At 62.0% G+C, this 55456-nt stretch carries 56 protein-coding genes, 3 tRNA genes and 3 rRNA genes (2 of these 62 cut by a window edge); 25 read left to right on the top strand and 37 right to left on the bottom strand.

From position 1 onward, the window contains the following. The 5 genes from B208_RS0112140 to B208_RS0112120 form a co-directional block, all read right to left on the bottom strand. Nucleotides 1-410 carry the 5' end (the start) of an ABC transporter substrate-binding protein gene (locus B208_RS0112140; protein WP_007980118.1) on the bottom strand. 1282 nt of this gene lie to the left of the window's left edge, so the window shows 410 of its 1692 coding nt (coding positions 1-410); the start codon lies at nucleotides 408-410; the stop codon falls past the left edge of the window. A gap of 141 nt (nucleotides 411-551) precedes the next feature. Then, the gene (locus tag B208_RS0112135) at nucleotides 552-2222 is read right to left on the bottom strand and encodes an ABC transporter substrate-binding protein (protein WP_007980120.1); all 1671 of its coding nucleotides are present in this window, start codon (nucleotides 2220-2222) and stop codon (nucleotides 552-554) included. 144 nt (nucleotides 2223-2366) lie between these two features. Beyond that, nucleotides 2367-4892, bottom strand: coding sequence for an ABC transporter ATP-binding protein (locus B208_RS0112130; RefSeq protein WP_007980121.1), 2526 nt, complete (start codon nucleotides 4890-4892; stop codon nucleotides 2367-2369). Between the two features lie 79 nt (nucleotides 4893-4971). Next, nucleotides 4972-5499, bottom strand: coding sequence for a GNAT family N-acetyltransferase (locus B208_RS0112125; RefSeq protein ID WP_007980124.1), 528 nt, complete (start codon nucleotides 5497-5499; stop codon nucleotides 4972-4974). Next, on the bottom strand, nucleotides 5496-5864 hold the full coding sequence (locus B208_RS0112120) for a universal stress protein (RefSeq protein WP_007980126.1): 369 nt from the start codon (nucleotides 5862-5864) through the stop codon (nucleotides 5496-5498). The genes B208_RS0112125 and B208_RS0112120 overlap by 4 nt, the downstream gene beginning before the upstream one ends. Before the next feature lie 76 nt (nucleotides 5865-5940). Between B208_RS0112120 and B208_RS0112115 the strand changes: the two genes are divergently transcribed. Next, nucleotides 5941-6711, top strand: coding sequence for a DUF5806 family protein (locus B208_RS0112115; protein WP_007980128.1), 771 nt, complete (start codon nucleotides 5941-5943; stop codon nucleotides 6709-6711). Nucleotides 6712-6713: 2 nt separating this feature from the next. Here B208_RS0112115 and B208_RS0112110 read toward each other — a convergent pair whose 3' ends face one another. Together B208_RS0112110 and B208_RS0112105 are read right to left on the bottom strand one after the other, a co-directional pair. After that, the gene (locus B208_RS0112110; protein ID WP_007980129.1) at nucleotides 6714-7244 is read right to left on the bottom strand and encodes a DUF7529 family protein; all 531 of its coding nucleotides are present in this window, start codon (nucleotides 7242-7244) and stop codon (nucleotides 6714-6716) included. A 159-nt stretch (nucleotides 7245-7403) separates the two neighbouring features. After that, nucleotides 7404-8201 carry a DNA polymerase sliding clamp gene (locus B208_RS0112105; protein ID WP_007980131.1) on the bottom strand — a complete coding sequence of 266 codons (798 nt, stop codon included), beginning with the start codon at nucleotides 8199-8201 and terminating at the stop codon, nucleotides 7404-7406. A 151-nt stretch (nucleotides 8202-8352) separates the two neighbouring features. On the opposite strand from B208_RS0112105, the gene B208_RS0112100 reads away from it, so the two are divergent. After that, nucleotides 8353-8892 (top strand): hypothetical protein, encoded by a 540-nt coding sequence (locus B208_RS0112100; RefSeq protein WP_232423785.1) that lies wholly within the window; start codon nucleotides 8353-8355, stop codon nucleotides 8890-8892. A gap of 42 nt (nucleotides 8893-8934) precedes the next feature. On the opposite strand, the gene B208_RS0112095 is transcribed toward B208_RS0112100, so the two are convergent. After that, entirely contained in the window at nucleotides 8935-9390 is a 456-nt protein-coding gene (locus tag B208_RS0112095; RefSeq protein WP_007980135.1) for a universal stress protein, read from the bottom strand. A gap of 335 nt (nucleotides 9391-9725) precedes the next feature. On the opposite strand from B208_RS0112095, the gene B208_RS0112090 reads away from it, so the two are divergent. From B208_RS0112090 to B208_RS0112070, 5 genes are all read left to right on the top strand, one after another. Continuing rightward, complete coding sequence (locus B208_RS0112090) at nucleotides 9726-10160, top strand: universal stress protein (RefSeq protein WP_007980137.1); 435 nt, start codon at nucleotides 9726-9728, stop codon at nucleotides 10158-10160. Between the two features lie 36 nt (nucleotides 10161-10196). Next, nucleotides 10197-11108, top strand: a complete 912-nt coding sequence (locus B208_RS0112085) for an ABC transporter ATP-binding protein (RefSeq protein ID WP_007980139.1) — start codon at nucleotides 10197-10199, stop codon at nucleotides 11106-11108. Then, complete coding sequence (locus B208_RS0112080) at nucleotides 11105-11899, top strand: ABC transporter permease subunit (protein WP_007980141.1); 795 nt, start codon at nucleotides 11105-11107, stop codon at nucleotides 11897-11899. The genes B208_RS0112085 and B208_RS0112080 overlap by 4 nt, the downstream gene beginning before the upstream one ends. Nucleotides 11900-12088: 189 nt before the next feature. Further along, nucleotides 12089-12850 (top strand): M14 family metallopeptidase, encoded by a 762-nt coding sequence (locus B208_RS0112075; RefSeq protein WP_007980142.1) that lies wholly within the window; start codon nucleotides 12089-12091, stop codon nucleotides 12848-12850. Nucleotides 12851-12945: 95 nt separating this feature from the next. After that, nucleotides 12946-14082, top strand: coding sequence for a DHH family phosphoesterase (locus B208_RS0112070; protein WP_007980144.1), 1137 nt, complete (start codon nucleotides 12946-12948; stop codon nucleotides 14080-14082). A gap of 40 nt (nucleotides 14083-14122) precedes the next feature. On the opposite strand, the gene B208_RS0112065 is transcribed toward B208_RS0112070, so the two are convergent. After that, nucleotides 14123-15148, bottom strand: coding sequence for a phosphotransferase family protein (locus B208_RS0112065; protein ID WP_007980146.1), 1026 nt, complete (start codon nucleotides 15146-15148; stop codon nucleotides 14123-14125). A 115-nt stretch (nucleotides 15149-15263) separates the two neighbouring features. Here B208_RS0112065 and B208_RS0112060 point away from each other — a divergent pair, with 115 nt between their 5' ends. Continuing rightward, entirely contained in the window at nucleotides 15264-16055 is a 792-nt protein-coding gene (locus tag B208_RS0112060) for a BtpA/SgcQ family protein (protein ID WP_007980148.1), read from the top strand. Here the strand turns inward: B208_RS0112060 and B208_RS0112055 are convergent. From B208_RS0112055 to B208_RS0112030, 6 genes are all read right to left on the bottom strand, one after another. Continuing rightward, nucleotides 16052-16972, bottom strand: a complete 921-nt coding sequence (locus B208_RS0112055) for a carbohydrate kinase family protein (RefSeq protein WP_007980150.1) — start codon at nucleotides 16970-16972, stop codon at nucleotides 16052-16054. The two genes, B208_RS0112060 and B208_RS0112055, sit on opposite strands and share 4 nt — an antisense overlap. A gap of 37 nt (nucleotides 16973-17009) precedes the next feature. After that, nucleotides 17010-17273, bottom strand: coding sequence for a hypothetical protein (locus tag B208_RS0112050; protein WP_007980152.1), 264 nt, complete (start codon nucleotides 17271-17273; stop codon nucleotides 17010-17012). 49 nt (nucleotides 17274-17322) lie between these two features. Continuing rightward, nucleotides 17323-18750 carry an ATP-binding response regulator gene (locus tag B208_RS0112045; protein WP_232423784.1) on the bottom strand — a complete coding sequence of 476 codons (1428 nt, stop codon included), beginning with the start codon at nucleotides 18748-18750 and terminating at the stop codon, nucleotides 17323-17325. Between the two features lie 100 nt (nucleotides 18751-18850). After that, nucleotides 18851-19264, bottom strand: coding sequence for a DUF5807 family protein (locus B208_RS0112040; protein ID WP_007980155.1), 414 nt, complete (start codon nucleotides 19262-19264; stop codon nucleotides 18851-18853). Next, on the bottom strand, nucleotides 19261-19698 hold the full coding sequence (locus tag B208_RS0112035; protein WP_007980156.1) for a DUF7112 family protein: 438 nt from the start codon (nucleotides 19696-19698) through the stop codon (nucleotides 19261-19263). The genes B208_RS0112040 and B208_RS0112035 overlap by 4 nt, the downstream gene beginning before the upstream one ends. A gap of 42 nt (nucleotides 19699-19740) precedes the next feature. After that, nucleotides 19741-20142, bottom strand: coding sequence for a 30S ribosomal protein S6e (locus B208_RS0112030; RefSeq protein ID WP_007980157.1), 402 nt, complete (start codon nucleotides 20140-20142; stop codon nucleotides 19741-19743). Nucleotides 20143-20242: 100 nt separating this feature from the next. On the opposite strand from B208_RS0112030, the gene B208_RS0112025 reads away from it, so the two are divergent. The 4 genes from B208_RS0112025 (at nucleotide 20243) to B208_RS0112010 (ending at nucleotide 22967) form a co-directional block, all read left to right on the top strand. Continuing rightward, nucleotides 20243-21568 (top strand): metallophosphoesterase, encoded by a 1326-nt coding sequence (locus B208_RS0112025; RefSeq protein ID WP_007980158.1) that lies wholly within the window; start codon nucleotides 20243-20245, stop codon nucleotides 21566-21568. Between the two features lie 68 nt (nucleotides 21569-21636). Then, a complete protein-coding gene (locus B208_RS0112020; protein WP_007980159.1) occupies nucleotides 21637-21987 on the top strand; it encodes a DUF6498-containing protein in 351 nt (116 codons plus the stop codon). After that, entirely contained in the window at nucleotides 21984-22433 is a 450-nt protein-coding gene (locus B208_RS0112015; RefSeq protein ID WP_007980160.1) for a DUF6498-containing protein, read from the top strand. The genes B208_RS0112020 and B208_RS0112015 overlap by 4 nt, the downstream gene beginning before the upstream one ends. 114 nt (nucleotides 22434-22547) lie before the next feature. Then, entirely contained in the window at nucleotides 22548-22967 is a 420-nt protein-coding gene (locus B208_RS0112010; protein ID WP_139025509.1) for a hypothetical protein, read from the top strand. A gap of 307 nt (nucleotides 22968-23274) precedes the next feature. Here the strand turns inward: B208_RS0112010 and B208_RS0112005 are convergent, their stop codons facing one another. Further along, nucleotides 23275-24747, bottom strand: coding sequence for an aldehyde dehydrogenase family protein (locus tag B208_RS0112005; RefSeq protein WP_007980162.1), 1473 nt, complete (start codon nucleotides 24745-24747; stop codon nucleotides 23275-23277). Nucleotides 24748-24991: 244 nt separating this feature from the next. On the opposite strand from B208_RS0112005, the gene B208_RS0112000 reads away from it, so the two are divergent. Both B208_RS0112000 and B208_RS0111995 read left to right on the top strand, forming a co-directional pair. Continuing rightward, nucleotides 24992-25471, top strand: coding sequence for a DsrE family protein (locus B208_RS0112000; protein ID WP_007980163.1), 480 nt, complete (start codon nucleotides 24992-24994; stop codon nucleotides 25469-25471). Between the two features lie 73 nt (nucleotides 25472-25544). Beyond that, nucleotides 25545-26813, top strand: coding sequence for an MBL fold metallo-hydrolase (locus B208_RS0111995; RefSeq protein WP_007980164.1), 1269 nt, complete (start codon nucleotides 25545-25547; stop codon nucleotides 26811-26813). Here B208_RS0111995 and B208_RS0111990 read toward each other — a convergent pair. Both B208_RS0111990 and B208_RS0111985 read right to left on the bottom strand, forming a co-directional pair. Continuing rightward, on the bottom strand, nucleotides 26810-27901 hold the full coding sequence (locus B208_RS0111990; protein ID WP_007980165.1) for a hypothetical protein: 1092 nt from the start codon (nucleotides 27899-27901) through the stop codon (nucleotides 26810-26812). The two genes, B208_RS0111995 and B208_RS0111990, sit on opposite strands and share 4 nt — an antisense overlap. A 3-nt stretch (nucleotides 27902-27904) precedes the next feature. Then, nucleotides 27905-28444 (bottom strand): hypothetical protein, encoded by a 540-nt coding sequence (locus tag B208_RS0111985; RefSeq protein ID WP_018128894.1) that lies wholly within the window; start codon nucleotides 28442-28444, stop codon nucleotides 27905-27907. Nucleotides 28445-28668: 224 nt separating this feature from the next. Between B208_RS0111985 and B208_RS25040 the strand changes: the two genes are divergently transcribed. Both B208_RS25040 and B208_RS0111975 read left to right on the top strand, forming a co-directional pair. Beyond that, complete coding sequence (locus tag B208_RS25040; protein ID WP_007980167.1) at nucleotides 28669-29208, top strand: DUF2249 domain-containing protein; 540 nt, start codon at nucleotides 28669-28671, stop codon at nucleotides 29206-29208. 167 nt (nucleotides 29209-29375) lie between these two features. Then, complete coding sequence (locus tag B208_RS0111975; protein WP_007980169.1) at nucleotides 29376-29825, top strand: MoaD/ThiS family protein; 450 nt, start codon at nucleotides 29376-29378, stop codon at nucleotides 29823-29825. A 48-nt stretch (nucleotides 29826-29873) separates the two neighbouring features. On the opposite strand, the gene B208_RS0111970 is transcribed toward B208_RS0111975, so the two are convergent. The 5 genes from B208_RS0111970 to B208_RS0111950 form a co-directional block, all read right to left on the bottom strand. Next, nucleotides 29874-30503 (bottom strand): helix-turn-helix domain-containing protein, encoded by a 630-nt coding sequence (locus B208_RS0111970; protein WP_007980171.1) that lies wholly within the window; start codon nucleotides 30501-30503, stop codon nucleotides 29874-29876. 60 nt (nucleotides 30504-30563) lie between these two features. Further along, on the bottom strand, nucleotides 30564-30992 hold the full coding sequence (locus tag B208_RS0111965) for a Rieske (2Fe-2S) protein (protein WP_007980173.1): 429 nt from the start codon (nucleotides 30990-30992) through the stop codon (nucleotides 30564-30566). A 54-nt stretch (nucleotides 30993-31046) separates the two neighbouring features. After that, nucleotides 31047-32009: an oxidoreductase gene (locus B208_RS0111960; RefSeq protein ID WP_007980175.1), complete on the bottom strand. Its 963-nt coding sequence runs from the start codon at nucleotides 32007-32009 to the stop codon at nucleotides 31047-31049. 142 nt (nucleotides 32010-32151) lie between these two features. Then, entirely contained in the window at nucleotides 32152-32784 is a 633-nt protein-coding gene (locus B208_RS0111955) for a VOC family protein (RefSeq protein ID WP_007980177.1), read from the bottom strand. A 99-nt stretch (nucleotides 32785-32883) separates the two neighbouring features. Beyond that, nucleotides 32884-33336: a hypothetical protein gene (locus B208_RS0111950; protein WP_232423783.1), complete on the bottom strand. Its 453-nt coding sequence runs from the start codon at nucleotides 33334-33336 to the stop codon at nucleotides 32884-32886. Between the two features lie 110 nt (nucleotides 33337-33446). Between B208_RS0111950 and B208_RS0111945 the strand changes: the two genes are divergently transcribed. Beyond that, nucleotides 33447-34112: a DUF7119 family protein gene (locus tag B208_RS0111945; RefSeq protein WP_007980181.1), complete on the top strand. Its 666-nt coding sequence runs from the start codon at nucleotides 33447-33449 to the stop codon at nucleotides 34110-34112. 9 nt (nucleotides 34113-34121) lie between these two features. Here the strand turns inward: B208_RS0111945 and B208_RS0111940 are convergent, their stop codons facing one another. Further along, nucleotides 34122-35408, bottom strand: a complete 1287-nt coding sequence (locus B208_RS0111940) for a M20/M25/M40 family metallo-hydrolase (protein WP_007980183.1) — start codon at nucleotides 35406-35408, stop codon at nucleotides 34122-34124. 109 nt (nucleotides 35409-35517) lie between these two features. Between B208_RS0111940 and B208_RS0111935 the strand changes: the two genes are divergently transcribed. After that, nucleotides 35518-35591, top strand: a tRNA-Lys gene (locus tag B208_RS0111935). Between the two features lie 487 nt (nucleotides 35592-36078). After that, nucleotides 36079-36279 (top strand): hypothetical protein, encoded by a 201-nt coding sequence (locus tag B208_RS0111930; RefSeq protein ID WP_007980185.1) that lies wholly within the window; start codon nucleotides 36079-36081, stop codon nucleotides 36277-36279. Between the two features lie 16 nt (nucleotides 36280-36295). Here B208_RS0111930 and B208_RS0111925 read toward each other — a convergent pair whose 3' ends face one another. After that, nucleotides 36296-37108 (bottom strand): hypothetical protein, encoded by an 813-nt coding sequence (locus B208_RS0111925; RefSeq protein WP_007980186.1) that lies wholly within the window; start codon nucleotides 37106-37108, stop codon nucleotides 36296-36298. A gap of 93 nt (nucleotides 37109-37201) precedes the next feature. Between B208_RS0111925 and B208_RS0111920 the strand changes: the two genes are divergently transcribed. Further along, on the top strand, nucleotides 37202-38167 hold the full coding sequence (locus tag B208_RS0111920; RefSeq protein WP_007980188.1) for a Gfo/Idh/MocA family protein: 966 nt from the start codon (nucleotides 37202-37204) through the stop codon (nucleotides 38165-38167). Nucleotides 38168-38327: 160 nt separating this feature from the next. On the opposite strand, the gene B208_RS0111915 is transcribed toward B208_RS0111920, so the two are convergent. The 6 genes from B208_RS0111915 to B208_RS0111890 all read right to left on the bottom strand — a co-directional run bounded on the left by B208_RS0111915 (nucleotide 38328) and on the right by B208_RS0111890 (nucleotide 44935). After that, nucleotides 38328-38403: transfer RNA gene (locus B208_RS0111915), tRNA-Cys, on the bottom strand. A 117-nt stretch (nucleotides 38404-38520) separates the two neighbouring features. After that, nucleotides 38521-38642: ribosomal RNA gene (gene rrf / locus B208_RS0111910) — 5S ribosomal RNA — on the bottom strand. 133 nt (nucleotides 38643-38775) lie between these two features. Then, nucleotides 38776-41693 (bottom strand): 23S ribosomal RNA (locus tag B208_RS0111905). A 216-nt stretch (nucleotides 41694-41909) separates the two neighbouring features. Next, nucleotides 41910-41981, bottom strand: a tRNA-Ala gene (locus B208_RS0111900). 125 nt (nucleotides 41982-42106) lie between these two features. After that, a 16S ribosomal RNA gene (locus B208_RS0111895) occupies nucleotides 42107-43578 on the bottom strand. Together the 16S, 23S and 5S rRNA genes with 2 tRNA genes alongside form the textbook arrangement of a ribosomal RNA operon. Before the next feature lie 1048 nt (nucleotides 43579-44626). Further along, a complete protein-coding gene (locus B208_RS0111890; protein WP_007982309.1) occupies nucleotides 44627-44935 on the bottom strand; it encodes a non-histone chromosomal MC1 family protein in 309 nt (102 codons plus the stop codon). Between the two features lie 242 nt (nucleotides 44936-45177). Here B208_RS0111890 and B208_RS0111885 point away from each other — a divergent pair, with 242 nt between their 5' ends. The 3 genes from B208_RS0111885 (at nucleotide 45178) to B208_RS0111875 (ending at nucleotide 46911) form a co-directional block, all read left to right on the top strand. Next, nucleotides 45178-45375, top strand: a complete 198-nt coding sequence (locus B208_RS0111885) for a hypothetical protein (RefSeq protein WP_007982308.1) — start codon at nucleotides 45178-45180, stop codon at nucleotides 45373-45375. A 35-nt stretch (nucleotides 45376-45410) separates the two neighbouring features. Next, complete coding sequence (locus B208_RS0111880; RefSeq protein WP_007982307.1) at nucleotides 45411-46469, top strand: quinone-dependent dihydroorotate dehydrogenase; 1059 nt, start codon at nucleotides 45411-45413, stop codon at nucleotides 46467-46469. A gap of 133 nt (nucleotides 46470-46602) precedes the next feature. After that, nucleotides 46603-46911 carry a hypothetical protein gene (locus tag B208_RS0111875; RefSeq protein WP_007982306.1) on the top strand — a complete coding sequence of 103 codons (309 nt, stop codon included), beginning with the start codon at nucleotides 46603-46605 and terminating at the stop codon, nucleotides 46909-46911. Between the two features lie 165 nt (nucleotides 46912-47076). On the opposite strand, the gene pheT is transcribed toward B208_RS0111875, so the two are convergent. Both pheT and pheS read right to left on the bottom strand, forming a co-directional pair. Continuing rightward, nucleotides 47077-48891 (bottom strand): phenylalanine--tRNA ligase subunit beta, encoded by a 1815-nt coding sequence (gene pheT / locus B208_RS0111870; protein ID WP_007982305.1) that lies wholly within the window; start codon nucleotides 48889-48891, stop codon nucleotides 47077-47079. Beyond that, on the bottom strand, nucleotides 48891-50399 hold the full coding sequence (pheS, locus tag B208_RS0111865) for a phenylalanine--tRNA ligase subunit alpha (protein WP_007982304.1): 1509 nt from the start codon (nucleotides 50397-50399) through the stop codon (nucleotides 48891-48893). The genes pheT and pheS overlap by 1 nt, the downstream gene beginning before the upstream one ends. A gap of 350 nt (nucleotides 50400-50749) precedes the next feature. Between pheS and B208_RS0111860 the strand changes: the two genes are divergently transcribed. Next, entirely contained in the window at nucleotides 50750-51385 is a 636-nt protein-coding gene (locus B208_RS0111860) for a class I SAM-dependent methyltransferase (protein ID WP_007982301.1), read from the top strand. Nucleotides 51386-51416: 31 nt separating this feature from the next. Here B208_RS0111860 and B208_RS0111855 read toward each other — a convergent pair whose 3' ends face one another. The 4 genes from B208_RS0111855 to B208_RS0111840 form a co-directional block, all read right to left on the bottom strand. Continuing rightward, entirely contained in the window at nucleotides 51417-51656 is a 240-nt protein-coding gene (locus B208_RS0111855) for a hypothetical protein (protein WP_018128890.1), read from the bottom strand. Between the two features lie 64 nt (nucleotides 51657-51720). After that, on the bottom strand, nucleotides 51721-53283 hold the full coding sequence (locus B208_RS0111850) for a tryptophan--tRNA ligase (protein ID WP_007982296.1): 1563 nt from the start codon (nucleotides 53281-53283) through the stop codon (nucleotides 51721-51723). Then, entirely contained in the window at nucleotides 53280-54311 is a 1032-nt protein-coding gene (gene endA, locus B208_RS0111845; RefSeq protein WP_007982294.1) for a tRNA-intron lyase, read from the bottom strand. Before endA ends, B208_RS0111850 begins: the two co-directional genes overlap by 4 nt. Before the next feature lie 119 nt (nucleotides 54312-54430). Next, a complete protein-coding gene (locus B208_RS0111840; RefSeq protein WP_007982292.1) occupies nucleotides 54431-55180 on the bottom strand; it encodes a topoisomerase DNA-binding C4 zinc finger domain-containing protein in 750 nt (249 codons plus the stop codon). Nucleotides 55181-55261: 81 nt separating this feature from the next. Here B208_RS0111840 and B208_RS0111835 point away from each other — a divergent pair, with 81 nt between their 5' ends. Continuing rightward, nucleotides 55262-55456, top strand: partial view of an HAD family hydrolase gene (locus B208_RS0111835; protein WP_007982291.1) — the 5' portion only. The gene runs 468 nt beyond the window's last position; 195 of the gene's 663 nt are visible here — the first part of the coding sequence; it begins with the start codon at nucleotides 55262-55264; its stop codon lies off the right edge, out of view.

Genomic DNA, 55456 nt, shown 5'->3' with positions numbered 1-55456 from the left:
GTCGCCACGAAGTCGTCCGCGGTGAAGTCCTCGCCGCTGTGGAATTTCACGTCTTTGCGGAGGTCGAGCGTGACCGTCTTGCCGTCCACGTTCCAGTTCGTTGCGAGGCCCTCGGTGAGCGAGGTCTTGCCCGGTTTGAACGCGATGAGAGTGTCGTAGAGCTGATTCGTCACCTTTGCGACTTCGCCGCTGGTCGAGTTCTGGAAGTCGAGGGACCCCGAACTGCTGCCACGGGCGTAGGTGAGCGTACCGCCCGAACCGCCGTTGCCGTCACCGGTTCCGTCGCCGGAGCTGGTGGTTTCGTCGCCCGTCTCGCCGCCGATACAACCCGCGAGTGTCGCTGCCGCGGCCGCGCCGCCAGCAGCTTTGAGGAAACTACGTCTGTCAGTCAATCTGTCGCGTGACGCCATACGCCAGTGTGGTCATATGTTCTATATAAACATACCGGAGCTATAGTATCCAATGAACGAATGAAAGAAACGATGATATTGTGGCGTTCTTCGTATCTATTACGTGAAATCGTATTGAATGTCTGGTGATTCGGGCGGTTTTTACTGTCCTTGCAGCGAAACGAGGTTCAAGAACGGGCCGGAGATGAGTTCGACGACGTAGCCGTCGACGTTGTTTCCGACCCCACGGAGTTCCTTCGCGTGGTCCATGAACACCCACGGAGCCTCGTCGTGCGCGAGCTTTCCCGCCTGTCGGTACAGCTTCGCGCGCTGGTTGTCGTCGTACGTTCGCTGGGCGCGCCGGACGAGTTTCATGAAGTCGGTGTTCGCCCACGCCGCAACGTCGAGCGTGTTGAAGTTCTTCGTGTCGAAGCTCACCCAGTCCTGCCCGTTCGGGACCTTGTTAACCGGGATACCGGGGTCCAACAGCGCGTAATAGAAGTTGTCCGGGTCGGCGTTGTCCGTCATCCAGCCGAGGAAACACGCGTCGTGTTTGCCGCTCTCGGTGTAGTTGAGGAATGGGTTGAACGACTGTTGGTTGATGGTCACGTCGATGCCGACGTCGTTCAGGTTGGACTTGACGACTTGCGCGGCCTGAATCGGACTCGGGTTGTACGCGCGCGGATTTTTGAACGTCGCCAACTCGAACGAGAAGCCGTCCCCGTATCCGGCGTCGTTCAGCATCGAGCGCGCCTTGTCAGGGTTGTAGGGGTACGGATTCAGGTTCTTGTTGTAGCCGAGGACGTTCGACGGAATCGGTTGGCTGGCCTGTTCCGCGATGCCCTTGAAGATGGTATCGACGATGGCCTTCGTGTTGATGGCGTAGCTGATGGCTTGTCGAACCCGCTTGTCGCGGAACGCCTCCACATTCGCCATGTTGAACGCCATGTAGCCGACGTTGATTCCCTCCTTCTCCCTGAGGCTGGCGTTGTTCGACTGTCGGACGATTTGTGCGGACTGTGCGCCGAGTCCGTCGATGATGTCGGCGTCGCCCGAGTCGAGCGTCTGGGCGCGCGTCGTGTTCGACGCGATGGCCGTGAACACGACCTGATCGACGTTCGGACCGTCGCCCCAGTAGTCGTCGTACGCCGACAACCGAATCCGTTGGTTGCTCTTGTCCCAGTTGTCGAACTGGAACGGTCCCGTCCCGACCGGGTTGCTGCTCAACTTCTTGCCGAGGTTCTGGATGGCCTTCTCTGAGAGGATGCTCGACGCGAACATCGCCAGATTTCGCAGGAACGGCGCGTACTTCTGCTTGAGTTCGATGGTCAGGTTGTAGTCGCCGTTCTTTTTCATGTTCTTCACCCAGTTGCCGAGCGTGAACGGCCCGTAGGACGAGACGTAACTGTCGCCCGGATAGTACTGATAGCTCGAATCGGTGAAGCGGCGATACGTCGCTATCACGTCGTCCGCCGTGAACGTCTCGCCGTTCTGGAACTTCACCCCCTCCCGGAGTTTCAGCGTCGTCGTCGTCCCCTTCAAATTCCAGTTCGTCGCGAGTCCCTTCGTCAGACTCGTCTCGCCGGGTTTGAACTGGATGAGCGTATCGTACACCTGATTCGTGACCTTCACGTCCTCGCCGCTGGTCGTGTTTTGCGGGTCGAGGGTCCCCGAATCGCTGCCACGCGCGTAGGTCAACAATCCACCTTGCTGATTGCCCTGTGCCGTCGCCGAACCCACCCCCGAAACCGAGTCGGCGAACGTCGCGGCGGCGGTCGCGCCACCGGCCGCTTTCAGAAAGCTCCGTCTCGAAACCGTGTCGTTTGGTGACATCCCCCAAAAACGTCAACGATAATAGTGATAGTTCTGCCGGACGGGACCACGGTTACCGACGATTGGAACAAGGAGCGAACGTGTCAAACCGAGAATGTCGAACGGCGACGGGGAACGGAACTACTGCGGCGATGGGAAACGAAACTACTCGGGTTGGTCGTAGAGATGGCAGGCCGAGGGGTGGGTGGTGTCCTGGAGTACCGGACTCTTTCGTTCGCAGACGCTCGTGAAGTGTTTCGCGAGGAGCGACTCTGCCGCCTCCCAGTCCTCGTCGGCGAGGTAGTCGAACGACTGGGAAACGATGTCGCGCGGTTCGCCGGTCGGTTCCGTCTCGAACAGTCGGTCCCAGAGTACGGCGTGGAACGAATTATCCCCCGGTCGTCTGGTCGCCTGCCCGCTGTCAGTCGAAGCGCCGGAGCCCACGTCCGACGAGGGTCGGGCGTCCGTCGACTTCTCACCGCCATCCGTGGCGGCCCGTGCCGACCGCCCTCCGTCCGCCGCCTGTTCGTGGACCGATTCGAGGTTGATGGCGCGGTTTTCGACGCGTTCGCGGTAGTTCATCACCTCACGATACGCCTGCTGGTCGATGTCCATTCCCTCCGGCGGGATTATCTGCGGACACCGCGTTCGGAAGTGACACCCGCTCGGCGGGTCGATGGGCGACGGCACGTCGCCCTTGAGGATGACCCGGTCGTCCGTGTCCGCCCGCGGGTCCGGTTCGGGAATCGCGGAGAGCAGAGCTTGCGTGTAGGGGTGTTTCGGGTCCGCGAACAGTTCGTCGGTGTCCGCGACCTCCACGATTTCGCCGAGATACATCACCGCGATGCGGTCGGAGATGTGCCGAACCACCGAGAGGTCGTGGGCGATGAACAGGAACGTCAAGCCGAACTCCTCCTGCAGGTCTTCGAGGAGGTTGATAATCTGGGCCTGCACGGACACGTCCAGCGCCGAGACCGGTTCGTCGGCGACGATGAAGTCGGGGTCCACCGCGAGCGCGCGGGCGATGCCGACGCGCTGGCGCTGGCCGCCCGAGATTTCGTGCGGATACCGGTCGCGCTGGCTGGGGTCGAGACCGACGTTCTCCATCAGTTCGTTCACGCGTTCGTGTCGTTTTCCTTCGGAGAGGCCGTGAATCGAAAGGGGTTCGGCGATGATCTGCCCGATGGACATCCGCGGGTCGAGGCTGGACAGCGGGTCCTGGAATATCATCTGCATGTCCTTTCTCGCCTCGCGCATCTCGTCGCTGTCCAACCCGCCGAGGTCGGTTCCGGCGAAGACGACCCGCCCGTCGGTCAGCGTTTCGAGGCGGAGGAGCGACCGACCGGCGGTGGATTTACCACACCCGGATTCGCCGACCAGTCCTACCGTCTCGCCTTCGTAGATGTCGAACGAGATGCCATCGACGGCTTTCACGCTGTTGTCGCCGTCGGACAGCCACTTGTCGAGGAAGTCGTCCGCGCGCGAGTAGTGTTTCTTCAGGCTGTCCACCGTGACGAGCGTGTCTCCCACCTCGTGTTCGCCGGTCGTAACGCTCTCCTGTTCCTCGACGTACTCGGTCCCGTCGAACGATTCGAGGACGCATTTCGCGCGGTGGTCCACGTCGTCCGGGCCGTGTTGCAGGTTCGGAATCTCGCCCTGCGTACACTCCGGTTGCGCCCACGGACACCGGTCGGCGAAGTGGCAGCCGTCGGGCATGTCGATGAGGTCCGGGACGTTCCCCTCGATGGGAGTCAGACGCTCCTTGTCCTCTCGGGGGATGGATTCGAGGAGGGCGTACGTGTACGGGTGGCTCGGGTTGTGGAAAATCTCGTCCACCGGCCCGACCTCCACCAAATCGCCCGCGTACATCACCGCGACGCGGTCGCACGTCTCGGCGACGACGCCGAGGTCGTGGGTGATCATGAAGACGGACATGCCCAACTCGTCCTGCAGGTCGTTGATGAGGTCGAGAATCTGGGCCTGAATCGTCACGTCGAGCGCCGTCGTCGGCTCGTCCGCGATGAGCAGTTTCGGCTTGCAGGCGAGCGCGATGGCGATGAGCACGCGCTGGCGCATCCCGCCCGAGAACTCGTGCGGGTACTCCTCGACGCGGGATTCGGGTTCCGGAATCCCGACTTCTTCGAGGATGTCGATTGTGTCTTCGAGGAGTTCGCCGTCGATGTCGTCCCCGCTGATTTTCGGGGCGATTTCCCGCACCGCGTTCCACCAGCTATCCTTCCGCTTGCCGCCGTACTGGTGGAGCTGCAGGCTCTCTGCGACTTGCTCGCCCACGGTCAGCGCCGGGTTGAGCGAGGTCATGGGGTCCTGGAAAATCATCCCCATCTCGCTGCCGCGGATGTCCCGCATGACGGATTCGGGCGCCGACATGATGTCGACGTACCCCTCGTCGGGGAAGACGTACTCCCCGACGCCGCTCGGATACTTGTCTGCGAACGTCTCGGCGACCTCCTCGTGTTGGAAACGAATGTCGCCGGAGGCGACCTCGCCCGGTTCGTCGATGAGTTGCATCGCCGAGAGCGCGGTCACAGATTTCCCGGACCCGGATTCGCCGACGAGTCCGATGGTCTCTCCCTCTCGGATGTTCAGGTCGAAGTCGTCCACCGCCTTGACAGTCCCTCGTTCCGTGTGGAACTGCGTTTTCAGATTCGAGATGGACAGTAGATCGGTCACGATTACGCGGCAATGGTAGTCGCGTGAGGAAAAGCCGTTCGGTTGAGTGTAGCATACGACACGCGAACGAAAAGAACCGTTACAGTCGGAGAACCATCTCCAACTCGAAGCTCTCGGCGTCGGCGGTTTCGAACCCGACGTTCCGGTAGAGGTTGACGGCGGCGCGGTTCCATCGCTCCACCGTCAGCCACACTTTGTCGATGTCCTGTGCTCGCCCGTAGCCGAGGAGCGTGCGGATGAGGTGCGAACCGATACCCGCGCGCTGGTAATCCTGATGAACGAAGATGGCCAGTTCGTACGACGAGTTACCGTCGGGGACGAGGGTCGCGTGGCCCGCAACGTCGTCGTCGTTCCACGCGATGACGTTCAGGCCGTCCCCCCCGGTCAGGGTTTCCACCCAGTCGCGCACCCGGTATTCCGTGGCCGGTGGAATTCCCTGTGCGCGGTCGGCCGGGTCGAAATCGACGTACATCGAGACGAGCGGTTCCGTGTCGCTCTCCTCGAAGGGCCGGATTTCGATGTCGCGTCCCTCGCGGTCGGTGAACGTCTGCGGCGGCTCCGGGAAGGGGCCAGCGGGGTCGTCGGGGAAGCGTCGGTCGTCGTTCATCGTACCAGTTTCACCGAAACGTGGGAGTTCAGCAGGACGAACTCGGCGATGTGGCCCAGTCGAATCTTCCCCATGGGACTGCGCTGGCCGCCGCCGAGGACTATCTGGTCGAAACCCTCGCTCTCCGCGATGTCGAGCAGGCGACTTCCGGGGTCTCCCGAAACGTCCCGAACGGACGCCTCCAACTCGGAATCGTCCAGCACCGCGTTCGCTTTCTCGCGGATTTCGTCCTTCGAGCGGTCGCTCTGTGGATTGTCGAGGATGGCGACCGTCAGTTCATCGCCGGCCGCGACCGCGCGCGATACCGTCCGTTCGAGCGCGGTGAGGGAGTCGTCGCTCCCGCCGATTCCCAATAAGACCTTCATACTACCTCCATTTCCGCCGGGTATCAAAACAGTTGGGTGCGATACGCTTTTGCACCCCGCTCGGTAACGACGGGATATGTCGAACGACCCCTCCCCGCCCGAACCGGAGGCCGAAGACGAATACGGAGACGAAGAGCAGCCCCGCGAGACGAACGAAGGGGTTTCACAGCAGTTGGCCGACGAAGCGGCGACGGATGCGGCCGGTACCGACAAAACAGCGACGGATGCGGTCGGTACCGACGACGGACCGACGGACGCCGCCAGCGAACCGGCGGATGACGGCGCGACGGCCGGCGGCGGGACGGATTCGACCCCGGACATCCCGCCGGAGGTGCAGAAGTACGCGCGGTTCAAGAAGATGGACGGGGCGGAGTACGACCGGGTCAACGAGTTCCTCCGCGACCGAACCTACATCACCGCCCGTGAGTGGGCCATCGCGCGCCTCTGTGCCGACTTCCGAACCGAAACCGGCGTGGAGATGACCAAAATCGGGAACAACCTTCCCTACTTGGTCCCGTTCATGACCGACACGTACACCCCGCAGGCGGTGAATCAAGCGCGGTCGGCGTTCGAAGAGAAGATACGGAAAGCGGGAGCGACGTTCCTCTACGGCGCGATGTCCGGCTTCTTCACCGCCGAGGAGTTGGACGACGTGATGTACGAGGTGACCGAGGTGGCGAAGTTTCTGCTCGAAGTCGAGGGCGTGGACCTCGCGGTGGCGGAGGAACTCGCAGCCGAGGACAAGATTTCGAGCGTCATGCGCGAAGTCCGCGAATCCAGCGAGGAGTTGCGCCACGACGAGATGGAGTGCCCACACTGCGGGCACGAAATCGGCGGCGAAAAGTAGGGTTACTCGTCGGTTTCTTCGGCGGACTCCGCGTCTTCGGTCTCTGGTTCTTCGGGCGGTTGGAACAGCGAGGGGTCGTCGTGGGTGAACCGGATTCGGTCCTCGCTCAGCGTTCGGACGAACGAGTACATCGTCCCCGCGTCCATCGCGTCGGCCAGCATCTCCTCTGCGCCCTGCACGTCGTAGTACACCGGGTAGAGAACCGCCGTTTCGTCCTCGCGGTCCTCCATGACGATGACGGCGAAGACGAGTCCGTCGGCGAGCGCGCGGTAGACTTCGAAGGCGTCGAACGAGACGCCGCCGTCCATCAGCTCCTCCAGCGCCTCGAACTCGTTGTCGGGGACGAGAACGTCCAGTCCGAACTCGCCGTCCTCGTCGCTCCAGAGTGGCGTCACGTCGCCGGGGTGGAGTTCCATGGTTTCCCACCCGTCGTCGTCGTACTCCGCCGTCGTCGCTTCCATATCTGCGATGACGGACTCCCAATGTGGCATCGCCCGTGAGTGCGCCGTGGCGTTCGGCGTCGAACCGTCCATACACCGATGGGCGGGTTTTTCGCGTAAAAACGTTGTGTCATCGCGGTTCAGGGGAACGACGAGTGCTCGGTGGTGGTTGCGCGAACGCCGTGCTCGATGGCGCGTCGAACGGCGCGTTTGAAGAGTCGGACGAGGGGAAGGACCGAACCGCCACATCCCTCAATTCGCGGCGATTCGCGGCGAGACCAGATACTCGACGGACCCCGCGCCGTCGGCGAACGGATACCGGACTGCCAGCGGGATGTCGATTCCGAGTTCGAGGTTGACTTCGGGAGTTTTCGGCATCGCTCGGTCGATGGCCCGTAGATAGTCGATGGAGAACAGCGAATGGGCATCGCCGGGAGAAAAATCGACGAGTTCGTCAGCGGGCACAGCGAGCGAAACGTCGTCCGTATCGCCCGTCGCCTCGGCGTAGAAGGAGTCCCGTTCCTCGTCGATGCCGAGCGTGACGTGATTCGAAACCATATCCGCCGCTTTCACCGCGCGACTGAGTTCCCCGGATTCGGTGACGACCGACCCGGTAAATTCGAATTCGACGTCGGTCGCTTCGGGGGGGGAACGAACCGTCCCGGGGTCGAGAAGTGCGAGGGCGTACGTGAGTTCGCCGATTCGAATTTCGAGTTTCCGGGTTTCGGAATCCAACGTGAACGATAGCAACTGCCCGCGGTCGGCCATGCCGACGATATCGCCGAGGCGAGAAAGGTCGACACCGATGTGAGCGTCCTCGGTTTCGTACGCTTCGAACGCGGAACGCCCCAGCGTGAGGTTGACCGCGGCCACGGTCGCCGGGTCCATCGCCGGGATTCGAATCCCGTCTTCGTCGAAGTAGAGGTGACACTCATCGACCAACGCATCGACGAGCGCGACCGTCGTTTGAATCGTCTCGGCGTCTACTACCACGTGTAGCAACTGATCCCCGGCATCGGCCTGTCGGGCACGCGTTCCTGTTTCATCCATCTGTTATCACGTTATCTATCAGAAATCAATCCGATAAGCATTTTGCTAGAACATCAGATAGATAACCCAAAAGGGGTTATTTATATATACTAGTGTCTCATTTCATAACCTGAAACGAGTTATGGACGGGAATTCACGACCACGAGGTATTTTGAGTGAGGCCGACCGCGCGTACCTCCGCGGCGAGTCCGACCTTGCGAGCACGCAGTCGGAACGGAACACCCGCGCGCGGATTCGTGACCGGATATTCGACGCGCTTCTCGACTTCGAACTCCTCGTCGAGCACCTCTCGGAGCACGACCGCGAACTCGTCTTCGAAAAACGGGTCGAGAACATGGAGGGAGCCGAAGCGTTCGACGCGCTCGTCTCCGCGGTTTCGTTCCTGTACCGAGCGACCACGGATACGAGTCTGGAGTTCGAAACGGTGCTGAACGAAGCTATCAACGTGGCCGAGGCGAAGGACGGACGGGTGGCGACGGTTCGACTCGACACGACCTTTCAGTCGCTCACCGTCGAGCAGTTGGTGCACAAACTGGAATCGGGGGAGACGCTATCCCTCACTGAGATCGCGTACTTACACGACAGCGACGAGGTTCGGATGGACGAACTGGCGCGGTATTTCAGGGATTCCGACGAGGCGACCTCGAAAATCGACGACGGCCGGATTCAATCGAAAGTGACCAACTTCTAGCGCGCGACCCAACAACTTCCAGCGCGAACAAACGGGCGAAAATCAAATCGAGAGGACGGGTTGGCTGGCGTAGAGGAGCACGTACTCCGCGGCCTTCTCCAACACCTCGCCGGGTTCGCCCGAGAGCGGTTCCCGCGGGATGACGATGAAGTCGGCGTCTATCTCGTCGGCGCAGTCGAGGACGGCGCTCCCCGGATGTTGGAGTTTTCGTCGCGTCGAGAACCCGTACGCGATGGAACTGCGGAGTTCGATGTCCGACTCCGACGCGACCGCGCGGGCGCTGTCGATGAACGACTCGGTTTCGTCGATGATGTCGTCCTCCTCGATAGCGCCCGTTTCGATGGCTCGGGATACCTCTTCACCGAAGACGTAGAGCGCGTGAACGGCGGCGTCGTACCGCTCCGCGATGGAAACCGCGTACTCGATGGCCCGCACCGATTCGTCGCTTCCGTCCACCGGAACGAGTACCGTATTCACTTCGACTGGCGACTCGGTCATACCCGTGGCTGCGCGTAGACGAGGCAAAAACCTTCTCCCGTGGCGGCCGCTCGCCGTCGGTGTCGTTTTCGGCTGCGGCGGATTCCGCTTCGACTGCGGCGGGATCCTTTGCGACTACCACAGGGTCCTTTTCGACTACCGTGGGGGAACCGTACGGACGTCGCTGCGGCGTAGAATAGAGTCCATGAACAAACCGCAATCGGATGGGATTGCGGTTTGAGTGCAACCTTGCCCCGTCGGGCGTCCTGATAACACGCACCATGCACCTTAGCAGTTTGGATTGACGCAATTTAGCCACTCAGTCTTTAAGAACGATGAGGGAGGATGGAAAAACGATGATAGATACCGTCGTCATCGCCACCGATGGCTCCGAGAGCGTCGAACGAGCAGTGACGGTCGCGCTCGACCTCGCGCACCGATTCGACGCCGACGTTCACGCCCTCTACGTCGTGGATGCGGGCGAGGTCGAGTCCTCTCCCGAAACGCTCCGCGAGGAGTTCCAGGACGCGCTCGAATCGCAAGGCGAGAAGGCACTCGAATCGGTCAGCGAACGCAACGGCGGGAACGTCACCACAGCGGTCAGGGAGGGTGACCCGGCCGCCGAAATCGGGGAGTACGCCCGCGAGCACGACGCGGACGTGGTTGCCACGGGGACGCGGGGACGACACGGCGAAAACCGATTCCTCATCGGGAGCGTCGCGGAGCGCGTCGTTCGGACCTGTCCGACGCCCGTGCTGACGGTTCGGCAACTCGACCCCAGCGAAGCGTGATAAAAGCATATATCAGGTGATTACGATGTTCGCGGCATGACCGCCATCGAATTGACCGACGTTTCCAAGCGCTTCGGGAACGTCGTCGCCCTCCGCAACCTGAACCTCCAAATCAAAGAGGGGGAAGTGTTCGGTTTCCTCGGACCCAACGGCGCGGGGAAATCGACCACCATCGACATGATTCTCGATTACGTGCGACCGACGAGCGGGACCGTCACCGTGTTCGGCCACGACGCCCAGCGTGACACCCGCCGCGTCCACGAGCGAATCGGCGTCCTCCCCGACGCGTACCACGCCTACGACCACCTCAGCGCGCGCCAGCATCTCGAATTCGTCATCGAAACCCGCGGCGTGGACGACGACCCGATGCGAATCCTTCAGCGAGTCGGCATCCCGGAAGCGGCCGACCGACGGGTCGAGGGGTTCTCGAAGGGGATGGCCCAGCGACTCATCCTCGGCATGGCGCTCGTCGGCGACCCGGACCTGCTCATCCTCGACGAACCGACGACCGGCCTCGACCCGAACGGCGCGCTGGCGATGCGCGAAATCATCCGGGAGGAGCGCGACCGCGGGACGACCGTGTTCTTCTCCAGTCACATCTTAGAGCAGGTCGAAGCCGTCTGTGACCGCGTTGGAATCCTCGACGCCGGGGAGTTGGTCACGGTGGACTCCATCGACGGACTCCGCCGAACGGTCGGGAGCGGTGCCTCGCTGACCGTCGAGGTGGACCGCCTCTCGTCGGGGACGCTCGACCGGGTGCGCGCCGTCGAGGGCGTCGGTCACGTCTCGGCCGACGGGACGACGCTCGTAGTGGCCTGTGCCGACCGGGCGAAAAAGCGCGCCCTCGACGCCATCGAGTCGGCGGGCGACACCGTTCTGGACTTCGACACCGAGGAGGCGTCGCTCGAAGAGCTGTTCACGACGTACACGACGGAGGTTCCGGCATGAACTGGCGCGTCATGGCGAAAAAGGACTTCCTCGACGCCCATCGGAAGTGGTCGCTCGGGACCGCGGCCGTCGGGTTCGTTCTCTTCCTCGCCGTGCCGATGTATCTCGGAATGAGCCATGCACGGAACCCCGGCACGGTGGACTTCTTCGGACAGATGGGAATACTGGTCTTCTTCGCGCCGCTGACGGGGTTGATGATGAGTTACGGCGCGATAGCCGCGGAGCGCGAACTCGGGAGCCTGAAACTCTTGCTCGCGCTTCCGTACACCCGCCGGGACGTAATCGCGGGCAAAGCGGTCGGACGGGCCGCGGTGGTCGGAACGGCCACGTTCGTCGGCGTGTTCGCCGCGACGGTGATATTCCTCGCATTCGGCGGGTCGCTGCCGGTCGTGGAGTACGTCGCGTTCCTCGCCCTCGTGTTCCTGCTCACGGCGGCGTACACGAGTTCGGCGGTCTGTCTCTCCGCCGCCTCGCCGACGAGCAATCGGGCGATGGCGACGAGCGTCGGGTTCTTCCTGCTAACGTTTCTCGGTTGGTCGTCGGTTCCGCTCGTGATTCGGTACGTCCTCAACGGGTTTTCGAGTCCGAGGGGCGCACCGCCCGCGTGGGCGAACGTCATCGACAGCCTCAGTCCCGTCAAAGCCTACTCGACCGGGATGGACACGTTGGTACACGGGAACGTCGGGAGCACGTTCTACCACACCGGGTGGTTCGCCCTCCTCGTCCTTGTCGCGTGGGCCGTGATTCCGGTGGTGCTCGGCTACCGGCGGTTCAGTTCGGTGGACATCTGAGCCGCCCGGTCAAGCGGACGATTCCAGTCGCGCTGGAAACCTGTTGTCTGTTTGTATTAATATATATTTTTTCGTTAGAAATCCATAATAACAGTCGATGTGTCGTGTTATTTTGAGATGGTTGACAGCCAGCGTTCAAAATCGAAACGAGTAGTGTCTACCGGTGGCAGTTCGCGGAGAGGATTTCTCTTGAAGTCAGGGAGCGTTCTCGCGGCGGCGACGGCGGCGTCCGGAATCGGTGCGGCGGCGATGGAAGAACGGTCGTCCTATCGGATTCGACGGGGGACGGAGGACGAAACGGAGGTGCACATCACGAACTCCGGTGAACCCGGACCGACGGCCGTCGTCGTCGGCGGCATCCACGGAAACGAGGAGGCCGGGTACCGCGCCGCGGATGCGATTACGTCGTGGTCGATAGACAAGGGGAAACTCATCGTGATTCCGCGCGCGAATCCGGTCGCCATCGAGCGGGGAACGTACTCGAACGACGACGGGAACCTGAATTGGCAGTTCCCCTCGGGCCACGAACCGACGTCGGCGCTCGCCCGCACGCTGTGGGAAACTATCGACTACCACGACCCGAAGACGGTGTTGACGCTCCACAGTTCGAAGGGGATTTACCGCGAGGCCGAAGGACCGGACGGTGACGGACAGGCCGTCTATCCGACGCTCGCGGAGGGTGCGGACCGCGACGCGACGAAAACCGCGACGTACATGAACCGATATCACCTCTCGGACTCGCTCCCGGAGTATTACGAGTTCAAGATGGGGGAGGTCCTCGACGGGTCGAAGCCGGTGTTGATGCACAAAGTCAGTGCGGACATGGGAATTCCGGGCTACCTCCTCGATACGACGCGGTACGGGACGGACCTCCACACGCGGGTCAACTGGACCCTGAACATGGTTCGTCACCTCCTCCGCCGAAACGGAATCGACCGGACGTACGAGTAGCCGACCCGAAAACGGTTGAGAATCCGACCGGTAGGACGACTAACTATCGGGACCCATAACCGGGAACTCTTTGCGTCGGGGGTCGGAGTGGGAGTATGAAAGATTGGGTCATCGACGACGAGAACCTCTCGCTCGAACGGAAATCCCTTCTCCCGGGCGAGGGCTTTTTCTTTCCAGATTCGCTCGAAGCACAACAAGAAGAACAGGAAGCGAAAGAAGAACTGACGGGAGCGGAGCGGGCGGTCGTCGCCGACCCGGACGCCGACGGGTTGGCCGCGACGGCACTCGTCCGCGAGGCGTACGGCGAGACGGCGCTCATCGACGCGGGACCGCACGACCTCGCGGACGCGCTCGAACGAGTCGTTGCGTACAGCGAACCCGGCGCGACCGTGTTCATCTGTGACCTCTGTCCCGACGCCTACGAACCGGTCGCACGGGAACTCGAAACGCTGGTCGAGGAGGCGGACGAAGTGTTCTGGTTCGACCACCACCAGTGGGACGACGCGGTGGCCGACGCGATTCGAGCCCTCGGCATCGAACTCGTCATCGGCGAATCGGACGAGGAGTGCACCGCCGACGTGGTTGCCCGGTCGCTCGACTACGACTTCCCGGACTACCTCGTCGAACTCGCGGAAGTCACGCGGGACCACGACCTGTGGCTCCGGAACGACCCGCGGAGCGACGACCTCGCGGACTACTCCTACTGGGCGGAACCCGAGGAGTACATGGAGGTAATCCAGGCCAACGGCGCGGACCTCCCCGAGGACGTCGAGGAGTTCCTCGCGGAACGGCGCGTCGAGAAGGAAGCCCTCATCGAGCGGGCGGTCGAGCGCGCCGACATGAAACAGATCGGCGACTGGACGGTGGGCGTCACCTACGGTCGCTGTTCGCAGAACGAAGTCGCCGAAGCGATGCGCGAGCGAGGCGCGGACGCCTCGGTCGTCGTCAAACCCGCCGGGAGCGCGAGCATCCGCGGGACCGACGAGTTCGAGCGCTGCCACGAGGTCGCACGGCAAGTCAACGGGGGCGGCCACCCGAAGGCGGCGGGGTGCAAGCCGAGCATCTACGACGACATGCTCGATTACGCCCACCACTGGACGACACAGGGTGCGGTGACGAAACGAGTGATTCTGGAGGCGTTCTGGAACCTGAAACACGCAGACGACGAGGCGGCGGAGTTCGAAGCGGGCGAGACGGACGAAGAGATCGAGACGGACGAAGCGGACGAATAAACGCTCCGCGCTCCGTTCGACGGAAGGAGTCGAACCGCGTTCAGGGAAGCAACGACAGCGCGAGTTCTTTCTGCCGCGTCGCGTCTTTTTCCGGGTCGTCGCTTCCGCGATACCACAGGTCGAACCACGCGAGGGCGCACAGTTGCGCGACGAAGCGATAGGCCCGCTGTCGCCGACGAAACGCATCATCGCGGGTCAGTTCATTGGTCTCCGCATAGCCGTCCAACAGCGCGTCGTGGACGATTGCCCGGCGGTCGGCGTCGAGCGGACGCCGACCGCACAGGTAGTGCTCCGTCGTCGCGAGGTCGAACTCGTGGTGGCCGGTGAACTGGTTCCCCCAATCGAGGACCGTCCGAACGGCACCCGTCTCCGAATCGACGAGGAGGTTCCCGAAGCGGTAGTCGTCGTGGAGGAGCACCGGCTCGGGGTCCTCGGGAACGGCTTCGAGATGGCTATCCAGACCGGCGCGCAGGTCGTCGGTCAGGTCGGCGAATCGCTCCGACTCCTCGATACGCGAGAGGTTCGCCTCGGCGTAGGAACGAACCCGTGCGGGCCAGTCGGGTTCGAGGTCGGCGAGCGAGAGGTCGCCCACGCTCGGTTCGGCGTCGGCGTCCATCCCCGCCCGAAGCCATCCGTAGCCGTCGAACGTGGCGGCGGCGTGAAGTTCGCCGAGGTGTCGCCCGGCGTCGCGCGCGGTGCGAGAGAGGGCGTCGTCGGTCAGCGACGTCGGACCGGAAACCGCCTCGCCGGATGCCCGCTCCATCAGGAAGAAAGGTGCGGACAGGTCGTCGTGCTCGTCGACGTACCCGAGGACGTTCGGTACCGGAATCCCCGTTCGACGATTCACGAAGTCGAGAATTCTGGGTTCCACCCGAAACGACGGCGGGTCCACGAACGAGCGGGATTTCAACACGCAACTCCGGTCTCCGTCCGGCATCTCGACGGTGACGAAGAACACGTCGTCGGTCCCCTCGTCGGCCGGTATCACGTCCGTGACCGACCGTTCTCCGAGGATTTCCTGCACCAATCGCGGCACGCGCTCGGTCTGCAGAGTCGTATCCGTCATAGCTTCGACCGTCGGTGACTCGCGGCCACGGCGGTAGAAACCTTGTGGTGTCGAGTCGCCAACAGCAAGCCGACCGACTCGGTTCGTTTAATCCGGGGCGCGACGAGGCCCCGGTATGAGCATTTTCGAGACTGACGACGCAATCGTCGGCATGGTTCACCTGTCCGCCCTTCCGGGGTCACCCGGTTTCGACGGGAACTTCGACGCCCTCCGGACCCGCGCGCTCACCGACGCTCACGCGCTCGAATCCAGCGGCGTGGACGCCATCATGGTGGAGAACTTCGGCGACTCGCCGTTCTACCCCGACGACGTGCCGAAACACGTCGTCGCCTCGATGACCCGCGTCGTGACCGAACTCCGGCAGGCCGTTGACTGCCCAATCGGCGTGAACGTCCTCCGGAACGACGCCGAGGCGGCCCTCTCGATTGCGACGGCCGCCGACGCCCAGTTCGTCCGCGTGAACGTCCACACCGGCGCACGCCTGACCGACCAAGGCGTCGTCGAGGGGCGAGCGTACGAGACGCTCCGCCTCCGCGACGAACTCGACTCCGACGTGAAGATTCTCGCCGACGTGGACGTGAAACACTCCGCGCCGCTGGCCGACCGGCCCGTGACCGAACTGGTGGACGAAACCCTCGGCCGCGGCCGCGCGGACGGCGTGGTCGTGAGCGGCGTCGGAACGGGCCACGAAGTCGATACCGACATGCTGGAGTCGGTCGTTTCCTGCCGGGACGAACTCGGGTCGGACGCGCCGGTCCTCCTCGGGAGCGGCACGACGGCCGAGAACGTGCGCGACCTCCTCGACGTCGCGGACGGCGCAATCGTCGGGACGGCGCTCAAGGAGGGCGGCGAGACGACGAACCGCGTGGACGAATCGAAGGTCGAAGCGCTGCTCTCGCGGCGTTAGAGAAAGTCCAAAACGTCCTCTTCGGTCGGGAATCCGCCCCTCGCACCCTCCGCACCGCAGTTGAGCGCCGCCACGGCGGCCGCGAACTCACCCGCCTCCTCCGCGCTCCGCTCGCCGAGGAGCCACCGGTGAATCAGTCCGGCGGTGTGGGCGTCGCCCGCGCCGGTCGTGTCGGCGACGGGCACGTCGAAGGCCGGAATCTCGGTGACGCCGGAATCGTCGAACAGGAGTGCGCCGTCCCGTCCTCGGGTGACTGCGCCGCGCTCGACGCCGCGGGCGCGGAACTCCTCGACCGCTTCGCGCGGAGCGACGCCGAGGTACGAGCGGACCGGCACCTCGCTCGTAACCAGCAGGTCGAAGACGGAAAGCGCCTCGTCCAACGTCTCGCGGGTGACGCCTCGGCCGTCGAGTTCCGAGAGCGGCCCGGCGAGGTCGAAGGCGAGCGGTGGCAGGTCGTCGTTTCGGCGTGCGGAGACGAGGCGGGAAACGGCCTCGTCGGGCGCGTAGGCGCTGGTGAAGACGACCCGCGCTCTGCGAAGATACTCGATGTCGGCGGCGGTCAGTCGAAGCGCCGGGACCGCATCACCGCCAGCGATTATCATGCGCTCGCCGTCGGGGTCGCGGAGGATGAGACAGTACGAAGAGTCCTCGTCGCCGCGGCGGACGCGGGTGGCGTCGATGCCGCGGTCTTCGAGGTCGGTTTCGACGAACGCACCATCCTCGTCGTCGCCGACGCGCGCGACGACGCCGGTTTCCCGTCCGAGTCGCGTGAGGGCGGTGGCGACGTTGGCCGCGACCCCACCGGCGGACCGTGATTCGTCGCGGACGAACGCCCCGCCGTCGGGTTCCGGGAGGTTCGACAGCGAGTACACGTGGTCCACCAGCGCGCTCCCGACCGTCACCGCGTCGAATGCCATTGTCGGGTGGTTGCGGCGGGGCGGGAAGTCGGTTGCGCTACGGCCTGCGGAACACGTAGGTCAGACCCGCCCGCTCGATTCGAATCACGCCCGCGTCGTGGTCGAAGACGACCGAATCGGCCCGTCCGTCGAACTCGTGGAGCGGCATTCCGGCCGTCACGTGGCCGTCCCGCGCGACGGTGAACCGGGCGACGCCCATCCGCGCGACGAGTTTCGGCCCGTGGTCGTCCACGTCCGGTGCGAACCGGCGAAGGTTGGTTTCGATTTCCCCCCAATCCGCGATGGGCACACGCTCTTCCATACCCGAAAATCGCTCGGGACGGGCAAAGCGATGTCGGCGAGAATGCGGGTCACGACGCGTCGGGACGTTCGACGCCGGTGAACGAAAACCGAGCGCCACCGGCGTCGCTCTCGTCGATGGAAAGGGACCAGCCGTGCGAATCGGCTATCTGCTGCACGATGCTCAACCCGAGACCGGTCCCCACCTCTTCGGTCGAGTAGCCGGACTGTAGCACCTGTTTTCGGTGTTCGTCCGGGATTCCGTGACCGTCGTCCGCGACGTAAAACCCGTCGCACGTCGAGCCGACGCTGACGGTAACGTCGTCGCCGCCGTGTTCGACCGCGTTCCGAAACAGGTTCGCGAACAGTTCCGTCAGGCGGTCGCGGTCGGCGAGGAGTCGTCCGTCGGCGGGGCCGGTATCGACGGTCGCGGACTCGCTTTCGATGCCGTCCCACACGTCGGCGGCGAACTCGTCGAGGACGACCGTTTCGAGCTTCAGCGTCTTTTGCCCCTCGCGGGCGATTTCGAGGAGGTCGGAGATGATGGCCTCGATTCGGTTCGCGGCTCGCTCGATTTCGTCGAAGTGCTCCGACTCGCCCGTTTTTCGGGCGAGGTCGAGATACCCGTAGACGATGCTGAGCGGGCCGCGAAGGTCGTGTGAGACCTGACTCGCGAACTCGTCGAGACGCTCGTTCTCCCTTACGAGCGCCTTTTCGCGCTCCTTCCGTTCGGTAACGTCCCGAACCGCACACACGTACTCGTCGTCCGGGGCGGCGGAAATCGTGAGCGTCAGCGCGAGCGTTCGTCCGTCCTTTCGTTCGCCCGTGATTTCGCCGCTCCACTCCCCGGCGGCATCGACCGTCGAGACGACCTCCGACGAGAGGGTGGCCACGGCGTCGTCCGTGAGCGTCGTCGCCCAGTTTCGACCGATGAGCGTCTCCGCGTCGTACTCGAACAGGTTGGCGTAGGCGTCGTTGACGTAGTTGAACCGGAAGTCGTCCGTGAGCAACGCGATTCCCTCACGGGTCGTGTCGATGGCTCGAAAGCCTCGATGAACCTGTTTTTCCACGTGGCGGTGTGACACCGCTTGCGTGATTTGAGACGCCAGAGTAACGAAGCGCGCACCGGACGTTCCCTTCTGGAGATAGTTCGTCGCGCCAGCCGAGATGGCGTGGCTTGCGACATCCTCGCTCCCCGTCCCGGTGAAAACGATGAACGGGAAGTACGGACGGCGCTCGCGCACGGTTTCGAGCAGTTCCAACCCCGAACCGTCTCGGAGTTCGTACTCAGTGACGAGACAGTCGATATCGACGTCACGCTCGAAGAGCCACTCGACGGCGTCGTCGGCGTTCGTCACGCCGATGACGTCCTCGATATCGTCCTCGCGTTCCAACGTCTCCCGGGCGAGTCGAAGGAAGTCCTCGTCGGTATCGACGTGGAGCACACGGAATGCAGCGGGAAAATCGTGACCGATAGAAACCGGGTCTACATTCGCCATGCAGTTTTCACTATCGAGAGGGGAAGAAGGCATATATTTAACTAATTAGGTGCGGAGACGGACGCCCGAAGCCGAATGCCGACCCTGCCGAATTTCCGGGCTACCGCTCGCCAGCGACCCACTTGTGGGAAAACGAGGTGCCACAGGAACAGTAGGCGTACGCGTGAATGACGTCGCCCTCGGCGTACAGGCCGCCGACCTCCTCGTTTTGCTCCTCGGCGAACGCGAAGACGAACTCCACGTCGTGGTCCCCCTCCGGACAGTCAGCGCCCGCGAGGTCCGCCGCGACGGTTCCCTCGGTCCCCATCGCCTCCTTCGCAAAGCTCATCGCGTCCATCCCGGTCGCCTTCTTGAACACGTTTCGTCCGGTCTCGCCCGGAACGACCAACAGCACACCGCCCGGAACCGATTCGCCGTAGTCGGCGAGTTTGTCCCCCGACACGAACGAATCGGCGAGAAAGAGCGCAACGTCGTCGGGACGCTCACCGGCGAGGAACTCGTCGCGGGCACTCATTCGTCGTCAACCTGCCGTGCGATGTCGGCGAGACTCTCGGTCGGCGCTTCCGTCGCCTCGTAGACGGCCCGCGAACCGGGTTCGCGGATGCCGTATTTGAACCCCTCTTCAACGACGTCGATGAGAACCGACTGGCCGAACGAGCGGTTGCTGTCGGCGAACCACTCGGAGAGGCGGTTCTCACCCTCGCCCGGATTCCGCGCGAGTCGCGGCGTGTCGTACACCCCCCGGATGAGGCGGCCGTCGCCGGTCAGCGGCCGTTCGATTCGGGCGCGATACTCCGTGTCGTCCATGACGACGCGGACGAGTTCGTCCGCCGGAAAGGAATCCTCGTCGTCCGCAGGAATCTCAATGTTCGCACGGTTCGTCGCACCCGCCTGCGCCAGTGTCGCCCTGACGGTTTCAGTCGTATCACTAGAAACCCGTTGCGTCATAGTCGTGAAAAGATGGTGTAAATGTTTGAGTGTTCCGCCGCGTTACTCGTCGTCTTCCTCGTCGCCCTCACCGTAGAGGGACTCGACGGATTCGTCGCCGTACTCGGAGATACGGACGTTGAGCTGTGCGACTTCCTCGCTGACTTCCTTGCCGCGGACCGAGATGCGTCGTCGCTCGCCGTCTCGCTCGGGGTTGTAGCCCGTACCGCCTTCGAGGAGCACGTCCTTGAGGTTCGGACCGGCGACGTCGTCGCGCATCGGGCGACCGGCGTTGTCCGATCCACCGGTGATTTCGACGGAATACCCGTCGAGACCGACGGCACTGCCGTCGACGTCCTCGCCGATGGACTTGCCGAGGAATCGGTTCGCGTCCTGTCCGTCTACTTCGCGCTGATAGGCCGCCCCGGAGTCGGGGTCAGCAACGACGACCTGAAAGTTTGCCATACGGAACGAATATCGGTCCCTCCCTAAAAGGACATCGAAACCCACTCTCCCGGACGAAACCGCTTTCCGCAATCCGGTCGTGTTCCGAAAGCGGGGGAGGATGACAGACGCATATTACTTCGTCAGCGACCTTCACGTCGGGGGCGACGAGCAGTTACAGGAGTGTGAGTTCGAAGACGAGTTCGTCGAGTTCCTACGGACGCTCGAAACGACGGACGAGGACGCCGAGCTGATAATCCTCGGCGACGCGTTCGGCCTCTGGGAGTTCACCCAGTCGGCGGGCATGACGAAGTTCGACCTGCTCGTCGAACACCATCCGAAACTGTTCGAGCAGTTCCGGAAGACGGGCGAAAACGTTCGCATCACGCTCATCCCCGGCAATCACGACGCGGAACTGGCAGGATATCCCGAGTACGAGGAGCGACTGGCCGAGTACAACGTCACCCTCGACCCGACGCTCTCGCTGACCAGACGCGTCGCCGGGAAGAAGATTTGGATCGAACACGGCATGCAGGAGGACGCGCACAACCGAATGCCGGAGTTCGGCAACCCGCGCGCCAATCCGCTCGGCTACTTCGTCAACCGCCACATCACCGGAAAGGCCGGACAGCTCTCGGGGCGGGGGAAGTACAACTGGCTCAAGGACATCCAGTCGCTCACGCCGTTGGAGGAGATACCGGACTGGATGGCGTCGAACTACTTCTACCGCGAGATGAACCCGTTCCTCCGCTACGGCGCGCTGCCGTTCCTGTTGCTCTTTCAGGTCAGCCTCATCTACCTGCTCGTCCTCGTCTTCGAAGCGTCCGGGGTCGTCGGGTCACACGCCGTTTCGAACTTCACCACATCCGTCCTCCGGCAGTTGGGGGTCGTCGGCGACGTCGTGGAGTTCGTCATCTACGTGAACCTCGTCGTCGTCGGGCTCCTGCTCGTGATATCGATACCGCTGTACTTCTTCGCCCGCGACGTGCGAAAGACGCTCGAACGGTTCGGCCTCGTCAGGAAAGAGAAACCCGAGGAACCGTCGGACGCTCCCTACGTCGCCGCCGCCGAGGACGTGTTCGAGGAGTATCCCGACGTCGTGGCGTACATCTACGGCCACACCCACCGCGTCTCGCTCACGAACGTCGGCGAGCGGGTCATCATCAACACCGGGACGTGGCTCAAGCGACTGCACCGGACCTCGACGCTCATCGGCATCCTCCCGCCGGTGTACTACCCGTCGTTCCGACTGAACTACTTCCGAATCGGCGAGGAAGAGGGGAACGTCGTCGTCGAGTACCACACCATCGAGAAGGAAGCGCCGAAAGAGCTGACGCTCCTCCAGCGGTTGCTGACGCGTCGGCCGAAGGTGGAGAACGACGTTCCGAAACGGACGGTCATCGAAGCGTCGGAGAAGGAAGTGGTCGAATCAGCGTCGAAGGAGTAGCAGAAGCGAAATAGACACGCTTCGAGAGAGCGCATACCCTAGTATCTGTTGACATATTGTGTGAGTCGATGACGTTCGCCCGACGAACGGGAAAATCGTCAGCAGTCGCTGGATTCGTCCCGACGTTACTGGCCAATCTGGTTCCGCTCGGCGGGTTCGTCGCGTTCGGCTGGCAAATCCGGGAACTGCTGGTAATCTACTGGCTCGAAATCGTGGTCATGCTCCTCCTGTACGGTGGTGCAGCGCTCTTCGCTTCGCGAAGAATCGTACTGGAAGGACGAACGCTCTTTCTACCGGGCGTCAGCAGGAAACGGGAGTTGGACGAAGCGAAGTGGGGAACCGACCCGGGGGAGTTCGTCTCACGGAGTGGTTGCCGCCGATATACCGCCGAAACACGCAGGTCGTCGTCCGGTCGGTGATTTGGGGAATCGGTATCTCCGCCGTTCCGCTCATCATCTACGATTCAGCTATCGAGACGTCGATTTTACCCACCGTGGCCGGGTCGGTTCTCGTTATCGCCGTCTCGCAACTCCTCAAGATTCGGCTCGAGTTCTTCAGAGAGCGAAAGTACGAGTCGATGTCCGCGCACATGGTCCTCGAAATCCCCTGTCGAATTATCTTCTTCATGTTCGTGTTCATACAGGGGCTTCAGGCGGTCGGCATTTTCTTCCACCTCGGGGTCTGGGCGGTGTTTGGAAGGCTTTCGAAGCAAGTGTTGACCGATAACACCGTCGAAATACTGTACGTAACGGTACTGGTTCTCGGCAAACTTACCGTCGAATGGGCGCGGTTTCGAGCGAACCGCGATCCAAATCCGAGCGGTGTCGCGAACTGGTTCACCCCACAGGACCCGCTGGCGGAATAGGTACCACGTTTGATGGTCGGTCCCGTAGTCGTCGGGCACATGGACAGTGCAAGAACGGTACAAATCTGTCGGACGGCTCAACCGGAGGTCCCGAGAGCCACCGTTTCCGTCGAGATGATTACCGCGAATATCACGGAGGAATCCACGGCAGTCGTCGAAATCGGGGTGACGTGGGAGGGAGACGCGTCGGTACTCCTGTTCGGAAACACCGTCCCAATCGAACTGCCCCACCGGTGTTCGTGGCCCGAAACCGGTCTGGTACTGCTCCCGTCCCCCAACGGGTACGAACGACGGGCGGACGAACCCGAATGCTGGAAACCGAATCTTCCCGCAGACGACGATTTCGGCCATCCGCTGGGTCTCATGCGGAAGGAAGTCGAAACGGGAGATATTCTCTCCTGTCGAGCGGAAATCTGGGGGGACCACTGGGCAGAAAACTGCCTCGAACCGGGAGAATATTGGTTCGAAGAAACGCTTTCAATCGAGAACGAGGGGTACGCAGGGTGGGGATTCGCACTCCGTATAGAGAGTTAAAATTGTAAGTTCTACTACGAGCGAACGAAGTGAGCGATAGGCGCGCCGTATTTTCAGGGAACTAGCAATCGTACCGCGAGCGACGCGAGGCGCGGAGCGCCTCGGAAGCGAGCGGGCCGACGACTGAGCGGGGTGAGGGAGGAGTGTCTTCCTGAACGTAGTGAAGGAAGGCTGGGAAGTCGCATGCCCGCACAGCGTAAGCGAGCAGGAACGTCTTCCGCTGCTTTTGGTCGAGCTTTTACAGGGAACCAGCAGGAATGACGACGGCCGTCGTCATTCCTGCTCGTGACCGTCGTAAAAGGTCGATTTAGAACGGATACCGTCGCTGGTCGCGCTGCACGGAAATCCACTTCTCCTGCGTGAGTTCCTGCACGATGGCGTCACCGTCGTAGCGGCCGATTCCGGATCCTTTCACGCCGCCGAAGGGGACGTGGGGTTCCTCGTTGATGGGTTGGTCGTTGATGTGGACCATCCCGGCGTCGATGGCGTCGGCGAGGTCCTGCGCGCGGCCGAGGTCGCCCGCGTGGACCGAGGCGGCGAGGCCGTACTCGGTCGCGTTGGCGAGTTCGACGGCCTCCTCGTCGGAGGCAAACGGGATGACCGGCGCGATGGGACCGAACGTCTCGTTGCACGACGCGGACATGTCGTTGGTCGCGTCGGAGAGGACGGTCGGCTTGACGAACAGACCGTCGTGGTGACCGCCGGTTTCGAGCGTCGCGCCCTCCTCGACCGTCGATTCGATGTAGTCGAGCATCTGGTCGCGTTGGCCCTCGTCGATGATGGGACCGATAACGTTGTCGCGGTCGGTCGGGTCGCCGATGGGGAGCGACTCGGCGCGCTCGGTCAGTTTCTCGACGTACTCGTCGTACACGTCCTCGTGGACGAGGTGGCGGTTGATGGAGATACAGACCTGTCCCTGGTGGAGGAACGACCCGAAGACGGCCGAGTCGATGGCCGCGTCGATGTCGGCGTCCTCGGTGACGACGTGCGGGTTGTTCCCGCCGAGTTCCATGGCGGGGAGCGCGAGGTTCTCCGCCGCGAGGCTGGCGACGTGTTTGCCGACTTCGGTCGAACCGGTGAACGCCATGACGTCGAGTTCGGGGTGGGACGCCATGCGGTCGCCGATTTCCGAGCCTTTGCCGGGGACGACGTTGAGCAGTCCCTCGGGCAGTCCGGCCTCCTCGAAGATTTTGGCGAGGAGCAGGCCGCCGGTGACGGGGGTCGGCGAAGCGGGCTTGAGCACGACCGCGTTGCCGAGCGCCAGCGCGGGCGCGACGGCGCGCATCGAGAGGTTGAACGGGAAGTTCCACGGCGAGATGACGCCGACGACGCCCATCGGGATTCGCTTGACGTGGTTTTCCTTCCCCGGAATCATCGAGTCCTTGATTTCGCCGCCGACGCGGAAGGGGAACTCGGCGGCCTGCTGGGTGATGCCGCGCGCGGTCTGCCACTCCGCGAACGCTTTCATGTTCGCACTTCCGGACTCCACCGCGAGCGAGTGGAGAATGTCGTTCCGGTGCTCGTCCAGCAAGTCGAGCGCGGACTGGATGACGCCGATTCGCTCGTTCGGCGATTGGTCCGCCCAGTCGGTCTGTGCCTCCGCGGCGGCCTCGTAGGCGCGGTCTACGTCGTCCTCGGTAGCGGCCGGAACGGACGCGATTTGCTCTCGGGTCGCCGGGTTCGTCACGTCGATTTCGTCCCGGTCACCGCCGTCGATCCATTCGCCGTCGATGTAGAGGGCGTTCCAGTCGCCGTCCAAGGTGTAGGCTCTGTCCGACATCACACTGAACTCCGGCCTTCGGCCCGATAAAGGGACAGGAACCGGCGGCGGTGTGGCGTTTTACTCGGGGTCGAAGAACGGATACGTCGGCGCTCGGGGGGAACGTCGTGGAGTCAACCGAAACGACTCGTTCGGACACGACGAAAAGTATCGAGATCATACATAGAGATATATTTTTCCACTGTTTTCAAGAATAAAAACTCAGAACGAGCATTATTGCAACCGAGACCGAAATGAAAAGTGCATGTGGAGAAGAAGCTTCGTTTCGGCCGCCGGTGCGTTCGGTACCCTCCTGTTCGGGAGCGAATCGGTTCGCGGAACCGCCGACCGGCTCGATGAGCGGACGGACGCGTGTTCACGGCCGTCCCCGCCGTCGAAGACCGTCATTCACCTATCGAGCGGCGAATCGGCGGCGCAGGAACACGCGCTGTTGAACGCGAAGAACCTGCTCGACGACGAGACCGTTCCGGTCAAGGACCTCGTGTTGCTGGCGAACGGGAAGGGAATCCTCGTCTACACCCCGCCGACGGCCGACAACGAGTTCGCGGACCGAATCGCGTCGCTACAGGAACGGGGTGTCACCTTCCGCGCGTGTGAAAACGCGATGGAGATGCTGGACGTGGCCGAAGACGACCTCCTCCCGGGCGTCGAATCCGTCCCCTCCGGTGTCGGCGAACTGGCCCGTCTGCAGGAACTGAACTACGGGTACATCAAGGCCCCGTGACCGCGAGTCGGTGATTCTTTGCGGGGCGGTCGAAACCGACGAAGAAAAACGGCTTCGTCCGTTAGACCCCCCAATGAATATCCAGTTTCTCGGCGGCGCGCACGAGGTGGGCCGGAGCGCGATTCTCGTCAACGACTCCCTCCTCCTCGATTACGGAATGCTGACCGGGAATCCGCCGCAGTATCCGGTCGGCGACGTGAACCCCGATGCCGTGGTCGTCTCTCACGGCCATCTGGATCACGTCGGTATCCTCCCCTCCCTGCTCTCGGGTGACGACCGCCCGCCGATTCACTGGACGCCGCCGACCTACGAACTGACGCGCATCCTCGCGCGGGACACGCTGAAACTGCACGGCGGGAGCTACGACTGCCCGTTCACCGAGGCCGAACTCAAACGGGTGACGCAGGTGTCTGAACCCCACGGCTACCGCAAGTCGTTCGAGGCGGCGGGCCACGAAATCACGTTCTACAACGCGGGCCACATCCCCGGAAGCGCGCACGTGCTGGTGGACGACGGCGAGACGCGACTGCTGTACACCGCCGACTTCCACACCGGCGACCAGCGACTGCTGTCCGGAACGACCGCCCGCCCCGACGCGGACGTGGTACTCTGTGAGAGCACGTACTCGGACGTGGAACACGACGAGCGGGCCGCGACGGAGCGGGAGTTCGCGGAGAGCGTGAAGACGACGATTTGGGAGGGCGGCACCGTCGTCGTCCCGGCGTTCGCCATCGGCCGGACACAGGAGATGCTCATGGTCTGTGAAGCGCACGACATCGACTGCTACGTCGACGGAATGGGAAAGCAGGTCACGCGGATGCTCCGCCAGCACCCCGAGTTCGTCCGCGACCCCGACGCTCTCCAGCGGGCCATCTCGAACGCGCGGTTCGTGACGGGGCGGAACGGCCAGCGCAAGCGAATCGCGCGGAAGAACACCGTCATCGTGACGACTTCGGGGATGCTCTCGGGCGGCCCGGCGATGACGTACATCCCCGAAATCCGCGCCAATCCGGTCAACAAAATCACCATGACGGGCTATCAGGTCGAGGGAACGCCCGGCCGGGACCTGCTCGAAACCGGACGCGGCGAAATCGACGGCCGCGTCATGCCCGTCAGCGCGCAGGTCGAGTCCTACGACTTCTCCGCCCACGCCGACCGGGACGGCCTCCTCGAATTTTTGGATTCCTACCGCGACGCCACGGTGCTGGTCAACCACGGCGACAGGTGCGCGGCGTTCGCCGAGGAGTTACGGGCCGACGGCTACGACGCGAGCGCACCCGAACTCGGAAGTCGGTTCGAAATCGGCGCGGACGCCGCGCCGACGGAAACGACTCGGAGTTAAATCGTGCGGGACCACCACTTCGACCAGCGGCCGTTCGGTTCCCGCTGCCATCGCTGGTGAACCTTCGGACGGCGGGCCGCTTTCGGCGCGTCTTCGAGACCGAAGACGACGAGTCGCCCGTCCGCCGTTCGGGCGACGTCGAGTCCGGCGCAGCGGACTTTGCCGAATCGCTCCCACAGCGACCAGTCGCCGTTCGGTGACTGCTGTGCCAAACTGTGGAGTCGTCGGCCGGTGATGAACACGACCACCCGACCGGCCGCGTCCCGACCGGCAGCGACGGATTTCGCCTTCGGCCGGTGGAATATCTCGAAATCCTCCGGATAGCTCAGTTCGCTCCACGTCTCCTCCCACTCGGTATCCTCGAACCCGACTTGCCGGATGTGAATCGGCACGTCGTCGTCCCGAACGAGAAACGCCATGAAGCGTCCGTCTTCGTTCTCCCCGACGGCGAGCGAGTGGCCGTTCGCTCGTCCGCGTCGGTGCCAATCGGCCCACTCGTCGCCGTCCGGTTCGAGCTGCCAGCAGTGGTGGACCCCGTACAGGAACTCCTTTTCGGCCTCCGTCAGGCCCGCCCCTTCGTCGGCGTAGTTGAGCAGGAACACCTGCAACCGCTCCTCGGCGTCGCGTTCGACGACGATTTCGTCGCCCGCTCGGTCCCCTCGGGACTTCCAGTCGGTCCACGCGGTCCCGTTTTGTTCCGTCTGTCTCGTGTGGAACGTCCCGGTCGTCGGGTCGGTGACGAAGACTTCGAGTCGCCGGTCGCCGTTGGGCGCGACCGCGACCGACCCGCCCGGACGGGGGTCGTCGGCGAGCGGACGCCACCCCTCCCAGTCACCGACCGGGGACTCCGAATCGGCCGTCTCCCGGCGGTTGTGGTACGTCCCGTTCGACGGGTCCGTAACGAACACTTCGAGGCGACCGTCCTCGTTGCGACCGACCGCTATGGACGTTCCTTCGGCCCCGTCCAGTCGCTCCCACTCGGTCCACTCCGTTTCCGACCCCACTTGCCTGCTGGTGTACACCTCGCCGTCGAGGAGGACGAACAGTTCGAACTGACCGTTTTCGTTTCGCTGCGTCGCTATCTTCATGCGTTATTCCTCCGTCTTCGGCAGTCGAACGAGGTCTTCGGGGTTCTGCGAGGCGAACACCACGATGGACCCCTCCTGTCGTTGCTTTTTGAGCAGGTCCTCGCCCATCTCGCGGTCGAGGTCGGCGAATATCTCGATGGCGGTGAGGATGTCCGGTTGTGGAACCCCACGACGAGCGGGCGGCAGTCTGCCGGTCGCCGCGATTTTCTCCTCCAGCATGATTCGCACGTACTCGGCGATGTCTATCGTGTCGCTCAGCTTTTCGTGCCACGACGGCGGATAGATGCTGACGTTCTCCCCCACCCGATAGAGGTTGTTCCCGGGCGTCCACGTCGTCGAATCCGTCAGCCGCTCTTCGAGCAGCGCGTGAGTGCGGTCCCTGTCGTAGCCGAGCGCGTCGGCGTAGGCGTCGAGACACTCCATCGAAATCCCCGGTTCCTCCCCGTGGTGGTGACGTTCGAGGTACGTCACGAAGTCGTCGATTTGATACTCGCGGTCGCGGAGCGAGAGGTCATCGACCAGTTTCTCATCAACAATGACCATGACACTCAGTTCGACCGACAACTCGATAAAAGTCCGCAGAACCGTTCTGAGAACTCCCAGCTAACCGCTACCGGCACTCGCGTCTGTTTCATCGCCGTGGAACGGATGAAAGTAGTGGGACACGACAAGGGAGTGAGCAGTCGAGGACGTCTATCGGACACGCACTAGGAGACGAACATGTTCGGATGAAGTCGGATGACGACGGGCAGCGTAGGACGAGTCGTATGACACGAATCGACGTCCGCGACCTGCCACCGTCCGAACGCCACGCGACCATCCACGCGGAATTCGCCGACCTCGACCGCGGCGAGACGCTGGAACTCGTCAACGACCACGAACCGAAGCCGTTCTTCTACGAGTTGCAGGCCGAGGACCCGACGTTCGACGCCGAGAGCTACGAAGCCGAACAGAGAGGACCGGAGGAGTTCGTGGCTCGGTTCCCGAAGACGACGGCGAGTTCGGTCGTCCACCTCGACGACCTCGACGAGACGCCGCACGCGGTCGTCTTCCCGGACAGCGAACCGAAGACGGTCCGCCTTCGCTTGGCGGCGGGCGAAAGCATCCCCGAGCACCAACATCCGGACCGTCAAATAGTCCTCTACCTCGTGTCCGGCGAGATGAAACTCGACGTCGGCGACGAAACGCGGGACATCGAAACGGGAGACGTCGTGCGATTCGACGGCGAGCAGGAGGTCGCACCGCATGCGACGACCGACAGCACGGCACTGCTCGTGCTCGCTCCGCGGGCCACGGATGCCGACTGAGGGACGCGACGACCGACACCCGTGACGACCGACACCGCCGCCCGCTACGACAGACACCGAACGACCGGCCGCGAATCGACCGTTCGTGACCGTGAGGCCCCGAGACCGAACGATTCCCGAACATGTTCGCACACGGCTTCTCGGTTCCGGGAGTCGTCTAGTGACGTATGAAGACCGAATCGAACGCAAGAGTGGAATCGGGTGAGAAAGTGGAATCGGATGGGAGAACAGAACCGAGTGAGGAACGACCGACGGCCGAAACTACGGTCGAGGTGCGCTGTACGGGCCACGTCCGGGACGCGGTAGGGTCGCCGGGGCTCACGTTCACCTTCGAGGGGACGACGCTCCGCGAATTCCTGACCGCGTTCTTCGCGGAGTACGACGTCGAAGACATGCTCATCGCCGAGACGGAGGCCGACGCGACGACGCGGGGATGGGCGACGGTCCCCGGGGAACTCCCCGGAACGTGGCGGAAGAACCCGGAGGGAGAGCAAACCCGCGCGTACGCACGAGTGGCCATCAACGGGACCTTCAACGAGCACATCGACGGGTTGAACACCCGATTGGAGGACGGGGACCGCGTAGCGCTGATGTATCCGTTTATCTACTGTTGCTGAGGCGAATCGGGATGGGTCGGGTCGGCGGAACGGCGACGGAATACGGGACTACTCGTCGGTACCGACGTACTGCTTGATGACCTTCCCTTCCGCTCGATGGAGCGTCTCGCTGGCCGTCGATTTGGCGATGTCGGCCATCGCCGCGAGGTCCGTGAGCGTGCAGGTTCGCGGCGAGTCGTAGTAGCCGCACTCGACTGCGGTCGTCAGGAGTTGTCGTTGGCGCTCGGTGAGCAACCGCTCGGAAGCCGTCATCTCGCGGACGAACTCCACGTCGAAAGCGATATCGAACAGTTCCAGTTGCGTCCCGAGCGTCGAGAGTCGGTCGTGCGAGGCGGTGATTTCGAGCGTGGCCTCCCCGTCGCGGAAGGTTATCGGCAGTTCGAGCGGAACCCCCGACTCCTGCATCGAGAGGAGGAGAATCGGGTCGGTCGTCTCGAACCGGACGAGCGCCGTCTCCTCGGACGCGCGGAGGGGTTCGACATCGAGAACGTCGTCGTACGCCGCCATCTCGCGGAGAATCGACGGGATGTCGGTCGAAGTCAGTTCGAGGAGTCCGACGCCGGTCTGCTCGGCCGGAAGCGCCGCCAACACCCGGAACTCCGCGGTCGGGTGATTCGTCGAAAGGTCACCGACCCAAACGTCCGTCGGAATCGTAATCGTGAGTTTCGCGGTCGCCATCGTCAGTTCACTCGCTCCGTACGTGGAAATCGATTTTTGAACGTGTCCGAAATCTGGAATTTAAAACGAGAGGTGCGACGACGAACTCGGCATATCGTCTTCGTCGTCCTCCTCGATACCGCCCTCGTGTGCAAACTCACACGTTCGGTCGGTCAAGTAGACGGCACCGTCGTCCACGGTGACATCGACCGAAACGAGGGTCGAACCGGCGGCCTTCCCGTTGTCACAGTGGCCGGAACAGCCGTCGAACATGGACCCGTGTTTCGGGCAGATGATGTCCCCGTCGCGCATCGCCGCGCCGAAACCGCGGTCGAGTCGCTGGTCGGTTTCGTGCTGGCAGAAGTTCTTCCACGCGGTAATGCAGTCGTCGCCGTGAACGAGAACGACCTCCTCTTCCGACCCGTCGCGTTCCCGAACCGTGAACAGAAACGAGTCGTTTTCGGGGAGGTTTTCGACCGTCGTCAGGCAGGGTGCGTCGTCCGTCTCCATACGCATCCCGTTCGCGCCTCGACAGTTAAAATAATCCCTCCGTCGGGGAGAACGTCAGTGGCTGACGGACTTCGACCGTCGGAAATCGTAGGTCACGCCGGTCAACTCCTCCGAGGAGTCCCACAGGCGTTCCGCCACCACCTCGTCGTAGGAGCGGTCGCTGGACGATTGGACCGAAGGCGGGCCGCGCATGTTCATCAACCCGTCGGGGCCGACGTACTCGCCGCCCGTGATGCCGCCAGCGGTTGCGGCGTAGAGCATCGGCAGGGCACCGCGTTCGGCGCTCTGGGCGAGGACCGCGTTCGCAATGCGCATCATCCACAGGCGAAGGATCGAACCCTCCTGCCTCGGGCCGCGACCCTGGAGGTTCGTACTCGCGTAGCCGGGGTGACAGGCGACGCTCGCCACGTCCTCGATACCGGCGTCGCCGAGTCGCCGGTCGAGTTCGTAGGCGAACAGCACGTTCGCCAGTTTGCTCTGGGCGTAAGCGTCCCACTTGTCGTACTCACGTTCGCCCTGCAAATCGTCGAAGTCCATCTCCCCGTTCTCGTGCAGGCCGCTACTCTGGGTGACGACGCGCGTCTTGCCGTCAGTTTCGAGCAGCGCATCGAGTAGGAGTCCGGTGAGCGCGAAATGTCCGAGGTGATTGACGCCGAACTGCAGTTCGAACCCGTCCGCCGTTTCGTCCCGCGGGACCGCCATCACGCCCGCGTTGTTACAGAGGACGCGCAGGTCGTCGTACTCGGACTCGAAGCCGTCCGCGAAAGCGCGAATCGACGACAGGTCCGCGAGGTCGAGTTCGCGCACGTCGAGCGTCGCATCGGGAGCCTCGGTGAGAATTTTCCCCTTCATCGTCTTCGCGTGATTCGTCCGTCGGCAGGCCATGACGACGGTCGCTCCCGTTCGGGCGAACGCGCGCGTCACCTCGTAGCCGAGGCCGCTGTTCGCGCCCGTGACGATTACCGTCTCGCCAGTCATGTCCGGCATTCTCTCTGCGGTCCACCCGGAATCGGTCATGGAACCGCCTACGGCCGCCCGGTACAGAAAGTCACCGCCCAACGAGGTGGGACTGGGACCTCCTATCCACTCACTATCTGCCTATCCGTCATCCGCCGCCTATCCGTCCACACTCCGCCTGCTGTCAATCCATCGTCCGACACTACAACCCGCCCGCGCCCGTCGGCGCGTCGGGAAGGTCCGCCGGTTCGACCGGGATGCCGAGTTCCTCCAGCGCGGCTTCGAGGTGTTCGCTCTTCGCGTACTCCGAGCCGTCCTCCTCTCGCTTTCGCTGGGCGACGGCGAGCACTTCCGCGCGCCTGTCGTCCGGGATGTCGAACTTGTCCGTCGTCAGTTCGATGGTCAGCCCGTTGTGGTCGGAGGTGTACAACGAGTAGAAGATACTCCGGTCGAACTCGTTGTATCGGCGACCGTGCGCTTCGAGACGCTCGCGCACCTCCTCGATTCGCTCCGGGTCGAACCGGAACGCGAGGTGGTGCACCGCGCCGATTCCCGTTCGCTGTGGCGCGGGATTCGACTGGCGGCCCTCCTCGACGAAGAACGTGATGATACGGCCGTCGCCGCTGTCGAAGAACAGGTGCGTGACGTTCGGCGCGTCGAGGTTCGGCTGGCGGAGGACGAGCGGCATCCCGAGGATGTCTCGGTAGAACTCGACCGTATCCTCTTCGTTGCTCCCGATGAGCGTAATGTGGTCGGTTCCGGTCAGCGGGACCGCACCGTCGGGGCGTTCGGCGGTAATCGGTGCCTCGCCGTCGGTGGAAGGTTCGTCGGACATGGCGTTCTCGTTTCCTCGTTGGTCCCGAACGACGATATACCCTCGCGGACGGGAGCGTCACCACCTGACATCGATGTCAGTGGGTAAATCGACGGCGGGCTACCGGTAGGCATCGACGGTCCACGCGAGGCGGGGAAACGCCAGCGCGCTTCCGACCGACAGGAGCACCGTGACCGTCGCGGTCGGAGCGGGCGAGTGAAACGCGAGGTCGATAGCCGTCCCGAGATAGGCCACGGCGGCGATGACGACGTTGTAGTACAGCAACCGGAGGAAGAAAAGCGCGGGCGTCACCGGCGGCCAGTCGATGTCGAGCCACGGGCCGCGGAACGTCCCGACGCAGAGGACGAGCGCCAGCCACGCGAACAACGCGGCGAACTTCAGCGGCGCGTTGGGTTCGGCGTCCATCAACCCGTAGAAGGCGGGCAAACCGAGGAAGGTCACCTCCCCAACAGCGAAGAAGACGCTTTCGACCCACTGCTCGACGCCCCTTTTCTCGTCGCGGGGGCGAAGTCGGCGCTCCTCCGTCGAGTAGTCGGTGCTGCGGCCAGTCACGCGGGAAAATTGCGCGGCTTCGTACATAAACGTGGGGTGCGAACGAAAGGTTCGCGTGACGGGTCCGTTCGGGCGGTTCCTTTTTACCCCGTCCGCCCAATCCACGAACGATGACTAACGGCCCGGGAGAGGAGCCACCGGCGGACCGCAAGTCGCCGGTCGGAAAGCCCGTCATCCGCGGGGACGCGGCGATTACCGGTTCGCACGCACGAGAAGCAAAGGCGTTCGACCCGGACGACCCGGAGAGCGTCGCCGAGGCGGCGCGAACCGTCCGCGCGTTTGCGGGTGGCAGTCCGGGAAGCGAGGACAACGTATACATGTTGCGCGGAGCGGCGGCCTGTGCAGCGCTCGTCCGTGGCGTCGGGTCCTACAAAGAGGCCGCGGAACGAGCGGGGGGCGAAACGACGGTCTCCTTCATCCGAAAGTGGGCGCGGGTGCACGACCTCCCGCGGTCCATTCGACGCCACGTCGCCGTCGGCCACATCGCTCCGACGGCCGCCAAACACATCGCTCGGGTGGACGGAGACGCGCGCTACCAACTGGCGTGGGCAGTCCTCGACAACTCGCTGACTGTGCGCGAGGTGCGTGCCATCGTCAGCGACATCAGCGACGGGGTACCCCCGGAGCGCGCGCTCCGAAACCACGGCGTCACGCTCGGCGAGGTGACGCTTTCACTCCCACCGAACCTGTACCGCGAACTCCGCCGGGAGGCCGCGCTCGCGGACGAAGAACCCGAACACGTGATCGCTCGGGCGCTCGAAAAGGAACTCGGCTAAAAGCTGAAGTTAATCGAGGAACGTTCGGGCCGTCTCGGTGAGGACCGTTCCTGCAGTCACGACGTCCGGCCAGTGAACGGTCTCGTTCGGGAAGTGCGCCTGTTCGATGGTCCCCGGTCCGAACAGGGCCGTGGGGATTCCCGCGGCGACGTAGTGACGCGAGTCCGCACCGTAGGTTTCGCCGCGGAGCGTCGTGTCGAGTCCCTCACCGTCCATCGCGGACTGGAGCGCGCCGACTATCGGTTCGTCCGGGTCCGTCTCCGCGGATTCAAACTGGATGGAAAACCGCTCGAACGTCGGTGGATGGTCACGAAGCCACTCGCTCTCCTCGACCACTTCGGCGAGCCGCTCTTCGTACATGGCCTCGACTTCATCGACCGTTTCGCCCGGCGCGACGCCGAGGCGCATCTCCGCGGTGAGCGTCGCGGGGACGGACGACGACCACGTTCCCGCCTCGACCGTCCCGACCACGATGGGCCACGGAATCGGAAACTCGTCGTACAGCGGATGCGTAACGGACTCGCTCCGCTCGGCTTCGAGTTCGAAGAACGCCCGTCGGATGGCCTCGAAGTGGGGGTGGACGCTCTCCCCGCGCCATCGCGTGGCCGCGTGCGCGGAGCGACCAGTAATGCGTAGCCGTTTCATGACCGTTCCCTCGACCGCAACGACCGGCGTGAGGTCGGTCGGTTCGGCGACGATGGCCGCGTCGCGCTCGAACGGATAGGGATTCGAGAGGGCTGCCGCCGCCGCACCCAGTCCGCCCTCCTCCTCGCCGACGACGCTTTCCACGACGAGTCGGCCGTCCAGATTCCGACCCTCGGCGTTCTCGTGGAGGTGTTTCGCCGCGAAGACACAGGACGCGAGTCCGGATTTCATATCGACCGCGCCGCGAGCGGTGAGGTCGTCACCCTCCCACGTCGGTTCGAAAGGGTCCGTGTCCCACGATTCGCGGGCCACGGGAACCACGTCCATGTGCCCGTTCAGGACGAGCGTCTGGCCGTCGTCCGGGTCGCCGAACTCCAGGACACCCGCGACGCTCGGACGCTCGACGAGGGTCGGCCCGTCGGCGCTCGCCTCGGTGTGTTCGATGGCGACAGGGTCGTCCGGGAAGGACGGATGTTCCGCCAACCGCTCGGCGTCGGCCGTCCACTCGTACGTCTCGAAGCCCATCTCGGAGAGCCGATCTGCGAGCCACTCCTGTGCGGGGCCTTCGTTGCCGCCCGTCGTGTCGAACGAACAGAGTCGTTCGGTGAACGCGCGCAACTCGTCACCCTGTTCGGTTTCGAAGTCGGTCATGGTTAAACAGTCGTGACCGGGGGAGAAAACGATGTTCACCCCGGAAATACGGACGGCTGCCGAGCGGAATGGCAAACGTTTAAACGTCGCAACTCGCAAGAAGAGATGAGGGCTGGTAGCTCAGTTAGGCAGAGCGTCTGGCTTTTAACCAGACGGCCAGGGGTTCAAATCCCTTCCAGCCCGCTTCTGTGAGGAACGAAGGTGACGAGCGAAGCGGTTCGAAGGGTTTGAGTTATGGAAGAGGCAGTCTCACGAGCATCGCGAGTGAGGAAGCGTCTTCAGGTGGTTCAAATCCCTTCCAGCCCGTACTTCTCGCGGCGAACAATTCGTGAGCTGCGGGAATACTCCTGAAGGGGTTTGAATTAGACCGAGGTTTTGCACGGAGCGCAGGTTCTCGGACGTCGTTCAAATCCCTTCCAGCCCGTACTTCTCGCGGCGAACGTAGATGAGGAGTGAAACGACTCGAAGGATTTGAAGGAGCCCAAACGCATGCCCGGGAAGCGAACGAACGTGAGCGACCCGGAACGTTTGGGCGTAATTCAAATCCCCACCCCGTACTTCTCGCGGACCGCGACATCGAGAGCGTCGCAAGAAGACGGGTATCGTAGAAACGAACGCTCGCCGAAGTCGTTCAGTAGATATTATAAGTCATCCGAACACAGGACCGGGTATGAACCGGTACATATCGGACCCACTCGAACCGCTCGGAACCGCGTTCGGGGTCCTGCTCGTTCTCATCGGAATCGGAACGCTCGTCGGTATGCCGTGGGCGCACAAATCCGGAAGCGTCCTGCTCATGCTGGGCCAAATACTCGGTGCGGTCGCCGCTATCGGTATCGGCGCGGCTCTCGCGTGGATCGCTCGGACGTAAAAAGCGGTTGTAGCTGTTATCCCTTGAACGGGAGGTAGGCGAGCATTCCGATGAGCGCCGCCGCGATGAAGCTGAGGATGGACACACCCCACAGTCCCGCGATGCGCTCGTGGAAGTGCGACACCGCTTCCTCCTGTTCGTTGTAGGCCTTCACGTCCGACGACAGCAGGACCTTATTGCCTTGGCCGTGTGCGACGAACGTCTTGTTGTTCGGTCCGAGTTCGACCGTCGAACCACTCTCGACCGAGGAAACGGTCGTTTTCGGTGCTTTCCACTGCAGCATCACTGCCTCGGCCGTGATGTTGTCGACCGTGGTGGAGTTGTTCGAGTACTGGAACGAGTCGCCCGTACGCAGCGTCTTGGTCGTCGGTTCGCCGAACTGCTGGCGCTTGTACTCGTCGACCGGAACGAGCGACTTGTTACCGCTGCTGCCGTTGACGACGACGTAGGTTTCGTTCCCTTGTTTGACCGTCTGCGTACCTTCCGAGAGGTTCTGGACCTCCCGAAGCGTCGCTTTCTTCGGCTCCGATTTGTTCGGGATGAGGACCTGGAACGTGGTGTTGTCCTGTTCGACTGTCGAGTTGTTCGCTAGTTCAGCCGAATACGTGGCGGCTTGCTGGGTCCACGCGACCTCCGCGGAGCCCCCACTCAACGAGGAGACATTGTACTGTCGCCCGTCGACAGTGAACTTCTGTCCCTGCTGTGAGAGCGTCTGATCCGGGTTATTCACCGAAACCGTCGGCTCCTTGGCCATGCCGACCAGTGAGTATGCCCCGGCAGAAATGACGAGGAAGATCGCAATGTATACGCCCGCTGCTCGTCGTTGCATACTCTAGCCCCTGTCCGCGTTCGGTATAATGGTTACTTTTTGGTTACACGGTTCACCCCTTCTTTTCATTAGCGTCGAAAACGAATGTGAGGCATGAAATTCGGTGTCATCAGCACGGCAAAAATCGGCGTGAATGCCGTGATACCGGCCATCAAAGAGGCAGGACACGAAGTCACTGCGCTCGCGTCGCGGAGCGAATCTCGTGCTGCGACCGTCGCAGAGCAACTCGACATACCACACACCTACGGAACGTACGAGGGGTTACTCGAAGACGACGAGATAGAAGCCGTGTACAACCCCCTCCCGAACGCACTCCACGCCGAATGGACGAAGCGGGCCGCAGACCACGGGCACCACATTCTCTGTGAGAAACCCTTGGCAGTGAACGCCGCCGAAGCGCGCGAGACGAGTACGTACTGTGACGAGCGTGGCGTCACGCTAATGGAAGCGTTCATGTATCGCTACCATCCCCGAACCCAACGCGCGGTCGAAATCGCACGGAAATTGGATATCCGCTCGCTCAAAGCCAGCCTTCGATTTTCACTGGACGACCCGGAAGACGTTCGACTCGACCCGAACCTCGCGGGCGGGAGCCTGATGGACGTCGGTTGTTACACGGTCAACGCCGCACGACTGTTCCTCGGAGAACCCCGGCGCGTGTACGCGACAGCGACCGACACCATGGACTGCGGCGTCGAAACCGAACTGACAGCCATCCTCGAATACGAAGACGGTGTAACGGCGGTGATTTCCTCGGGGTTCACGACTGTCGGTACGGAACGATATCGCATCGAAGCCACCAACGGATGGATCGAAGCGCCGGACGCGTTCGTTCCATCGAAAGACGACGAAACCGAACTGACGTACCGAATCGACGACCGACACGTCGTCGAGGAGTTCGACCCGACGAATCAGTACGCCCGCGAGGTCGATCACTTCGTCGAGTCCATCCAGAACGGACGACCACCGGTAACGGACGCGACGGATGCGACGCGGACCCTCCAACTCATCGATGCCATCCGCGAAAGTGCCCACGAACGAGAACCGATATCACTATAAATGAATCTCAGGAGACAGGATACCAGTCAAAAAATTTTCGAGCGTAAAACAGACCGAAGCGTGACAAGAGAGTACAGAATGCGTATTACTGGGAGTAGTATCCAAGAAGAAATCCCGGTTGCAGTCACATAGCGGTCGCTACGGGAACGGATTCACGAAAAGCCAAGGGCCGGATTTGAACCGGCGATGGGCGGCTCTGCAGGCCGCTGCGTTCGGCCGGACTCTGCCACCTTGGCGCAGTCTCTCCTTTGAAGTCGGTCACTTTAAACGTAGCGGTCTCAAGCGACTGTATAGAAATAGAAAAACCCGCACAGAGCGGTAGCTCCGTGCGGGTAATGAATGCGAGTATGAATGGGAGGCGGCGAATCGGATTTCCCAGAGGCTCGCGCACTCCAGTACTGACCGAAACGCAGANAGGCTTAACTTCCGTGTTCGGGATGGGTACGGGTGTCGCCCTNTCGCTCTGGCCGCCTTAACGTCAACTCACGGAATCGAACCGTGACGTGGATACCAATCGTTGATGGTTCGAACGAACCGTAGTGTACGTGCAATCCAGTATACGCCTGGACTCACACACGAGAGTGCGTGTGAAACCAGTATGCGGTATGATTGTGTGGCGTCGATCTGTTAGTACTCGCGGACTGAACGCCTCGTTGCCTCGGCGCGTACATCCCGAGCCTATCGAACTCGTCTTCTACGAGTGATCTCGGTGATACTTCTTTTCCAAGTGGGTTTCGAGCTTAGATGCGTTCAGCTCTTACCCCGTGGTGCGTAGCTGCCCGGCACGCGCCCTCTCGGACGACCGGTACACCAGTGGCACCCATTCGTAGTTCCTCTCGTACTATACGAACGTTCTCGTCAAGTATCGTAACACCCCCAATAGATAGCAGCCGACCTGTCTCACGACGGTCTAAACCCAGCTCACGACCTCCTTTAATAGGCGAACAACCTCACCCTTGCCCGCTTCTGCACGGGCAGGATGGAGGGAACCGACATCGAGGTAGCAAGCCACCGGGTCGATATGTGCTCTTGCCGGTGACGACTCTGTTATCCCTAAGGTAGCTTTTCTGTCATCAATGGGCCGCAACAAGCAGCCTCATTGGTTCGCTAGACCACGCTTTCGCGTCAGCGTCCCTCGTTGTGTAGGACACTGTCAGACTTCCTTTTGCTCTTGCGCTCTTCCTCGAGTCTCCGACTCGAGTGAGGAAATCTTGGGGCGCGCTCGATATCTTTTCGAGCGCGTACCGCCCCAGTCAAACTGCCTGGCTACCGGTGTCCTCCGCCAGGAGTGAGGGTCGCAGTCACTACCGGGTAGTATTTCACTGATGCCTCGGTGATCCGCTAGCGCGGATACCTGTGTAGCGGCTCCTACCTATTCTGCACAGTAGCGACCACGTCCCAGCGACAGCCTGCAGTAAAGCTCTATAGGGTCTTCGCTTCCCCTTGGGGGTCTCCAGACTCCGCACTGGAATGTACAGTTCACCGGGCCCAACGTTGGGACAGTGACGCTCTCATTGATCCATTCATGCAAGCCGCTACTGAAGCGGCAAGGTACTACGCTACCTTAAGAGGGTCATAGTTCCCCCCGCCGTTAACGGGTCCTTCGTCCTATTGTACTAGGTGTTCAGATACCCGCACTGGGCAGGATTCAGTGACCGTACGAGTCCTTGCGGATTTGCGGTCACCTATGTTGTTACTAGACAGTTGGAGCGTCCGAGTCACTGCGGCCTGCTCTTATACAGAGCAGGCATCCCTTATCGCGAACTTACGGGACTAACTTGCCGAATTCCCTAACGTCGGTTGCTCCCGACAGACCTTGGCTTTCGCCGCCAGAGTACCTGTGTCGGATCTCGGTACGATTAACACACTCGTCTTTTCACGGGCTCCGGGTACCACCAACTTTCGCTATCCCGCCGTTCATCCGCTTCCTGCCATTACGGCCTCCACGGATTTTGACGGTTCGACCGGGCGAAGGCCCGGCTTGATGTTTCCTGAAGCGTCGACTTTGAATGGTGTTAGCACTGGAATATTAACCAGTTTCCCTATTGTCTCATTCGAATTACGGTGAGACTTAGGATCGGCTAACCCTCAGCTGATCAGCATTGCTGAGGAACCCTTACTCATAAGGTCGTCGGGGGTCTAACCCGACTAACGCTGCTACTATGGCCAGGATTTTCGATACTGAACGGTCCACACGAACTCTCGCCCGTGCTTCCACCCATTCAGAATGCCAACCTACTAGATCGCTCGGTCAAGAGCGCTGCCAGGTCTCGGTGATGAACTTGAGCCCCGATCATTTTCGGCGCCGCAAACCTCGGCCGGTAAGCTGTTACGCTGTTCTTAGAGGGTAGCTGCTTCTAAGCTCACCTCCCGGCTGTTTAGGGCTTGCGACCACCTTCAATCGCACTTAGCTCATACTTTGGGACCTTAACCCGGCTCTGGGTTGTCTCCCTCACGGTACACAGGCTTACCCCGCGCACCGGATTCCTCGCGTCAACGGCGTCCGTAGGTTTGGAGTTTGACAGGGAGGCCGACTCCTCTCGGAGGCGGTTCTCCCAATCGGTCGCTCTACCCCACGAACTACCTTAGCGAAGGTCATGCTTCGACATGTTTCGGTTGGAACCAGCTGTTGCCGGATTCGATGGGCCTTTCACCCCTACACATAAGTCACGAGAGGGTATTGTAGGACACCAACTCTAACAGACCTCCACGTGGCTTTCGCCACGCTTCGTCTTGCTCATGCGTAGATCATCCGGTTTCGGGTCGTATCCAATTGACTCCCCGCCCTTGAAGACGGTGGCCCTCACGCAAAGCGCTGCGGCCGTATTGGTTTCCCTGTGCCTGCCTCGATACTCGAGTTAGGCTCGCCAATTAGATACACTCCCTGGCTCGTTTTTCAAAACGTACGACAGAACACCGGCTCCCACCGATTCCTACTGCGGGCTTGCGCCCGGGTCGTTTTTCGGTGGGCCTTTTGTGCCCTGTCGCTCCATCGCCACCTGAGTTCAGGCCCTATTGCACCTCCCTTTTCGGGGTGCTTTTCAGCGTTCGTTCACACTACTTGTTCGCTATCGGTCTCGAGTCGTATTGAGTCTTCGCGGTCGTTGCCCGCGACATTCACAAGGGATTTCCGACCCCTGCTACTCGGGAGCTGACGCACGTCGTACTGATTCTCATTACGGGATTGTCACCCTGTTTCATGCTCCGTTCCAGGAGACTTCATGAGACGGTTCGGACGATGAGTGTCAGTCCATACACCACATTGCCCGTGAGGGCTTCGGTTTGGACTTTGTCGTGTTCACTCGCCGTTACTAGCGACATCGCGTTTGCTTTTTGTTCCTGCCGATACTGAGATGTTTCAGTTCTCGGCGTTCCCCATTGCGCGAGGCAATTGCGGGGGGATTCCCATTCGGAGATCTGTAGTTCTTAGCCTCCGTGCGGCTTCCTACAGCTTTTCGCAGCTTGGCACGTCCGTCGTCGGCGCTCGAGCCGAGCCATTCACCAGGTGGCACAGTAGCCACGTTGGAATAACTTGGTTTCACTGTTAACTCACGATGTGTGAGTCCAGTGGACGTCTGGATTGCACGTACATACGGTTGTCATTACACGACACGGTGGTCGCCGAGTGCGTGTATCGAACCCTTCCCAACCGCGTTTTCACGGGTTGGTGCATCGGTTTGTTGGGAGTAGTTCGTTTCGTCGCCCACTACTTAAGGGGCACGATTTGAACCGTCCCAAGCCATGGACCCACAGGGATTCGAACCCTGGGCATCCTCCTTGCAAAGGAGGCACTCTACCACTGAGCTATGGGCCCGCCTCGCCACGAGGCGAGGGCTGTGTTAACCCTGGCAGTTCAAAGGTGCCCGACCAGTTGCGTGGTCGAGGTCGTCGAGGATAATCCCAAAGTGAGTCAGGCACGTCGGCCTGATCTCGTTCGTTAGGAGGTGATCCAGCCGCAGATTCCCCTACGGCTACCTTGTTACGACTTAAGCCCCCTTGCGAAGCCCAGATTCGACCATCGCCTGATGGCCTCATCCGGACCTCACTCGGGTGCTTTGACGGGCGGTGTGTGCAAGGAGCAGGGACGTATTCACCGCGCTCTGCTGAAGCGCGATTACTACCGAATCCAGCTTCATGAGGACGAGTTTCAGTCCTCAATCCGAACTACGATCGAGTTTCGGAGATTAGCGCCCCCTTTCGGGGTTGCAACCCATTGTCTCGACCATTGTAGCCCGCGTGTAGCCCAGCACATTCGGGGCATGCTGACCTACCGTTGCCCGTTCCTTCCTCCGCTTTGGCAGCGGCAGTCCTCCTAATGTACCCAGCCACCACAAGGGTGCTGCTGGCAATTAGGAGTGCGGGTCTCGCTCGTTGCCTGACTTAACAGGACGCCTCACGGTACGAGCTGACGGCGGCCATGCACCTCCTCTCAAAAGCTCTAGTAAGCTCATCACACTGACTGTCACAGCTATTGTCGATGCTGGTGAGATGTCCGGCGTTGAGTCCAATTAAACCGCAGGCTCCTCCGGTTGTAGTGCTCCCCCGCCAATTCCTTTAAGTTTCATCCTTGCGGACGTACTTCCCAGGCGGCTCGCTTCTCGGCTTCCCTACGGCACAGCACAGGCTCGTAGCCTGTGCCACACCTAGCGAGCATCGTTTACAGCTAGGACTACCCGGGTATCTAATCCGGTTCGTGACCCTAGCTTTCGTCCCTCACCGTCGGATCCATCCTCTCGAGGTGCTTTCGCCATCGGCGGTCCGTCTAGGATTACAGGATTTCACTCCTACCCCAGACGTACCCCTCGAGTCTTCTGGTCCCAAGCCAGCGGGTTTCCGTCGGACGCCTGCTCGTTGAGCGAGCAGATTTCCCGACGGACCTGTCTGGCCGGCTACGGACGCTTTAGGCCCAATAAAATTGGCCATCACTCGGGCTGCCGGTATTACCGCGGCGGCTGGCACCGGTCTTGCCCAGCCCTTATTCGTGTACCACCTTACGATACACAAAAGCGAGGACGTTATGCCCTCGCACTTGGAGTTCCCTTATCGCACTGTCGTGCAGTGTAAAGTTTTCGCGCCTGCTGCGCCCCGTAGGGCCTGGATTCTTGTCTCAGAATCCATCTCCGGGCTCTTGCTCTCACAACCCGTACCGATTATCGGCACGGTGGGCCGTTACCCCACCGTCTACCTAATCGGCCGCAGTCACATCCTATGGCACCGGAGCGTTTCCGGCTCCACGCATTCCAGCGATGGAGCCTTATTCCGAATTAGCCTCAGTTTCCCGAGGTTATTCGAATCCATAGGGTAGTTTGATCACGTGTTACTGAGCTTTCCGCCACGAGTCTAAACTCGTGCAACTAGCATGGCTAAATCGAACTCCAATAGCAATGACCTCTGGCAGGATCAACCAGAATGTCGCTGAACACAAGGTTCAGCGTATAGGCGGAGACACTCTCAAAGAGAGTGTATCACATATCACACGTTCGGGACACCACATCGAATAACCGACAAGGTGTCACCGAACTACCAAGGCTAACATCAGATTCCATCGTATACGGCTGACCGCAGGGGTGGAATCCTCATTTCCTTCGGACTTGAGTAGAGGCGAGGAAGAGTATTAAACCCTTCGAACCTCGTTTGTCCGAGATTGTGAGACGAGTTGAACGCCTCACAGATCGCGTCTGTGTCTTTCTTCGCGTTTGTATCCTGACGACCCTATCATATAAGGGCGTCGGACTTCGCCCGCCCCCGGCCGGTTGTGGGCCGGAGGCGCTTCGTATTCAATCCGAGTGTCCTGTAGTACTTAAGGGCACCGGATTAGGTGTGTTCCGTTCGTCCCAAACCGCGGGACGTCGTGTACATCACATCCGAGTGCCCCCATACACTTAAGGGCATTGGATTGGGTTTTCGTTCGTCCGAACCCGGCAATCGCATAGTTAAATGCGCCGGATTCGGGCGGCCACCTCGCGGGGCAAACCACGAGGCGTCGTTCGCATTCACACAAAATCGGGAGATACACTTAAGGCCGTCGAATGAAAGGCTCATCGGCATATATTGACTAGCATTACTAGAGAGTCGGGAGGACAAAACGGGGAAAGCACACGAGGGGATTCCTCGTGAAACTCGTGCCACTGGGAGCAAACGAATCGGACGTGTTTGAGAACAGTAGACAGCGGTCGCCGAGAATCCACGAGTCCGCATGAATATCGACTAACTCACGGGGGACGTCCCTCACAGCGGTAGCTCACGAACAGGTCGGTGTTGTCGACAGTGAGTAAATCTATTGCGCGAGCGGAGGCCAAACCGTCATCCCACGCGTCGTGCGTGTAGTCCGGTCGGATGTGCCTCGCGCACCTTGCTGTTTCGCCGAGACACGCAAAAACCTTTCTGCAGTACGCGCATGCGAAGTACAATATATTACGTACGAATCGGATAAAACGCTCGTTGTAGAATACGTACGACTCACTCGTCCAGGTGCTCGATGCCCTGTTTGGAGACGTTTGCCTCAGTTATTTCGTTGGGCATCCAGTCGGGTTTGTCGTCGGGGGCCTCCTCGTGCCACGCCCAACCCTCGTAGATGTGTACCTTGTCGGTACCCTTTTCCCGAAGTCGAAGTTCGATTCTGTCCGCAGCATCTTCGGAACTACCCGGGTCGAGTCGACGCGCCGCTTTGAGCGCGGCCTGTCGTGGGGTGTTGCCCGAAAAGACACTCGATTCATCTCCGTCCGATTGGCGCAGTGCAAAGTTTCGCTTACCATCGTCTCGTACCATGGTTTTCTCCTCCATGCCAACCCAGCACAGGGGCCATTATAAATATATCGCCGATATGAGCGGTTTTCGCCGATAGACATAAATACGAGAGTTACGCCGTGTCGTGGTTTTGCCGTCGAAAACAGGCCGAGCAAGGTAAGTGGTCTCGGATCATAGGGCATTTCTAAGGAAAGCGGAGCGGAACAGTACGGTAGAAAACACTTAAGTACATCCTACGGTGAAGGACTGCATAAGATACCGCGATGGTACGGAAAAAGAAGCTCAGCCCGAGTGGCGCGAAAGACGAAGACGGGGAGTACCACAACGTCCACGTCAACCTACACGAAGACGAACTCGCCGTCGCCGGCATGGAAATCGGTGACGAAGTCTTCGTACGAGTTCGGGAAGACAAAATTATCATCCAGAAGGCGGACAAAGACGAGGTCGAGCACGAATTTTAGTCGCTGCGGCCAAACCGCAGACGATTCTCAGAACGATGAAGGGATACGACGTCGTTAGACCGCTTTTATTTCAATTGCCGACGGAACGTGCCCACGGGACGGGACACACGCTGTTGAAAACGGTACAGGGAACGCCTGTCGAGCGATTGCTGGAACTGTATTATCGGGTCGATGACCCGCGACTGACGGTCGAAGCGTTCGGCCAATCGTTCCCGAATCCGGTCGGCGTCGCCGCTGGGTTCGATAAGAACGCAGAGATACCACACGTACTGGCGAGCCTCGGCTTCGGGCACGTCGAGATCGGGGGCGTAACTGCCGAAGCACAACCGGGGAACCCCAAACCAAGGATGTTTCGCCTTCGTGAGGACGAAGGAATCATCAACCGGATGGGATTCAACAACCACGGGGCGGACAGAATCGGGGCACGCATGGCAACGCAGTCGCTCCCCGACGTCCCCGTCGGCGCGAACATCGGAAAGTCGAAATCGACACCGTTGGAGACGGCGGAGGAAGACTACTTGTACAGTTACGAGCGCGTCTCGTCGCACGCGGACTATTTCGTCGTAAACGTCTCCAGTCCGAACACGCCGGGACTCCGCGAACTCCAAAACCGCGAGAACCTCGAACGGATTTTGACGACGTTGCAGGACGCGGGTGCGAGTCCGCTGCTCGTGAAACTCTCGCCGGACCTGCCAGAACCGGCGGTCACGGACGCACTGGACCTCGTGATCGAACTCGGATTGGACGGCGTCATCGCCACGAACACGTCCACCGAGCGTCCGGACTCGCTTCGAAGCGAGAACCGTCGCGAGGAGGGCGGTCTGTCGGGGATACCCATCCAAGGGCGCGCGACCGAGATGATCCGCTTCGCCGCCGAACGGGTGGACGTACCGATAGTCGGTGTCGGGGGAATCTTCACCGCCGAAGACGCCTACCGAAAGATTCGCGCGGGAGCGCACGTCGTCCAGTTGTACACCGGGTTTATCTACCGTGGGCCGTCTATCGCCCGCGACATCAACGAAGGACTCCTCGAACTCCTCGACCGGGACGGCTACGACAGTATCGAGGAAGCCATCGGGGCGGACCTCCAGTAGCCATCGAACCGGAGGAGTAAGCGTTCGTTTGAAAGTCGAAAGGGGAACGGCGGAATCGACGTTCGAAAACAACGTCCGGCTTCCGGGATGGAACGGAACACGTACTGAAGGGACGTCCCGTTGTTGTCGGGCTATGACTTCGGTTCCCAGTACGTGGTTTTCGACGTGGGCAGAGATTCATTCGTTCGAGCTCGGACTGCTGTTGAGCACGTTGGTCGTCCTCCTTCGGCGGGAGTACCGACCCGTATCACACGCCCTGCTCTGTGTCACGCTCGCAATTTGGGTCGTACCGCCGAGCCACGCGCTCCGTACGACCGTCGCACGGAAGCCGTGGTACTACCTCTTGGCGGTCACTATGACGGAGACGATGGCGCACAGCCGATACGTTCGGTCTCCATCGACGAGCGACGAGCAATCGGGATACGCACACGACGCGGACTGAGGCTGAACTGCGACGGACGGCGGGTCGTACCGCCACGAGACGATAGCGTCCACGTCGTCAGCGGAAATGGGGGAGAATTCATACATCATATAAAAACGGTCGAAGAGAACGAATTTAGGCGTTGTTCGACTGTGGGACGTGCCCGCGAACGACGAACGTTCGCGGTTACTCCAGCGCGTCTAACCGGAATTCGAATCCCGTTACGGGGACTTCCAAGTCGTGTTCCACGAGCACTTCGGGGTGAATTTCACCGATGACGCCGACAGTCTCGCCGTCGATGACCACGGACGCCGCACGCCCGGTGATGAACGTCGGGTGCTCCGTCGGCGGCGTTTCGAGGCCGACGTCGAAGTTCCGCGCGACGGCTTGCAGACGGGCCTTCGCGTCCTCGTAGGAGGCGTCGTGACGGGCGAGGACGCCAGCGACCGTTCGGTGTTCTGCGACACCGGTGTTCTCGCTCTCGTCCACTCGCGCGGCCAGACCGATTTCCGTGAGGTCCTGCGGGTAGGTGCGGTGGGTGTTGTTCTCCAGCACCATCATGAGCGAGGGGAGCGCCCACGTTCGGAGCATGGTGTAATCCTCGCTGTACGGGTTCTTGATGGCCGCCGGGGTGCCGCCGCCAACCACGTCGGTCTCGGGTTCCACGCGCATCCGCTCGTAGTTCTCCTCCTCGCTGATCATGTGGAAGTTGAGCAGGTCCTCGAAGCCGAGGCCGACGAGGACTTCGCGGGCAGCGTCTTCGAGTTGCGAGCGCTCGTGTCTCCCGCCGACCGTCCCCACGTCGGGATAGCGCGGCGAGAGGTCGTTGAAGCCGTAGGCGCGACCGATGTCGTCCACGATGTCCACGGGATGAAGCACGTCCACGCGGTAGGGCGGAATTTCGACCTCGTATGTGACGGTTCCGTCCTCCGTTTCCTCAGCATCGCCGGACAGGCCGGAGCGCGCCAGCAGTTCCACCACTTCGTCTGGGGTGAACTCGATGCCGAGCAGCGTCTCGATTCGGTCGTGCGTGACGTCCTTCGTCGTTACCTCGAAGTCCGGTCGCACCAGCGTCCGGTCGTCGTACTCGACCGCGACTTCCTCGATGGTTCCGCCGCGGGCGTCGAGCGCGTAGCAGATGATGGCACACATCTTGTCGATGGTCCACTGGTCCGTGCCGGTGAGTTCGATGAACAGGTCGCGCGACTCCGTTTCGACCTCGGTCCGGCGGCCGTTGATGACCGGCGGGAACGAGAACAGACCGATGTCGTCGTAGATGGCCGGATACCGGTCGTACTCGGACACGAGGTCGGCGTACTTCTCGCCGGTCGGGTGTGCGCGAAGGACTTCCTCGGGCGTCATCTCGGCATCCGAATCGAGCGGGACGAACCGATCTCCATCGGGGTCAACGCCGACGTACCGGATGGAGTTACTCCCGTCTTCGGAGGCTGGCTGGCTCGCGGCTTCGCCGGAAGCACGTCGCGCTTCCGAGCCCTCGGTCGCTTCGCTCCCGGAGACGCCGCTCGCCCGTTCCGATGCGCTCCGCGCATCGCGTCCTTTCAGCATCGTCAAATCGTGAATCCCGATGGCACCTTTTGCGCGTTTGCGGCCCATCGTCGCGTGGAGCTTCTCCTGCAGTTGGATGAGCGAGTCGAGCGCCTCCTCGTTCAGGTTCACGCCGCGGACGATGGCACCCGTGACGTAGGGGCGCTCGTCGGGGACGCTCTCGTCCACTTCGATGGTCCAATCGGGGTCGTTCGTCTTCGGCACGTAGACGCCGGTGTCGTCGCCGTACTGGTAGCGAAGCGACCGAGCCACGCCTTCGATGGAGAGGCGGTCCAGACGGTCCGGAGCGAACTCCAACTGCATGTCGCCGTCCTCGGTTTCGCCTTCGAACTCCAACCCGAGGCCGAACATATCTTCCTTCAGTTCGTCGTCGCTCTTCTCGTCGTGGCCGGTCAGTTGGCGCAGTTCGTCGGGGTTGACATCGACAGTTGGCATCAGTGAATCACCTCCACGTTGCGGAGCAGTTCGAGGTCACACAGCGTTCCGTGCACGTCGCGGATGTCCTCGAAGCCGTACATCAACATTAGCAGGCGTTCGAGGGCGAGGCCCCACGCCATCACGTCGCACTCGACGCCGAGGGGTTCGAGCACCTCGGGACGGAACATCCCGCTGTTGCCGATTTCGATGAGTTCGCCCGTCTCCGGGTGATTGCCGAACAGCTCGAAGCTCGGCTCCGTGTACGGGTTGTAGTGCGGCTTGAACTGGATGTCCGTGATGCCGAACTGGGCGTAGAACTCCTCGAACGTGCCCATCAGGTCGCGGACCGAGAGGTCCTCGGCCATCACCCAGCCCTCGATTTGGAAGAACTCCAGCAGGTGGGTCGGGTCGAGGGTGTCGTTACGGTACACCTTCTCGACGCTGAAGAAGCGCTGTGGCGGTTCCAACTCGCCCTGCGCGTAGCCCGAGAGGTAGCGCATCGAGAGCGACGTGGTGTGGCCGCGGAGCGCGATGGCCCGCGCGAAGTCCTCGTCCCACGGCGAGTGATAGCCCTCGCCGTGGTCGCCCACGCCTTCGAGGTGCGCGCTGTGAACGCGGTCCACCAAGTCCTCCGGCAGGTCCCCGATTTCGGTCGGGTTCGACAGCGCGAAGCGGTCCCAGTGGGTCCGCGCCGGGTGGTCTTGGGGCATGAACAGACAGTCGTTTATCCAAAAGTCCGCGTCCGCGTGCGGGCCGTCCATCTCCTCGAAGCCCATCCCGACGAGCACGTCCTTCACGCGGTTCGCCGTCTGGCGGAGGATGTGAACCTTCCCGCCGTCCATCCGCTCCGCGTCGGCCGCGACGTTGTACTCCGCGAACTCGACGTCGCGCCACTCGCCGCTGGTGAGCATCTCCGGCGTCAACTGACCGACCGTCTCTGCCGCCTCGATACCCTCCATCATCGCCGTCACGCCGTCGTCGGTCAGCGTCGCCGAGCGAACCGTCGATTCGGAGCGCTCGACGAGGCCGCGACTCTCCAGCTGGTCGAGAACGTCGGCGTCGGCCACCGATTCACCGGCCGCGAGCGCGGCGAGCGCACTCGCTTCCGCATCATCGTCGGAGTCGGCGTCCGGGTCGGCCGTGATTTCGCCGCTGTCGATGGTCCCGTAGCCCTTCCGGGCGTAGTTCGAGAGTGCGATGTTGACCTGCGGTCCGCCGAGACCGGACGCGCCGATGGCTTGCCCCATCTGAATCGGCGCGTCGCCCGCACCGGCGTCGATGGCCGCCTCGTACAGTTCGATTTCGGGAAGGCCGCCCTCGGCGTACTCCTCTCCTTCCTCGGTCAGCGAGACGGACTCCTCTGTTCGTTCGGTCACCGACAGCAGGTCCTCGTCTTCGAGTTCGAAGACCGCACCCGTCACCGTCTCCGGTTTCAGGCCGGTCGCTTTGGCGAGGTCCGCTATCGTTCGTTCGTCGGTTGCGCTCGCGGCTTCCAACACCGCGACCTGTGATTCTGGTAGTTTCATGTACACTCGGTAGTCGTTGGTCGTATCTCCCGTTGCGTCGGTTTAGCCCTTCTGAAGCCAGTCGGGCCGCCGCGGCCGGTTTCGTCCTCTCACCGCGAGAGGAGTCCACCGGTCGCTCAGGCCGCGACGAAAAAGTCGAATCCCGTCGGTGGTCGGTGGTCAACGGCGACACAGCCACGATGGGATTCGGATGGCATGGGTAAAGGGTCGCACAGAATCGACAAAAACGTTGCGAACGGACGGATACCCGACTCGGAGAGGTCGATGCGCAACACGGGACACGACACGTGACTCGGGGACGGTGTGGACGATTCGGAGGAGTTTATTCCGTGCCCCGCCATGGGAACTCCATGATGGACTGGGAGCGGTTCTACGACAGGGCGAACTACGACCGCTGTGCCTACATCGGCGGCGAGCGGATGGCCGACCTCGTGGAGCGGTTTTTCGAGCGTGAGGGAACGCCCGAGGAGTTCGCATCCGTCGGCTGTGGCCCCGGGGTTGTCCCGTTCCTCCTCGCCGAGCGCCACCCTGACATCGAGGTGTTCGGCTTCGACATCTCCGAGACGGTGGTTCGGGACAACGCGGAAAAAGCGACCGAGGAGAAACTCGACAACCTCCACTTCGCCGTCGATTCACTGCCCGACCTCGACACCGACCGACGGTTCGACGTGGTGTACAGCGTCGCCACGCTCTACTTCGTCGAGGAGCCGCGGCGGGCTATCGAGAGCCTCTACTCGCACGTCAGTGAGGGCGGCCATCTCATCCTGAACTACCCGAACGAGGAGAGCAGGAAGACGTTCGACAGGGAGTTCGAGGGCAGAAAGCGCGAATCGTTCGAACTCGTGTTGAGCGGCGCGAACGTCATCAGCGAGGAGGTCGTTCGGGAAGTGACGGGTGTGGACACTCGGAACTACTGGAAACTGGTCGATGCCGAAGCGGAGGGGTTCGTGGACGCCGCCACGCCGTGTGTCGTCGTCGAGAAGTGACTGGACGAGGATGTACTGACGCGTTCCGGTTTCACCCACCGAGAGGTGGAGACCGGGAGGACGAACCGCGCTGATAGGCCATCAGAAGGAGCCCGATTCCGACCAGTGTGAGGAGGATGCCGGGAATCAGAAAGATGATGTTCGGACCGCACTGGCTCTGGACGCCGGTACCGACGGTACACATCTCGTTTCTGAATCCGTACCAAATCGAGAGGCCACCACCGACGACGCCGAACGCGCCGAGTCCTAACAGCAAACGGAGGCGATTCATCTAGTACTACCTTTAAAGCCGTCCGCAAAGCGCTTTTCGAAGTACGAGTGCGAACCGGTTCGAGCTACCGGCGCGAGGACCCCAATTCGATGTCGAGACCGTCCAACAGTTCTTCCGCCTCCTCGCGCTTCTCTTGGTGGTCCTCCAAGAACTCGCGCATCAACTGGGCGGCCTGTTCCTTGCAGTCGCCACAGAGTCGCTCACCGCCGACGCACTCGTCGTACACCCGCTTCGTGAACTCGTCGTCGTCACCCGCGAGCAGGTAGGCGTACAGTTCGTACACCGGACATTCGTCGGCCTTCCCGCCCAACTCGCGCTGTTTTTCCGCCGTCTCGCGCCCGCCCGTCGTCGCGGATTTCACCTTGTCGTAGCCGTCCTCGGGGTCGTCCATCAGACTGATGTGGCTCGCCGGAATCGACGAGGACATCTTGCCGCCCGTCAGCCCGGTCATGAACCGGTGGTAGATGGACGAGGGCATGATGAACCCGTAGCCGCCGTTGTCCATCTCCACCTCGCGGGCCAACGCTTTCGCGTCCTCGCGCGAGTAATCGAACACGTCGATGTGCTCGTCGAAGACCCGCTTTTCGCCTTCGATGGCGTCGATGAGGGAGTCGTAGGCTTCCTCGGTCGCGTTGCGGTCGAGGAACCGGACGCGGGGACGAAGCGGTTCCATCCCGGCGTTTTCGAGCTTCGAAATCGTCGTCTCGACGGCCGGAACGTCGGAGTCGCCGTGTTCGGCCAACCACGCCGCCGCGTCCTCACAGCGGGGCATATCCGGGTCGTCCGCGTACTCCTTGCGCGCTTCGTACGCCGCCGCGACGTGCGACAGTTCCTCCTCGTCGGCCTCGAAACTCGCGTAGGCCTTCGTCACGCCGAAGTACCGCATCCGAACCGCCAAGTCGCGCGCCAGCCTGACGTGCGGGTCTTGGTCGGGGCCGACGGGGATGACGGTCGGTTTCGGCTCGGAGAGTTGCGGGTAGAGGATGTCGGCCATCTGCGTGACGACGCTCTGGACGTGCGAGACGTTGGTTTCGCCGTCGAAGCCGTAGATGGACTGGAACTCCGAGAAGTTCGCCTTCGACCCGAGTTCGAACGCCAAATCCTGCAGTTCGCGGTTCTCTGACTGGCGATACAGCGTCCCCTCCTCGGGGTCGAATCCGAGCGCGATGAGCGACAGGAGATAGTCGCGCGCGTGCTCGTCGATTTCCTCCCACGATAGGCCGCGGGCGCTGTGAGCTTCGAGGTCGGCGATGAGGCCGTAGGTGTCCCCGCCCTGCTGTTGGTGCCAGATGAGTTCGTCGAACACCAGTTTGTGCCCGATGTGCGGATCGCCGGTCGGCATGAACCCGGACAGCGCGGCGAACGGTTCGTCGTTCCGCATGGCTTCAGCGACGCGGCGGTAACCACGGTCGCCGAAGATGACGCTCCGGCGCATCAGGTAGTGCGGGTTCGGAACGTCGGGGAGCACGTCGTCGAACTCCTCGATGCCGAACTCTTCGAACAGTTTGCGGTAATCGGAGACCGTCGCCGACCCCCACGGGTCGAGGACAACATCGTCCTCTCCCGTCGCGGTGCCGCCGTCAGGGACGGGTTCCCTTCCCGTCTCGGATGAATCGTCTCGTGTCATGGTGTAAGTCGTGTCACCGACAGCCAAGTGTCTATTCGTTCGTTGTCGGTGACGAGTGCAAAAACCATCCGTTTTCGAACCCCGTGAGCCAATCGAACGTCCAGCGCGAGGTCGCGGGGAGAAAACTCGTGGCCGTCCCGGAGCACCCGAATCAGGAACTCGGAGTGGCCGAGGTTCTCCACGGACTCCACGTCGGCGTAGGTTCGAAAGTCGGCACCGAACTTGAAGCCGGTTTTCGGAACGACGCCCCGGTCTCGGAGGGTTCGGTACACCAGCAACCGCCGGTCGAACCGGTCACCCTCGACCTCCTCGCCGCGCTCGACGATTTTCTCGTAGCCACCGTCAACCGACAGGTTTCCCTCCGCGACGAGGTGTGCGGCCTCGACGAGCGACAACTGCAGGATACCGGTCGCGTCGCGGCCGCCCATCTGCTGGCCGTAAAACGACTTCCCGTGGAGTTCGTCCGGGGGATTCCACAGCAACACGCGGTCGGCGATGAGCGACCCCGACAGGTCGGTCGGGACGTCGTGGTCAGTCGTTCCCCGAACGTCCACGCGGTCGGTCTCGAAGTAGGTTATCTCGCTCTCTTCGTCCACGATTGCGAGGACGGTATCGCCCAACTCCGAGACGGGGACCGTCTCGCGCTCGCTTGCGACGCGAATCCGATACAGCACCTCGTCGTCCCACGGGCCGCTTCCGCGGGGATAGACGACGAAATCCGAATCGGTCCGAGCGTCCGACACCCAGCCCTCCCGGTCGGGCGAGAGGTAAAACCCGCGTTCCCGGAGGTCGGCGTAGACGAGAAATCGAGACGCGAACCCGTTGCCCGTCGATTCCTGTAGAAACGCTCGAAAGTCGTTGCCGTCCACCGAATCGAGGTCGCCACGGAGCAACAGGTGAGCGGCCTCGACGCGCGAGAAGGCCACCTCGTTGCCACCGAGCGGGCGACCGTAGCCACGCGAATCGTAGTACCGCTGGCGGGCGTCGCCGCCGACGTGTACCTCGTCGTCGCGTAGGGTTCCATCCATACCTCTTCTGTAGCGTGGGGCATCAAAGGCACTGCGACTTTTCCACGGCCGAGGACTCGCCACTCCCGGGAAACACCGGTGCCGGTCGTGATTTCGCTCGGTCACGCTCGACCGGGGACTCACTTCCCGGACCGCGATTTTTGGAACTCCTCGCAGTTCGTGTTCAGACATCGGCGTCCGGTCCGGGTTCGAAAGACGGGAAGGCCACAGTCGCACGAATCCACGATTCGGCCGTTCGGAACGCCGAAACCGGTGTCACAGTCGGGATAGCGGTCGCATCCGGCGATGATACCGCCGCGGCGTAAAATCCGCATGTCCGCTCCGCATTCGGGACAGTCCCATTCCCTGTCGAACCGCTCCCGAACGGCCTCCAACACCGTCCCGCAGTCGCGGTCGATGCAGAGTTCGAATTCCGCACCTTGTTCGACGCGCATGGTCGGCAGACCACAATCGCACGTGTCGTCGTCCACGCTGGCGTGGCGCGGAATCGGGTACTCCCGGCGACAACCGAGACAGGAGACCGTCCCGTTCGCCCGCGTGAGCGTACCGTCGCAGTGCGGGCACGTCCCGACCGGAATCCCGGCCACGGACCCCGGGTAGCGGGAAATGCCGTGACAGGCGTGACAATCGACGCGGACGCGGCGGTCGTCAGTCGCCGCGACGAGGGTGAACGAATCGCCGTCGAGCGAGGCGTGGGCCGTTTCGGCACGGGTGAGCCACTCGACCGGTTGGTAGCCGTCCACGTCGTGGACGAGCAGGGTGTCGTCGGGTTTCAACAGGGCGACCATCTCGCCGCGCCGCCGTTCTTTGGTGTCGCCGTCCGTGGTGATGGTGCAGTCCCCGGCGAACACGCGAATCGTGTCGGTCATGGCCCGGGTTGGTCTCGGGTTCGGATTTAAAGGTTCGGGCGAAGGGTTTTGAGGGAAACGGGAGAACAGAGGAAGATAGAAATGCAGGGATCCAACGCTGTGTTGTTCGACATGGACGGCGTTATCGTGAACTCCGAGGACTTCTGGGTGGAACTCGAAGAGGAGACCATCTTCCCGGAGGTCGGCGTGGAGGACATCGGAGACAACGAGATAACGGGGATGAACTACCGCGAAATCTACGACTATCTGGACGCGGAGTACGGAACGGACGTGACG

It is taken from the genome of Haladaptatus paucihalophilus DX253 (assembly GCF_000376445.1).
GTDB lineage: Archaea > Halobacteriota > Halobacteria > Halobacteriales > Haladaptataceae > Haladaptatus > Haladaptatus paucihalophilus.
The sequence above is the reverse complement of the archived record's forward strand: the minus strand, read 5'-3'. Positions and strand labels throughout refer to the sequence as shown.

Bases quoted from the DNA above. Each gene is read 5' to 3' on its own strand.
- B208_RS0112135 (WP_007980120.1), bottom strand. From the start codon at position 2,222: ATGTCACCAAACGACACGGTTTCGAGACGGAGCTTTCTGAAAGCGGCC.
- B208_RS0112125 (WP_007980124.1), bottom strand. From the start codon at position 5,499: ATGAACGACGACCGACGCTTCCCCGACGACCCCGCTGGCCCCTTCCCG.
- B208_RS0112120 (WP_007980126.1), bottom strand. From the start codon at position 5,864: ATGAAGGTCTTATTGGGAATCGGCGGGAGCGACGACTCCCTCACCGCG.
- B208_RS0112115 (WP_007980128.1), top strand. From the start codon at position 5,941: ATGTCGAACGACCCCTCCCCGCCCGAACCGGAGGCCGAAGACGAATAC.
- B208_RS0112110 (WP_007980129.1), bottom strand. From the start codon at position 7,244: ATGGACGGTTCGACGCCGAACGCCACGGCGCACTCACGGGCGATGCCA.
- B208_RS0112105 (WP_007980131.1), bottom strand. From the start codon at position 8,201: ATGGATGAAACAGGAACGCGTGCCCGACAGGCCGATGCCGGGGATCAG.
- B208_RS0112095 (WP_007980135.1), bottom strand. From the start codon at position 9,390: ATGACCGAGTCGCCAGTCGAAGTGAATACGGTACTCGTTCCGGTGGAC.
- B208_RS0112090 (WP_007980137.1), top strand. From the start codon at position 9,726: ATGATAGATACCGTCGTCATCGCCACCGATGGCTCCGAGAGCGTCGAA.
- B208_RS0112085 (WP_007980139.1), top strand. From the start codon at position 10,197: ATGACCGCCATCGAATTGACCGACGTTTCCAAGCGCTTCGGGAACGTC.
- B208_RS0112080 (WP_007980141.1), top strand. From the start codon at position 11,105: ATGAACTGGCGCGTCATGGCGAAAAAGGACTTCCTCGACGCCCATCGG.
- B208_RS0112070 (WP_007980144.1), top strand. From the start codon at position 12,946: ATGAAAGATTGGGTCATCGACGACGAGAACCTCTCGCTCGAACGGAAA.
- B208_RS0112065 (WP_007980146.1), bottom strand. From the start codon at position 15,148: ATGACGGATACGACTCTGCAGACCGAGCGCGTGCCGCGATTGGTGCAG.
- B208_RS0112060 (WP_007980148.1), top strand. From the start codon at position 15,264: ATGAGCATTTTCGAGACTGACGACGCAATCGTCGGCATGGTTCACCTG.
- B208_RS0112055 (WP_007980150.1), bottom strand. From the start codon at position 16,972: ATGGCATTCGACGCGGTGACGGTCGGGAGCGCGCTGGTGGACCACGTG.
- B208_RS0112050 (WP_007980152.1), bottom strand. From the start codon at position 17,273: ATGGAAGAGCGTGTGCCCATCGCGGATTGGGGGGAAATCGAAACCAAC.
- B208_RS0112045 (WP_232423784.1), bottom strand. From the start codon at position 18,750: ATGGCGAATGTAGACCCGGTTTCTATCGGTCACGATTTTCCCGCTGCA.
- B208_RS0112040 (WP_007980155.1), bottom strand. From the start codon at position 19,264: ATGAGTGCCCGCGACGAGTTCCTCGCCGGTGAGCGTCCCGACGACGTT.
- B208_RS0112035 (WP_007980156.1), bottom strand. From the start codon at position 19,698: ATGACGCAACGGGTTTCTAGTGATACGACTGAAACCGTCAGGGCGACA.
- B208_RS0112030 (WP_007980157.1), bottom strand. From the start codon at position 20,142: ATGGCAAACTTTCAGGTCGTCGTTGCTGACCCCGACTCCGGGGCGGCC.
- B208_RS0112025 (WP_007980158.1), top strand. From the start codon at position 20,243: ATGACAGACGCATATTACTTCGTCAGCGACCTTCACGTCGGGGGCGAC.
- B208_RS0112020 (WP_007980159.1), top strand. From the start codon at position 21,637: ATGACGTTCGCCCGACGAACGGGAAAATCGTCAGCAGTCGCTGGATTC.
- B208_RS0112010 (WP_139025509.1), top strand. From the start codon at position 22,548: ATGATTACCGCGAATATCACGGAGGAATCCACGGCAGTCGTCGAAATC.
- B208_RS0112005 (WP_007980162.1), bottom strand. From the start codon at position 24,747: ATGTCGGACAGAGCCTACACCTTGGACGGCGACTGGAACGCCCTCTAC.
- B208_RS0112000 (WP_007980163.1), top strand. From the start codon at position 24,992: ATGTGGAGAAGAAGCTTCGTTTCGGCCGCCGGTGCGTTCGGTACCCTC.
- B208_RS0111995 (WP_007980164.1), top strand. From the start codon at position 25,545: ATGAATATCCAGTTTCTCGGCGGCGCGCACGAGGTGGGCCGGAGCGCG.
- B208_RS0111990 (WP_007980165.1), bottom strand. From the start codon at position 27,901: ATGAAGATAGCGACGCAGCGAAACGAAAACGGTCAGTTCGAACTGTTC.
- B208_RS0111985 (WP_018128894.1), bottom strand. From the start codon at position 28,444: ATGGTCATTGTTGATGAGAAACTGGTCGATGACCTCTCGCTCCGCGAC.
- B208_RS25040 (WP_007980167.1), top strand. From the start codon at position 28,669: ATGACACGAATCGACGTCCGCGACCTGCCACCGTCCGAACGCCACGCG.
- B208_RS0111975 (WP_007980169.1), top strand. From the start codon at position 29,376: ATGAAGACCGAATCGAACGCAAGAGTGGAATCGGGTGAGAAAGTGGAA.
- B208_RS0111970 (WP_007980171.1), bottom strand. From the start codon at position 30,503: ATGGCGACCGCGAAACTCACGATTACGATTCCGACGGACGTTTGGGTC.
- B208_RS0111965 (WP_007980173.1), bottom strand. From the start codon at position 30,992: ATGGAGACGGACGACGCACCCTGCCTGACGACGGTCGAAAACCTCCCC.
- B208_RS0111960 (WP_007980175.1), bottom strand. From the start codon at position 32,009: ATGACCGATTCCGGGTGGACCGCAGAGAGAATGCCGGACATGACTGGC.
- B208_RS0111955 (WP_007980177.1), bottom strand. From the start codon at position 32,784: ATGTCCGACGAACCTTCCACCGACGGCGAGGCACCGATTACCGCCGAA.
- B208_RS0111945 (WP_007980181.1), top strand. From the start codon at position 33,447: ATGACTAACGGCCCGGGAGAGGAGCCACCGGCGGACCGCAAGTCGCCG.
- B208_RS0111940 (WP_007980183.1), bottom strand. From the start codon at position 35,408: ATGACCGACTTCGAAACCGAACAGGGTGACGAGTTGCGCGCGTTCACC.
- B208_RS0111930 (WP_007980185.1), top strand. From the start codon at position 36,079: ATGAACCGGTACATATCGGACCCACTCGAACCGCTCGGAACCGCGTTC.
- B208_RS0111925 (WP_007980186.1), bottom strand. From the start codon at position 37,108: ATGCAACGACGAGCAGCGGGCGTATACATTGCGATCTTCCTCGTCATT.
- B208_RS0111920 (WP_007980188.1), top strand. From the start codon at position 37,202: ATGAAATTCGGTGTCATCAGCACGGCAAAAATCGGCGTGAATGCCGTG.
- B208_RS0111890 (WP_007982309.1), bottom strand. From the start codon at position 44,935: ATGGTACGAGACGATGGTAAGCGAAACTTTGCACTGCGCCAATCGGAC.
- B208_RS0111885 (WP_007982308.1), top strand. From the start codon at position 45,178: ATGGTACGGAAAAAGAAGCTCAGCCCGAGTGGCGCGAAAGACGAAGAC.
- B208_RS0111880 (WP_007982307.1), top strand. From the start codon at position 45,411: ATGAAGGGATACGACGTCGTTAGACCGCTTTTATTTCAATTGCCGACG.
- B208_RS0111875 (WP_007982306.1), top strand. From the start codon at position 46,603: ATGACTTCGGTTCCCAGTACGTGGTTTTCGACGTGGGCAGAGATTCAT.
- pheT (WP_007982305.1), bottom strand. From the start codon at position 48,891: ATGCCAACTGTCGATGTCAACCCCGACGAACTGCGCCAACTGACCGGC.
- pheS (WP_007982304.1), bottom strand. From the start codon at position 50,399: ATGAAACTACCAGAATCACAGGTCGCGGTGTTGGAAGCCGCGAGCGCA.
- B208_RS0111860 (WP_007982301.1), top strand. From the start codon at position 50,750: ATGATGGACTGGGAGCGGTTCTACGACAGGGCGAACTACGACCGCTGT.
- B208_RS0111855 (WP_018128890.1), bottom strand. From the start codon at position 51,656: ATGAATCGCCTCCGTTTGCTGTTAGGACTCGGCGCGTTCGGCGTCGTC.
- B208_RS0111850 (WP_007982296.1), bottom strand. From the start codon at position 53,283: ATGACACGAGACGATTCATCCGAGACGGGAAGGGAACCCGTCCCTGAC.
- endA (WP_007982294.1), bottom strand. From the start codon at position 54,311: ATGGATGGAACCCTACGCGACGACGAGGTACACGTCGGCGGCGACGCC.
- B208_RS0111840 (WP_007982292.1), bottom strand. From the start codon at position 55,180: ATGACCGACACGATTCGCGTGTTCGCCGGGGACTGCACCATCACCACG.